The 57,671-nt window shown below is 40.1% G+C and carries 54 protein-coding genes (1 of these 54 running past the window's edge); 23 read left to right on the forward strand and 31 right to left on the reverse strand.

All coding sequences use genetic code 11. From position 1 onward, the window contains the following. The first annotated feature begins 198 nt into the window (after positions 1-198). Positions 199-2,007: a TIGR04190 family B12-binding domain/radical SAM domain protein gene (locus ACE198_RS02870; protein ID WP_375374648.1), complete on the forward strand. Its 1,809-nt coding sequence runs from the start codon at positions 199-201 to the stop codon at positions 2,005-2,007. A gap of 166 nt (positions 2,008-2,173) precedes the next feature. On the opposite strand, the gene ACE198_RS02875 is transcribed toward ACE198_RS02870, so the two are convergent. The 11 genes from ACE198_RS02875 to ACE198_RS02925 all read right to left on the reverse strand — a co-directional run bounded on the left by ACE198_RS02875 (position 2,174) and on the right by ACE198_RS02925 (position 15,647). Further along, the gene (locus ACE198_RS02875) at positions 2,174-2,881 is read right to left on the reverse strand and encodes an ABC transporter ATP-binding protein (protein ID WP_098571594.1); all 708 of its coding nucleotides are present in this window, start codon (positions 2,879-2,881) and stop codon (positions 2,174-2,176) included. Beyond that, the gene (locus ACE198_RS02880) at positions 2,881-3,660 is read right to left on the reverse strand and encodes an ABC transporter ATP-binding protein (protein WP_375374649.1); all 780 of its coding nucleotides are present in this window, start codon (positions 3,658-3,660) and stop codon (positions 2,881-2,883) included. The genes ACE198_RS02875 and ACE198_RS02880 overlap by 1 nt, the downstream gene beginning before the upstream one ends. After that, a complete protein-coding gene (locus ACE198_RS02885; RefSeq protein WP_375374650.1) occupies positions 3,635-4,609 on the reverse strand; it encodes a branched-chain amino acid ABC transporter permease in 975 nt (324 codons plus the stop codon). Before ACE198_RS02885 ends, ACE198_RS02880 begins: the two co-directional genes overlap by 26 nt. A 15-nt stretch (positions 4,610-4,624) precedes the next feature. Then, entirely contained in the window at positions 4,625-5,503 is an 879-nt protein-coding gene (locus ACE198_RS02890) for a branched-chain amino acid ABC transporter permease (RefSeq protein WP_375374651.1), read from the reverse strand. A gap of 327 nt (positions 5,504-5,830) precedes the next feature. Next, entirely contained in the window at positions 5,831-7,003 is a 1,173-nt protein-coding gene (locus tag ACE198_RS02895; RefSeq protein WP_098571598.1) for an ABC transporter substrate-binding protein, read from the reverse strand. Between the two features lie 317 nt (positions 7,004-7,320). Next, positions 7,321-8,526 (reverse strand): MFS transporter, encoded by a 1,206-nt coding sequence (locus ACE198_RS02900; RefSeq protein ID WP_375374652.1) that lies wholly within the window; start codon positions 8,524-8,526, stop codon positions 7,321-7,323. Positions 8,527-8,796: 270 nt separating this feature from the next. Further along, positions 8,797-10,656 carry an ABC transporter ATP-binding protein gene (locus ACE198_RS02905; protein ID WP_375374653.1) on the reverse strand — a complete coding sequence of 620 codons (1,860 nt, stop codon included), beginning with the start codon at positions 10,654-10,656 and terminating at the stop codon, positions 8,797-8,799. Then, positions 10,656-12,386, reverse strand: coding sequence for an ABC transporter ATP-binding protein (locus ACE198_RS02910; protein ID WP_375374654.1), 1,731 nt, complete (start codon positions 12,384-12,386; stop codon positions 10,656-10,658). Before ACE198_RS02910 ends, ACE198_RS02905 begins: the two co-directional genes overlap by 1 nt. 146 nt (positions 12,387-12,532) lie before the next feature. After that, a complete protein-coding gene (locus ACE198_RS02915; RefSeq protein WP_026568122.1) occupies positions 12,533-12,883 on the reverse strand; it encodes an ASCH domain-containing protein in 351 nt (116 codons plus the stop codon). 76 nt (positions 12,884-12,959) lie between these two features. Continuing rightward, complete coding sequence (locus ACE198_RS02920) at positions 12,960-14,675, reverse strand: GMC family oxidoreductase (protein ID WP_098571603.1); 1,716 nt, start codon at positions 14,673-14,675, stop codon at positions 12,960-12,962. Positions 14,676-14,906: 231 nt separating this feature from the next. Then, positions 14,907-15,647, reverse strand: coding sequence for a gluconate 2-dehydrogenase subunit 3 family protein (locus ACE198_RS02925; protein WP_375374655.1), 741 nt, complete (start codon positions 15,645-15,647; stop codon positions 14,907-14,909). Between the two features lie 125 nt (positions 15,648-15,772). Here ACE198_RS02925 and ACE198_RS02930 point away from each other — a divergent pair, with 125 nt between their 5' ends. Continuing rightward, entirely contained in the window at positions 15,773-16,483 is a 711-nt protein-coding gene (locus tag ACE198_RS02930) for a hypothetical protein (RefSeq protein WP_375374656.1), read from the forward strand. Between the two features lie 133 nt (positions 16,484-16,616). Then, on the forward strand, positions 16,617-17,141 hold the full coding sequence (locus ACE198_RS02935; protein WP_375374657.1) for a BsuPI-related putative proteinase inhibitor: 525 nt from the start codon (positions 16,617-16,619) through the stop codon (positions 17,139-17,141). Between the two features lie 80 nt (positions 17,142-17,221). Here the strand turns inward: ACE198_RS02935 and ACE198_RS02940 are convergent, their stop codons facing one another. The 5 genes from ACE198_RS02940 to ACE198_RS02960 all read right to left on the reverse strand — a co-directional run bounded on the left by ACE198_RS02940 (position 17,222) and on the right by ACE198_RS02960 (position 24,162). Then, the gene (locus ACE198_RS02940) at positions 17,222-20,785 is read right to left on the reverse strand and encodes an immune inhibitor A domain-containing protein (RefSeq protein ID WP_375374658.1); all 3,564 of its coding nucleotides are present in this window, start codon (positions 20,783-20,785) and stop codon (positions 17,222-17,224) included. Positions 20,786-21,011: 226 nt separating this feature from the next. Next, positions 21,012-21,812, reverse strand: coding sequence for an ABC transporter permease subunit (locus tag ACE198_RS02945; protein ID WP_375374659.1), 801 nt, complete (start codon positions 21,810-21,812; stop codon positions 21,012-21,014). 22 nt (positions 21,813-21,834) lie between these two features. Further along, entirely contained in the window at positions 21,835-22,632 is a 798-nt protein-coding gene (locus tag ACE198_RS02950; RefSeq protein ID WP_375374660.1) for an ABC transporter permease subunit, read from the reverse strand. 6 nt (positions 22,633-22,638) lie between these two features. Beyond that, positions 22,639-23,523, reverse strand: coding sequence for an ABC transporter ATP-binding protein (locus tag ACE198_RS02955; protein ID WP_375374661.1), 885 nt, complete (start codon positions 23,521-23,523; stop codon positions 22,639-22,641). Positions 23,524-23,535: 12 nt separating this feature from the next. Beyond that, positions 23,536-24,162, reverse strand: a complete 627-nt coding sequence (locus tag ACE198_RS02960) for a TetR/AcrR family transcriptional regulator (protein WP_375374662.1) — start codon at positions 24,160-24,162, stop codon at positions 23,536-23,538. 197 nt (positions 24,163-24,359) lie between these two features. On the opposite strand from ACE198_RS02960, the gene ACE198_RS02965 reads away from it, so the two are divergent. Both ACE198_RS02965 and pepT read left to right on the forward strand, forming a co-directional pair. Further along, positions 24,360-25,313, forward strand: a complete 954-nt coding sequence (locus ACE198_RS02965; protein WP_375374663.1) for a nuclease-related domain-containing protein — start codon at positions 24,360-24,362, stop codon at positions 25,311-25,313. 311 nt (positions 25,314-25,624) lie between these two features. Continuing rightward, positions 25,625-26,857, forward strand: coding sequence for a peptidase T (gene pepT / locus ACE198_RS02970; protein ID WP_375374664.1), 1,233 nt, complete (start codon positions 25,625-25,627; stop codon positions 26,855-26,857). 41 nt (positions 26,858-26,898) lie between these two features. Here pepT and ACE198_RS02975 read toward each other — a convergent pair whose 3' ends face one another. After that, a complete protein-coding gene (locus ACE198_RS02975; RefSeq protein ID WP_375374665.1) occupies positions 26,899-27,840 on the reverse strand; it encodes a phosphotransferase in 942 nt (313 codons plus the stop codon). Positions 27,841-27,998: 158 nt separating this feature from the next. On the opposite strand from ACE198_RS02975, the gene ACE198_RS02980 reads away from it, so the two are divergent. Next, positions 27,999-28,124 carry a DUF4023 domain-containing protein gene (locus tag ACE198_RS02980; protein ID WP_098571613.1) on the forward strand — a complete coding sequence of 42 codons (126 nt, stop codon included), beginning with the start codon at positions 27,999-28,001 and terminating at the stop codon, positions 28,122-28,124. Positions 28,125-28,173: 49 nt separating this feature from the next. Here the strand turns inward: ACE198_RS02980 and ACE198_RS02985 are convergent, their stop codons facing one another. The 4 genes from ACE198_RS02985 to ACE198_RS03000 all read right to left on the reverse strand — a co-directional run bounded on the left by ACE198_RS02985 (position 28,174) and on the right by ACE198_RS03000 (position 32,573). Beyond that, a complete protein-coding gene (locus ACE198_RS02985; RefSeq protein WP_375374666.1) occupies positions 28,174-28,779 on the reverse strand; it encodes a hypothetical protein in 606 nt (201 codons plus the stop codon). An 11-nt stretch (positions 28,780-28,790) separates the two neighbouring features. Continuing rightward, on the reverse strand, positions 28,791-29,972 hold the full coding sequence (locus ACE198_RS02990; protein ID WP_098571615.1) for a ParM/StbA family protein: 1,182 nt from the start codon (positions 29,970-29,972) through the stop codon (positions 28,791-28,793). Between the two features lie 490 nt (positions 29,973-30,462). Further along, positions 30,463-30,720: a hypothetical protein gene (locus ACE198_RS02995; RefSeq protein WP_375374667.1), complete on the reverse strand. Its 258-nt coding sequence runs from the start codon at positions 30,718-30,720 to the stop codon at positions 30,463-30,465. A 665-nt stretch (positions 30,721-31,385) separates the two neighbouring features. Next, positions 31,386-32,573 (reverse strand): L,D-transpeptidase family protein, encoded by a 1,188-nt coding sequence (locus tag ACE198_RS03000; RefSeq protein ID WP_375374668.1) that lies wholly within the window; start codon positions 32,571-32,573, stop codon positions 31,386-31,388. A gap of 264 nt (positions 32,574-32,837) precedes the next feature. On the opposite strand from ACE198_RS03000, the gene rluF reads away from it, so the two are divergent. Both rluF and ACE198_RS03010 read left to right on the forward strand, forming a co-directional pair. Beyond that, the gene (gene rluF, locus ACE198_RS03005; RefSeq protein WP_098571618.1) at positions 32,838-33,545 is read left to right on the forward strand and encodes a 23S rRNA pseudouridine(2604) synthase RluF; all 708 of its coding nucleotides are present in this window, start codon (positions 32,838-32,840) and stop codon (positions 33,543-33,545) included. A gap of 32 nt (positions 33,546-33,577) precedes the next feature. Beyond that, positions 33,578-34,117: a helix-turn-helix domain-containing protein gene (locus ACE198_RS03010; RefSeq protein ID WP_098571619.1), complete on the forward strand. Its 540-nt coding sequence runs from the start codon at positions 33,578-33,580 to the stop codon at positions 34,115-34,117. Between the two features lie 81 nt (positions 34,118-34,198). Here ACE198_RS03010 and ACE198_RS03015 read toward each other — a convergent pair whose 3' ends face one another. Continuing rightward, the gene (locus ACE198_RS03015; RefSeq protein ID WP_375374669.1) at positions 34,199-35,743 is read right to left on the reverse strand and encodes a flavin monoamine oxidase family protein; all 1,545 of its coding nucleotides are present in this window, start codon (positions 35,741-35,743) and stop codon (positions 34,199-34,201) included. Between the two features lie 324 nt (positions 35,744-36,067). Between ACE198_RS03015 and ACE198_RS03020 the strand changes: the two genes are divergently transcribed. The 3 genes from ACE198_RS03020 (at position 36,068) to ACE198_RS03030 (ending at position 38,948) form a co-directional block, all read left to right on the forward strand. After that, positions 36,068-36,985 (forward strand): aldo/keto reductase, encoded by a 918-nt coding sequence (locus ACE198_RS03020; RefSeq protein ID WP_375374670.1) that lies wholly within the window; start codon positions 36,068-36,070, stop codon positions 36,983-36,985. 364 nt (positions 36,986-37,349) lie between these two features. Then, entirely contained in the window at positions 37,350-37,940 is a 591-nt protein-coding gene (locus tag ACE198_RS03025; protein ID WP_375374671.1) for a 3D domain-containing protein, read from the forward strand. A 216-nt stretch (positions 37,941-38,156) separates the two neighbouring features. Next, positions 38,157-38,948: a 3D domain-containing protein gene (locus ACE198_RS03030; protein ID WP_375374672.1), complete on the forward strand. Its 792-nt coding sequence runs from the start codon at positions 38,157-38,159 to the stop codon at positions 38,946-38,948. A 59-nt stretch (positions 38,949-39,007) separates the two neighbouring features. Here the strand turns inward: ACE198_RS03030 and ACE198_RS03035 are convergent, their stop codons facing one another. The 4 genes from ACE198_RS03035 to ACE198_RS03050 all read right to left on the reverse strand — a co-directional run bounded on the left by ACE198_RS03035 (position 39,008) and on the right by ACE198_RS03050 (position 43,989). Further along, positions 39,008-40,114 (reverse strand): Ger(x)C family spore germination protein, encoded by a 1,107-nt coding sequence (locus ACE198_RS03035; protein WP_375374673.1) that lies wholly within the window; start codon positions 40,112-40,114, stop codon positions 39,008-39,010. Then, the gene (locus ACE198_RS03040; protein ID WP_375374674.1) at positions 40,111-41,205 is read right to left on the reverse strand and encodes a GerAB/ArcD/ProY family transporter; all 1,095 of its coding nucleotides are present in this window, start codon (positions 41,203-41,205) and stop codon (positions 40,111-40,113) included. Before ACE198_RS03040 ends, ACE198_RS03035 begins: the two co-directional genes overlap by 4 nt. Beyond that, positions 41,202-42,692: a spore germination protein gene (locus tag ACE198_RS03045; protein WP_375374675.1), complete on the reverse strand. Its 1,491-nt coding sequence runs from the start codon at positions 42,690-42,692 to the stop codon at positions 41,202-41,204. Before ACE198_RS03045 ends, ACE198_RS03040 begins: the two co-directional genes overlap by 4 nt. 169 nt (positions 42,693-42,861) lie before the next feature. Further along, a complete protein-coding gene (locus ACE198_RS03050) occupies positions 42,862-43,989 on the reverse strand; it encodes a glycerate kinase (RefSeq protein ID WP_375374676.1) in 1,128 nt (375 codons plus the stop codon). Positions 43,990-44,281: 292 nt separating this feature from the next. Between ACE198_RS03050 and ACE198_RS03055 the strand changes: the two genes are divergently transcribed. Continuing rightward, a complete protein-coding gene (locus tag ACE198_RS03055) occupies positions 44,282-45,220 on the forward strand; it encodes a COX15/CtaA family protein (RefSeq protein ID WP_375374677.1) in 939 nt (312 codons plus the stop codon). Between the two features lie 94 nt (positions 45,221-45,314). On the opposite strand, the gene hprK is transcribed toward ACE198_RS03055, so the two are convergent. Continuing rightward, complete coding sequence (gene hprK, locus ACE198_RS03060; RefSeq protein WP_375374678.1) at positions 45,315-46,250, reverse strand: HPr(Ser) kinase/phosphatase; 936 nt, start codon at positions 46,248-46,250, stop codon at positions 45,315-45,317. 381 nt (positions 46,251-46,631) lie between these two features. Here hprK and ACE198_RS03065 point away from each other — a divergent pair, with 381 nt between their 5' ends. Next, the gene (locus tag ACE198_RS03065) at positions 46,632-46,790 is read left to right on the forward strand and encodes a hypothetical protein (RefSeq protein WP_180229969.1); all 159 of its coding nucleotides are present in this window, start codon (positions 46,632-46,634) and stop codon (positions 46,788-46,790) included. Between the two features lie 61 nt (positions 46,791-46,851). Here ACE198_RS03065 and ACE198_RS03070 read toward each other — a convergent pair whose 3' ends face one another. Then, positions 46,852-47,361 (reverse strand): hypothetical protein, encoded by a 510-nt coding sequence (locus tag ACE198_RS03070; RefSeq protein ID WP_098571627.1) that lies wholly within the window; start codon positions 47,359-47,361, stop codon positions 46,852-46,854. Positions 47,362-47,475: 114 nt separating this feature from the next. Next, complete coding sequence (locus ACE198_RS03075; RefSeq protein ID WP_375374679.1) at positions 47,476-48,222, reverse strand: YqjF family protein; 747 nt, start codon at positions 48,220-48,222, stop codon at positions 47,476-47,478. 161 nt (positions 48,223-48,383) lie between these two features. Here ACE198_RS03075 and ACE198_RS03080 point away from each other — a divergent pair, with 161 nt between their 5' ends. The 6 genes from ACE198_RS03080 (at position 48,384) to ACE198_RS03105 (ending at position 54,208) form a co-directional block, all read left to right on the forward strand. Continuing rightward, on the forward strand, positions 48,384-49,796 hold the full coding sequence (locus ACE198_RS03080) for an FMN-binding glutamate synthase family protein (RefSeq protein WP_375374680.1): 1,413 nt from the start codon (positions 48,384-48,386) through the stop codon (positions 49,794-49,796). A gap of 2 nt (positions 49,797-49,798) precedes the next feature. After that, positions 49,799-51,208 carry an FMN-binding glutamate synthase family protein gene (locus ACE198_RS03085; protein ID WP_375374681.1) on the forward strand — a complete coding sequence of 470 codons (1,410 nt, stop codon included), beginning with the start codon at positions 49,799-49,801 and terminating at the stop codon, positions 51,206-51,208. A gap of 133 nt (positions 51,209-51,341) precedes the next feature. After that, on the forward strand, positions 51,342-51,863 hold the full coding sequence (locus tag ACE198_RS03090; protein ID WP_375374682.1) for a PadR family transcriptional regulator: 522 nt from the start codon (positions 51,342-51,344) through the stop codon (positions 51,861-51,863). Between the two features lie 195 nt (positions 51,864-52,058). Next, positions 52,059-53,180, forward strand: a complete 1,122-nt coding sequence (locus ACE198_RS03095; protein ID WP_375374683.1) for an ABC transporter permease — start codon at positions 52,059-52,061, stop codon at positions 53,178-53,180. Beyond that, complete coding sequence (locus ACE198_RS03100) at positions 53,180-53,884, forward strand: ABC transporter ATP-binding protein (RefSeq protein WP_375374684.1); 705 nt, start codon at positions 53,180-53,182, stop codon at positions 53,882-53,884. Before ACE198_RS03095 ends, ACE198_RS03100 begins: the two co-directional genes overlap by 1 nt. Before the next feature lie 12 nt (positions 53,885-53,896). Then, positions 53,897-54,208, forward strand: a complete 312-nt coding sequence (locus tag ACE198_RS03105; protein WP_375374685.1) for a heme oxygenase — start codon at positions 53,897-53,899, stop codon at positions 54,206-54,208. A 110-nt stretch (positions 54,209-54,318) separates the two neighbouring features. Here the strand turns inward: ACE198_RS03105 and ACE198_RS03110 are convergent, their stop codons facing one another. Beyond that, on the reverse strand, positions 54,319-54,558 hold the full coding sequence (locus tag ACE198_RS03110) for a TetR-like C-terminal domain-containing protein (protein WP_251459678.1): 240 nt from the start codon (positions 54,556-54,558) through the stop codon (positions 54,319-54,321). Here ACE198_RS03110 and ACE198_RS03115 point away from each other — a divergent pair. The 3 genes from ACE198_RS03115 to ACE198_RS03125 all read left to right on the forward strand — a co-directional run bounded on the left by ACE198_RS03115 (position 54,533) and on the right by ACE198_RS03125 (position 56,454). Then, entirely contained in the window at positions 54,533-54,979 is a 447-nt protein-coding gene (locus ACE198_RS03115) for a hypothetical protein (protein ID WP_251459680.1), read from the forward strand. The genes ACE198_RS03110 and ACE198_RS03115 overlap by 26 nt on opposite strands. A gap of 125 nt (positions 54,980-55,104) precedes the next feature. Beyond that, positions 55,105-55,722, forward strand: coding sequence for an NAD(P)-dependent oxidoreductase (locus ACE198_RS03120; RefSeq protein ID WP_375374686.1), 618 nt, complete (start codon positions 55,105-55,107; stop codon positions 55,720-55,722). 252 nt (positions 55,723-55,974) lie between these two features. Beyond that, the gene (locus ACE198_RS03125) at positions 55,975-56,454 is read left to right on the forward strand and encodes a PAS domain-containing protein (RefSeq protein ID WP_375374687.1); all 480 of its coding nucleotides are present in this window, start codon (positions 55,975-55,977) and stop codon (positions 56,452-56,454) included. Between the two features lie 203 nt (positions 56,455-56,657). Here ACE198_RS03125 and ACE198_RS03130 read toward each other — a convergent pair whose 3' ends face one another. Beyond that, positions 56,658-57,074 carry an Lrp/AsnC family transcriptional regulator gene (locus tag ACE198_RS03130; protein ID WP_375374688.1) on the reverse strand — a complete coding sequence of 139 codons (417 nt, stop codon included), beginning with the start codon at positions 57,072-57,074 and terminating at the stop codon, positions 56,658-56,660. A 156-nt stretch (positions 57,075-57,230) separates the two neighbouring features. Here ACE198_RS03130 and ACE198_RS03135 point away from each other — a divergent pair, with 156 nt between their 5' ends. Then, positions 57,231-57,671, forward strand: the 5' portion of a protein-coding gene (locus ACE198_RS03135) for an MBL fold metallo-hydrolase (RefSeq protein ID WP_375374689.1). Its footprint extends 315 nt past the window's final position; only the first 441 of its 756 coding nucleotides appear in the window; it begins with the start codon at positions 57,231-57,233; its stop codon lies off the right edge, out of view.

Genomic DNA, 57,671 nt, shown 5'->3' on the forward strand with positions numbered 1-57,671 from the left:
CACACAAAATCTGTCACCCATTTGTCACTCTAATAAACAATTATTATAGTACACTAAAATCAACAATAATAAATTACTTTCATTTCCAAAATAGATAATATCTTCCTTAAAAAAATCGTATATTCCATACTTCACATACGATCTTTTTAAGCCTATGAAAGATGATGTTTCTATCCTATTTTCCATGAGGTGAAATAAATGAAATACGATTTAGTCCTTTTGCATGCACCAAGCGTTTATGATTTTCGAAAAAACTCCCTGCTTGCCGGCCCCATCAGCGATGTAGTTCCCTCATCACCCGTATTTGAGATGTACCCAATTGGCATTACCAGTATCGCGGAATACCTGGAAAGGTACGGTCTACGAGTAAAAATCATTAATATCGCCAATCGAATGCTCATGAGTGACAAATTTGATGTCGAAGCAAAGTTAAAGAACGTCCAAACAAGGGCCTTCGGGATTGACCTACACTGGCTTCCACATGCACACGGCAGTATCGAATTAGCCAAAGTGGTTAAAAGGCTGCATCCTGATATCCCGGTGATCTTTGGCGGCCTGTCTTCGACCTATTATCATAAGGAATTGATAGAATATCCCTGTATCGATTTTGTGATGCGCGGCGATTCCACCGAAAAACTGATGCTGCTATTGATGAATAAAATCGAACAAGGAAATACCCACTATGCTGACATCCCCAATTTAACGTGGAAGAAGGGCCGCGATATTGGCTGCAATCCCCTTACCTATGTACCAAAGGATTTAGATGATCTGGATGTGCCAGGATATCGCTATGCGATACGCTCGGTCTTTAAATATCGGAACTTCCTTGACCCGCTGCCCTACAATGGCTGGCTGCAGTACCCAAATACCGCCTTATTGACGGCGCGGGGCTGCTCACAAAACTGCCTGATATGCGGTGGTTCGAAGGATGCTTATAATCAGAACTGCAACCGTGGTGCGCTCGCCTTACGGTCACCTGAAAAGCTCATTGAAGATATTAAATTCATTTCCCGGTTTAGCCGGGCACCCATTTTTATCCTCCATGATTTGCGCCAGGGTGGACGTGAATATGTCAAAGAGTTCTTTAGCCGCCTGAAAGAACTCAATCTTAAAAATGAAGTCGTGTTTGAATTATTCCAGTATGCCGATGAAGAGTTCTTTAAGCAAATGAATGAAAGTGTTCCAAAATATAGTATTGAGATCACGCTTGAAACCCATGATGAAAAGATTAGACACTATAATGGGAAATTTAATTGTACCAACTCCAAAGTCATCGATACGCTCCAGTTTGCCTTAAAGCACGGCTGCAAAAAAATCGATTTATTCTTCATGGTTGGAATTCCAGGACAAACGTATGACAGCGCCTTAGAAAACATTGATTTCTGTGAAAAGATTCATCTTGCCTGTGATCAGGACAAACGGATTTTCTATTTTGTCGCACCGCTTGCACCGTTCCTTGACCCTGCCAGCCCAGCCTTTGAACATCCAGAACTGCACGGCTATAAAAAGTTCTGCCATACCCTTGAGGACCACCGCAAGGCGATCACTCAACCTTCTTGGAAGCATATGCTCAGCTATGAAACGAAGGATATGACCCGTGATGATATTGTGAATTCGACCTATGAATCTGCTAAACTACTAAATGAATTTAAATTAAAATTTGAGCTGATTGATGTAGAAGGGTATCATGAAATTAATTGGAAGATTGAGAAATCGATTCATTATATTGAAAAGATAGACCATGTTCTCTCGCTTCCTGAAGAGCAGCAAGGAATTGAATTGGCGAAGATTCGGGTAGAAATAGAAGAGCTAAATAAATATAGTATTTGTGGAAAGAACGAGTTAAAGTGGGAAGTCCAAAAGAATTATGCTAACTTCTTTTCACTATCATTAGTAGGATTGGAACAGTTGTATGAAGATTACGCGAACAAGATTAGACATCTAATGCAGCCAAAGCGCCGCCGGCAATTCCGGCTAGATCCTGAACAACGGAAAATGAAAATATAATATAAAAAGGAGTTGGGGGTCCCCAACTCCTTTTTGTGATGTCTAGCTCCAGCGTCTAGGGGCTCGCAGGTCTACAGCCAATCCGTCCTGAAGGTTAAAAAGCAACCTTCAAGCCGGCTCGTCTTATGCCTGTCGCCCCTGGGCAAGACGCTTCCGCTTTTCGATTTTAGTGTCCGCCAAGATAGGCGTTTCTAATTTGGTCGCTTGAGTTAAGTTCTGCAGCTGTACCAGAAGCGACAATTTTTCCTGTTTCAATAACATAAGCACGGTCGGCAATCGAGAGGGCCATATTGGCGTTTTGCTCTACTAATAGAATTGTTGTGCCCGTTTTATTGATTTCCTCAATAATCTTGAAAATCGTTTTTACTAATAGCGGCGCAAGACCCATGGACGGCTCATCTAACAATAATAAACGCGGCCTAGCCATTAATGCTCGTCCCATCGCTAGCATTTGCTGCTCCCCGCCTGAAAGGGTCCCAGATTGCTGCTTTTTACGCTCTAACAACCGTGGGAACAGTTGATACACCTTTTCAAAATCTTCTTGAATTCCCTTTTTATCTTTCCTTAAGTACGCACCTAATTCAAGGTTCTCCTCCACTGACATGTTCGCGAACACGCGGCGGCCTTCCGGTACTTGTGAAATTCCCCGTTTTACAATTGATTGCGGGACCTTACCGGCTACATGTTCACTCTCAAACAATACTTCACCACTTTTTGGCTTCAATAGTCCGGATATGGTTTGTAAAAGCGTACTTTTCCCGGCACCATTGGCACCAATCAATGTAACAATTTCTCCTTGATTGATCTCGAGGGAAACACCCTTCAACGCGTGAATATTACCATAATAAACATTTATATCATTCACTTTTAGCATTAGGAGACCTCCTCTCCAAGATAGGCTTCGATGACTTTTGGATTATTTCTGATTTGTTCTGGTGTCCCATCCGCAATTAATTGACCATGGTCAAGCACATAGATGCGCTCACACACACCCATTACAAGGCCCATATCATGTTCAATTAAGAGGATTGTTAATGAAAACTTCTCACGAATTAACGCAATTAAGTTCATTAATTCTTCTGTTTCCTGTGGATTCATTCCGGCAGCAGGTTCATCAAGCAGCAATAATTTGGGGCCGGCTGCCAATGCCCGGGCAATTTCGAGGCGACGCTGCTGACCGTACGGTAAGTTCTTCGCCTTTTCATGCATCACATTTTCCAACTTAAAGATTTTCAAGAACTCAATGGCCTTTTCTTCCATTTCCCTCTCACCAGTAAAGTGAGTTGGAAAGCGGAAGATCGAGCTTACCATCGAATGCTTTGCCAGTGAATGATAAGCAACTTTTACATTATCGAGAACAGACAGATCACTAAACAAGCGGATGTTTTGGAATGTCCGGCTGATTCCCTTTTTGGTGATTTTATACGGTGCTAAGCCATTAAGTTTATCGCCTGTTAACGAGATGGTTCCCTCCGTTGGAACATAGACACCTGTCAGCAAGTTAAAAAATGTGGTTTTCCCTGCACCATTGGGGCCAATTAAACCAACGAGTTCACCCTGATTTAATACCACGTTTACATCTGATACAGCTTTTAAACCGCCGAAACGGATCCCGACATTTTCAACTTTAAGCAACTGTTTTTTTGTTGTCATGCTGTACTCCTCCTTTAGCTGCCTTACCAACTTTAAAGAATGAGGTAATTTCTTTTGTTCCAAGCAGACCTTGTGGACGGAAAAGCATCATCACAATTAGGACAAGGCTGTAGATAACCATCCGAACCTCTGGATAGCTAGATAGATAGGTTGAGATAATCGTTAACAGGATCGCAGCAATGACTGCTCCTGACATACTTCCTAAGCCGCCTAGAACGACAAAGATTAAAATATCAAATGATTTCAAAAAGCCAAAGTTTGTTGGCTGGATAATATAAAAGTTATGTGCATATAATGCACCGGCAATTCCAGCAAAAAACGCACCGATGGCAAAAGCTGTTACCTTATAGTAGGTTGTATTAATCCCCATCGCATCGGCAGCAATTTCATTTTCTCTGATTGAAATACATGCTCGTCCATGAGTCGAATTCGTAAAGTTCGCAATCACTACAATGGTTAGAATAACACAGCCGATCAGCCATGGCCATGTGGTAAAGTGGGAGACAGTCATGCCGCTTGCTCCACCGACGTAATCAATATTTAAGAAGACAATTCTCACAATCTCTCCGAATCCAAGTGTGGCAATCGCTAGATAATCACCCTTTAATCGAAGGGATGGAATCCCAATAATGAGACCGGCTACTGCTGCAGCTACACCGCCGACAAGAAGGGCCACTGGAAATGGAAGGCTTAATTTCATTGTCATAATGGCTGAGGCATAGGCACCAACGGCTAGGAACCCGGCATGTCCAATCGAAAACTGTCCGGTAATACCAATAATTAAATGAAGGCTTACTGCAAGAATAATATTAATACCAATAAAAAATAGCGTATTTACATAAAACTGATTCAATGAACCACCATTAATTAAAAATTGCATGACGACCGCAAATACAACGGCTAAAACGATCGAGGTCCAGAAAAATTTTGCTTGTTTTAACATTGTCATTGCTTAAAGACCTCCTTACACCTTTTCCCTGATATTTTTACCAAATAAACCTGCTGGACGGAAAATCAAAATTAAGATAAGAACAACAAATGCTACACCGTCTCTCCATAGAGAGTAACCTGCAGCACTTACAAGTGACTCAATAACCCCTAACAATAAACCGCCGGTCATTGCGCCAGGGATAATTCCAATTCCACCTAAAACAGCTGCGACAAACGCTTTAAGCCCTGGGATAATTCCCATTAACGGCTCAATTTTTGTATAGTAAACTCCAAAGACTACGCCCGCTGCTCCTGCTAGGGCAGATCCGATTGCAAAAGTTGCTGAAATCGTGTTATTTACATTGATTCCCATTAGTCTTGCGGCATCCATGTCATGTGATACAGCACGCATGGCTTTACCAATTTTTGTTTTATGCACGATAAATTGAAGCAAAATCATTAAGATGACGGATGTTCCTAAAATAAGGATGGACTGACCGCTGATTTTTACCCCTAAAATCTCAAGGGTTTTTAGTGGAACGATTCCATCTGGATAAGCTTCCGGCTGAGCACCGCGAATATAAATGGTTCCGTACTCGATAAACAACGAAACCCCAATCGCTGTAATAAGGGCAGCGATTCTGGTTGCATTTCGGAGAGGTTTATAGGCGATCCTCTCAATTAATACACCGAAGATTGCACAGGCAACCATTGAAATAAGTAATGCTGGGAAAAATCCTAAATCAAGAATAGTAATGGAATAAAAACCTATAAATGCACCAACCATGAAGACATCCCCATGGGCAAAGTTAATTAGTTTTACAATACCGTATACCATTGTGTACCCAAGGGCGATTAGTGCATAAATACTGCCCAAGGAAATTCCATTGACAAGCTGCTGTATTAATTCCATATGTCTTACACTCCTCTGGACCGACTTCAACGAATCTTTTTTTAAATACAATTAAACAACGTTTGCATAGTGGGAAACTTACATTTCTTTTAGAAAGTGGAATAGGGAGACGTTACGCTCCCTATCCCTTTGGCAAACTATGAAAATTTGTCTAGCAGATACAATTGAGCTAGCGTCAGCTCTAAGGCGCTTCCGCTTTTCTATTTGTCTAGCTGCAGCGCCTAGGGGCTCGGGGTCATAAGCCAATCCGTCAAGAAGGTTATAGAGCAACCTTCTCGCCGGCTCGTCTAGACTCACGCCCCTGGGCAAGGCGCTTCCGCTTTTCTATTAAGGGTTGATCTTTGTCTTAAATTGTTGTTCACCGTTCTTATACTCAAGGATAACAGCGGCTTTGATTGGGTCATGGTTTTTATCAAGCTTCACTTTACCTGATACAAGCTCTAATCCATCCGTTTCTTCAAGTGCCTTTTGAATTTTACTAGATTCACTGCTTCCAGCACGCTTAATCGCATCTGCAAGGAAGTATACTGTGTCATAACCTAGAGCTGTAAAGGCATCCGGTGATTTACCATCGTATTTTGCTTTGAATGCAGCAACGAATTCTTGAACCTTCTTATCACTATCACCTGAAGAGTAGTGGTTCGTAATAAATGTGTTATTAAGTGTTGGTGCCCCAGCGATTTCTACTAGTTTAGGAGAATCCCAGCCGTCACCACCCATGATTGGTACATTTAAGCCAAGCTCACGAGCTTGTTTGATAATTAACCCAACTTCTTCATAGAAACCAGGAACAAAGATATATTCTGGATTTGCTGCTTTAATATTTGTTAAAGTAGCACGGAAATCTGTATCCTTTGCCACATATGCTTCTTCTTTAACAATTTTCCCGCCATTGGCTTCAAAATTCTTTTTGAAAGAAGCTGCAAGACCTTTAGAGTAGTCACTTGAGCTGTCAATTAAAACAGCTGCACTTTTAACCTTTAAATCATTGGTTGCAAAGTTCGCGGCAACTGTCCCTTGGAATGGGTCGATAAAGCATGTACGGAAGACAAAGTCATTTAGCTTTCCGTCTTTACTTGTGATCGTAGCGTTTGTTGCAGTTGGTGTGATTAATGGAATTTTGTTATCTTGAGCAATCTGTACTTGAGCAAGTGTGTTTGTACTTGTTGCTGCACCAATCATTGCCACTACTTTATCTTGGGTGGCAAGTTTTAGTGCACCATTTGTTGCCTCAGCAGCATCCGACTTATTGTCGACTGTCACTAATTTTAACTTTTTGCCATTAATACCTTCTTTGTTGATTTCTTCGATGGCTAATTCAATACCTTCTTTTGCTGACTGACCATACGAAGCTACTCCACCAGATAGTTCGAGGTTGGCACCAATTTTAATATCTCCGCCTTTTTCCCCATCCCCACTAGTACTTGAGTTACATCCTGCCAACACCCCTGCTGCTACCATAAAAGACATAAATACACCAGCTAATTTTCTCTTCCTCATGACTTTCCCCCTAATTCTCTTGGAAATTTTCCCAACTACTTTTGTCTAACTGTTTTAAAAAAAGATAATATTCTGAAAACATTGTACAAAATATTTAGGGGTTCGTCTAGTGGTATTGTACATTATTTTAAAATAATTTGCAATATGGTAAATATACTGTTTTATCTGAACAAACTCTTTATTTCACTAAAGTCGAAAAGGATTTGCTTTTATTCAGTGGAAAAGTACTGTTTTTCAAATATTTTAGTTAAATACGTTTCCCTATTTACAATAAAAGAAAAAGACTCCAAATTAAGGAATCTCTATAGCTAAAATTATTATACTAATTCTTTTCTTTTCGTTTCTTTTCCCAAAAAGAGGACCGAAAGAGCACCAACAAGGACGGCGATACAGAAAATCGTGAAGATGGTTGATATCGACACGTTTTTTGTCACCAGCGACCCAACCAATAATGGCCCTAGAACCCCGCCAATCCGTCCAAACGAAGCAGCCATCCCTGTACCCGTTCCACGAATGATCGTTGGGTACTGTTCTGGTGAATAAGCATAAAGTCCTCCCCAGGCTCCAAGATTAAAGAATGATAACAGGATACCTGCTGTCAGCAATTGGGCGGTAGAATCCGCCGTTCCAAAGAAATAGGCGCTGACTGCTGTTCCGAGTAGATAAACGACAAGGACAAATTTCCGCCCGAACTTTTCGATAAACCATGCGGCCGTGAAGTAACCTGGCAGCTGTGCCAAGGTCATTATTAACACATATTCAAAGCTTTTTACTAAACTAAAGCCCTTCATCCCCATCACACTTGGGAGCCATAGGAACATCCCATAATAGGAAAAGACGACGCAAAACCAGACGATCCACAGCATCGCAGTCTGACGGCGATACTCCTTCGACCATAACTTTGCAAAACTTTGAAAAGCAGAGATTCTTTCACTCTTCTTTAATGCCGCAAAGCGTGGCGAGTCAGGTAACCCCATTCGTAAATATAAGGCATACAAAGCAGGGATAGCACTAATAATTAAAGCAATCTGCCAGCCATATTTTGGGATGATAAAGTAGGAAATAAGGGCGGATACTAACCATCCTCCTGCCCAAAAACTCTCCAGTAATACAACCACTCTGCCGCGTTTTTCAGCAGGGACACTTTCTGATACCAAGGTCGAGGCAACCGGTAGTTCCCCGCCAAGACCTGCGCCAATGAAAAATCTTAGTGCTAAAAAGGCTCCTAGTGTGGTTGTAAGGGCGGAAAGACCGCTACCGATTGAAAATAATAATAAGGTGATGATAAATACATTTTTTCGGCCAATTTTATCTGCCATTAGGCCAAAAACAAGGGCACCAACGGCCATCCCGATTGAATTGATACTTCCAATCCAGCCCATCTGTCCAGGTGTTAGATTCCATTCTACTTTTAAGGCTGCGATGATGAATGAAAGCATGCCGACGTCCATGGCATCGAACATCCAGCCCATCCCGGCAATACCTAGCAATTTCCGGCCCGATATTTCCTTTTTGTTGTTCATGTCGATCCCCCTAAATTCATAGCTATTTTTAACATTATTCCCTATATTCCTTAAGATTAGGTACAGAATAATTCTATTAATCATTAGTATTCTATCAGGTGTCTTTACAGTTGTCATTATTTAGTGTCGTTTTTTGATAGAGGGTTTTGGGATTTTATTAGGAAGGGACATGAAATGGGGGGCATCAACCATTTATTCAAAAAAACAGTCTCTACAGGCAATGAAGGCTATATAGAGCACAAAAAAGAGACTGGTCCCCCAGTCTCCACCTCATTCTAAATCCGCTTCCACATTTTTGAATTGATTATAAAACATACTATAATATTTACCTTTTTGGCTCATTAATTCCTCGTGATTACCGTTCTCGATGATTTCCCCGTGGTCGATGACCATGATGGTATCAGCACCCTGAATCGTGTTGAGGCGGTGGGCAATGATGAAACTGGTCCGGTTCTCCATCAAGGATAGCAAGGCCTCTTGAATATGTAACTCGGTTCGCGTATCAATGCTGCTCGTTGCCTCATCCAAGATAAGCAAAGCAGGCTTCGCCAGGATTACTCTGGCTATCGCTAACAGCTGCCGCTGCCCTTGACTTAAATTGCCGCCATTTTCGGTTAAGACCGTTTCATATTGATTAGGCAGCCGCTTAATAAACGTGTCGGCATTGGCCATCATCGCCGCACGCTCGACCTCGTCGTCAGTGGCCTGCGCATTTCCATACTTGATGTTTTCCTTGATGGTTCCTGAGAATAAGTATGTATCCTGGAGAACAAATCCAAAGCATCTCCGCAAACTATCACGAGTGTACTCACGAATATCATGACCATCAAGCAGAATGCGGCCGCCGGTCACATCATAAAATCTCGTCAGCAGGTTTACGATCGTTGTTTTTCCCGCACCAGTTGGACCAACGAGGGCGGTACTGCTGCCGATATCCGCTTCAAAGCTGACATTTTTTAAAATGGGAACATCCGGCCGATACCCAAAACTAACATTTTCAAAAACAACATGTCCGCTTGGATTTTCCAAACGAATGGCCTGTGGATGGTCAAGCGGTTCCTCTTGTTCATCAATGATTTCAAAGACACGCTCCGCCCCGGCAACACCGGACTGAAGGATGTTGAAAATGTTCGCCAAATCATTAAGCGGTCGGACAAATTGCCTCGAGTAGGTTATGAAACTGGCAATCGCCCCAATCGTGATGATGCTTTTCACCGCTAGAATTCCGCCTACCACAGCGACAACGGCAAAGCCTAGGTTATTAATTACGTTCATGATTGGCATCAAAAACCCAGACCAGATTTGCGCCTTAAGGCCGACCTCACGCAGTTTCGTATTGACCAGCTCGAACTCTTCGATGACCTTTCCCTCATGATTAAAAGCTTTAACAATTTCAATTCCAGAAATGGTTTCCTCAATATGTCCATTTAATTTTCCCAACTCGACTTGTTGGTCTTTAAAGAAAACACTGGTCCGTTTCGCAATCGTCCTCGTCAATAAAAAGACAAGTGGTACAGTGATTAAGCTGGCCAGCGTTAATAACGGGCTAATAAAGAGCATCAATATTAATGACCCGGTAATGATGACCAATCCAGACATTAATTGCGTCGTCGATTGAGAGATGGTGTTACTCACATTATCCACATCGTTGGAAAGCCTGCTCATTAACTCTCCGTGTGAACGAGCATCGAAAAACGATACCGGCAATCTTTGCAATTTTTTAAAAAGAGCATCCCTTAAGCGTTTGACAATCCGCTGCGATACACCTGCCATCAGCCAGCCTTGTAAAAAAGTAAGCAGACTGTCGGTCACATAGGCAGCGATCAAAATGACAATCATCACCTCAAGAAAGCTAAAATCAACTTTGCCGCCCTGACTGCTCATTGCATCAATTGCTTTTCCAATCAGGAAGGGGGCGAGCAGCATCAATGCGGAATCGACCACGATAAAAATAAAAATGACCGAAAGCATTTTTCGTTCTTCACCGAAGTATTCCCACAGCCTTTTAAGTGTGCCTTTGAAGTTCTTCGGCTTCACAACAGGGCCGGGTCCACGGCGATGGGCACCGCCAAATCCTCCTGGTCTTATCGGCGGCGGGGTGGAGGCGGCCTGTACGTTTTCCTTTGACATTAAGGCGACACCTCCTTACCGACTTGTGATTGATAGATTTCCTTGTAGACGCGGCAATCCTTCAATAGATCCTGATGGGTTCCCACGCCAACTAGCTTGCCATGGTCGAGGACAACGATTTTATCAGCATCGATAATCGAAGTGATCCGCTGTGCAATCAACAAGCATGTGAGCCCCTTCGCATATTTCTTCAGGGCTTCCTTGATTTTTGCTTCTGTCGCGACGTCCACCGCACTTGTACTATCATCAAGTATCAATATTTCTGGCTTTTTCACTAACGCCCGGGCAATCGAAATCCGCTGCTTTTGTCCGCCTGAAAAATTAACGCCGCCTTGACCAATTCTCGTTTGGTAACCTTCCGGAGATTCCTCGATAAAATCATGGGCCCCTGCGATGGTCGCGGCAGCTATCACTTCCGCATCGGTTGCGTCTTCTTTCCCCCAGCGAATATTTTCTGCGACACTGCCCGTGAATAAAATATTCTTCTGCGGCACCATTGCAATTTTCTCTCGTAAAATCTTTGGGTCTACCCGTTTACTATCCACACCATCGACCTTAATCGTACCGCTCACAATATCATAAAAGCGGGGGATCAGTCCGACGAGCGTACTTTTCCCCGATCCGGTTGAACCAATGATGCCAACCGTTTCTCCCGGAAGAATAGTGAGATTAATATTTTTTAAAACAGGATCGCCCACACCACCTTCATAAGAAAAAGAAACATCCTCAAATTCGATTCGTCCTTTTTCCGTAAAAGGTTCGTCTGCCCGTTCCTTCCAAGTTGAGTGCTCCTCTTGCAAAAATATTTCATTGATTCTCCCAGCGGAGGCTTTGGCTCTAACAAACATATTAAAAACCATGGAAATCATCATCAGCGAAAATAAGATTTGCGTCATATAGTTGATAAAGGCTATAATATGTCCGACTTGAATATCACCAGTATTTACGCCGTTTCCGCCGATCCAAAGGACAGCGGCAATACCAAGATTGACCGTTAACATAATCAGCGGGCTAAAGGTGGCCATCAAGCGGTTCGCTGCGATTGATTGCCGTTTATATTCGTCATTCACCACTTTAAACTTATCACCCTCGACATCAAACCGGTTGAAGGCTTTCACCACCCTGACACCGGATAAGTACTCTCGCATCACACTGTTCACCCGGTCCAGCGCTTTTTGGACGCAAGAAAAGCGGGGAAAGCCTAATCGCAGGTTAAAAATAATTAACAAGGCAACAATCGGGACCACTACAGCCAGAACAACCGAGAGCTGCAAGTTTAACCGCGTCGCCATAATCAACCCGCCGATTGCGAGTAACGGAGCTTTCACGAAAATTCTCATTAACCCGTTGACAAACACCTGAACCTGAGTTACATCATTGGTCAGCCTTGTCACCAATGAGGCGCGGTCAAATTTATCAATATTTTTAAATGAAAGCATTTGAATTTTTTTAAATAGGTCCGATCTTAACTGGGTCCCAAAGTTTTGAGAAACAATACTAGCCACCACGCTTCTAGTCGAAGCAGCCACAGCGCCGCCGGCTGTAATGAGCAGCATCACACCACCCATTTTCAACACATAATGAATATCCCTGTTAGCTACCCCTTCATCAATAATTTTCGCCATAATGGTGGGCTGCAATAAATCACTTAGGGCCTCCAACGTAAGAAATAGAACCGCTATGCTAAAAGATTTCCAGTATGTCTTTATGTATTTTGATAAAAATCCCATCCTATCACTCCAGCCTGTCGGAAATCCCTCTCTAGAAATATTATAAATTTTTTTCCCATGATTAACCAACTAATTGACCTGCTATTTTCTTGGTATGCCCATAAAAAAAGCGGTCCATTGATGAATGGACCACTTGTCTGATTTATCTACTTTTGAACAGGGCTGAACTCATGCACCCAAACTCGCATTTGCGGCAGCCAAGGCATGCCAGGGTGATAGCTTAGGATCGACTGTTTATACTCTTCAACCGTCTCAAAGCCCTCGCGGCGGGCATCGTCATCTGTTAGTTCACCTAATGCTTGGGAATAAACGCGATCGACCACAAAATCACGGCCTTCTAGTGTCATGATTTCACCAGGGTCTGCATAGCGGCCATTACGGCGTGTCGCTGTTTTTTCACCCGCAAGAACTTTCTTCACATCGGCTTCCATCGTTACTAAGCGATCGACCGAGCAAGTTTTTGGCGGCAGGGTATTGTTATCGTTTACAGTTGTCATTTTTTCTCCTCCTATTTCCAATTCATTTTTCTATATTAACACTATTGAGATGATTAAATCCAATTTTGAAAAGAATTTAAACCACTTGCCCGCCTTTATCACGATATTTAAGAATGCCTTCAGCCGCACGGTAGGCTAATGCACCGACTGTATCGGTAGGATTATAACCGGAATTGTGCGGAAACGCAGTTGCCCCTACAACAAACAAGTTATCATAATCCCACATTTGCAAATACTTATTTACTGCCGAGGTTGCAGGATCAGCCCCCATGATGACCCCGCCAGTATTGTGAGTGGATTGATAGGTCGTGATATCATATGGACCTAAATCCTTCATTGTATCAATATGATCTGCTCCCATTTCTTTTAGGACATCTGCACATTTCGAGGCAAGGAACTTGGCCAGATTTCGATCTTGATCTTCAAAATCAAAGGTGATGCGAATTAATGGATCTCCATAAGCATCTTTATAGGTTGGGTCAAGGTCCAGGTAATGGTGTTGAAAAGGCATGGAGGAACCTTGGGCACCTACGGATAAAAAGCGGTTCGCATATTTGACCGACTTCTCCTTGAATTCTTTTCCCCAGGTTGGTTTGCCGCCAGGAACAGGGTTATTTTGAATCGGCCTCATGCCCGTTTGGCTGAGTGATACCATTCCGCCATGGATAAAATTAACCTTAGAATGGTCAAAATTATCCCCATTATAGTCATCCAAAACCATGCCAAGCGATCCTGCCCCTGCAAAGGTATTAAACTCCTTATCATCAAAAAAGCCAACCGCATTTCCTTTGATAACTTGATACGCATAATTTTTCCCAATGACACCTTTGCCCGTTTGCGGATCATAGGCTTTACCTACATCCGACATTAATAATAGACGGATATTATTAAACACATAACTAGTCATGACGACAATATCAGCCGGCTGCTCAATTTCCTCACCGGTAGTCACATCCGTGTACAAAACCCCGGTTACTTTATCGCCCTTTTTTAGGATTCTTCTGACATTGGAATGGGTTCTTATTTCAAAATTGCCTGTTTTGTGGGCGACCGGAATAACGGTCACCACCGGATCTGCCTTTGCTCCATATTCGCATCCAAAGCGCTCGCAGTATCCGCAATATTGACAGGCTGCCCGAGACACTCCGTCTGGATTCTTGTAGGATTCTGAAAGATTCGCAGATGGCATCATATACGGGTGCAACTTCAACTTTTTCGCCGCTTCCTCAAACATCTTCAGCGGCGGCGACTTTTTCATTGGCGGCGTAGGATACTTATCCGACCGTTTACCAGCAAGCGGATTCTCTTCCCCGGAAATACCGGTCAGTTTTTCAAATTTATCATAATAGGGTTCTAGTTCATCATAGGTAATGCCCCAATCCTGGATGGTCATCCCGGCTGGAATTTTATTTTTCCCATACCTTTCGACTGTTTTGCTATAGATTTCAAAATCGTAGGGCAAGAAGCGGAAAGTCTGTCCGTTCCAGTGGACTCCCGAACCTCCTAGACCATCGCCAAGCAAAAACGAACCGTACTGCCGCATCGGCAAGGCACGAATTCTTTCATTTCCTCGGAAAGTAATCGTTTCTTTCGATAGATCTTGCATCATTCCATATCGTAATGCATAACGAAGTTCGTCATGAACCATAAAGTAATCTTCCGTTTTGCGTTCCTTACCTCTTTCCAAACCAACGACTTTCAGTCCCTTTTTGGTCAGTTCAGAAGCAATGATCCCACCTGCCCAACCTACACCAACAATCACTACATCCACTTTCGGTAATTTCCTTGCCATCGCTGCCACCTGCCTCTTCTTAGTTAGCTTCCTCTTTTATTAGTGTCTAGCTCTAGCGCTAAACGGGCGCTTCCGCTTTTCTTAATGTCTAGCTCCAGCGTCCAGCGGCTAGTGTCCTTCGCTCTCCGCCCTACGATAAGTCAACATCGAATCGCTACGCTCTTCGTGTTTCCTTTATCTCGGTTGGAGTGCTCCAGGCCATACGCCGCTAAACGGGCGCTTCCGCTTTTCTTAGTGATTTAAATGATTTTTTAAGCTTTGTGGATTTATTTTTTTGAAGTCTTTTTCAATAATATCTGTGTAAGCCATTTGGCTGCCTGGATAGTTCCGCATTTTCCAGCCATTCATATTTTTATTTCCTCCATAGAGCGGGTCACTATAGGCTCCTTCTAGCGTTGCGCTCCTAAGTAATTGGAAGAATCCACTTGGAGAAATGGTGGTCAAATTCACCTTATCTTGTTCAAAATCACTCAGAATGGCATCCTGTTCTTCCCCTTTTAGTTCCGTGAATTTTTTCTTATGGACCGCCATACTGTGATTTTGAAGTTCCCTTAGTCCAATATCAAAAACATCCCTGCGCCTTAAGCGGCCTTGATATCCTTGGACTTTTTCTCCTTTATAAAAAGGAGCCTGCATATATTCCCGAGCATTAAAGCCCCAATCACCAGCTAACTGGTGATCAATGAAGAAAGCTACCCCAAGGGCTTTCGCACCCGGTCCGGACTCATCCTCAGGAAAAATCCGTTCCGTTGCAGCCTCGGTTAGTTGATATTGTTCAGGTGTAAAATACATCAGTGCCTGATTGAAATTTTCTGCCTCAGGCGGTGGTGCTTTCTGTTGTTTTTCATTATTTCGAGGGATGAGACTGCCCAATACACCACCAACAGCTAGACCGCCAACAGTGAAGCCTGTATTACGTAAAAACTTCCTTCTTGATAAAGTTTCAGGATTCTGTTTGTGTTCTTCAGCCATTTTTAAACCTCCATGATTTTTCGACATTATTCTCAATCAACTAATTTTAATATGTTCCCAAAATAATCCACTAATACTTAGAAATAGCAGCGGAGAAAATAATTTTAAAAAAAGGAGGCATCTTTATGTTGAAACGAAAATGGAAAATCTGGGGCTTCCCGTTCTTTGGTGCGGTAATGATGCTAACAGCTTGTGCAAGTCAAAACGGAATAAAGGAAAATGAAGTAGGGGCTGCAGAAAATATCAACTATCATGATCAGTCAGTGAACAACAAAGGAAATGGACATGTCCATAACCAAAATAGTGTCAATGTGATTCCAAGTGTCGACAGAGCCAAGAAAAGTACAACCAATCGGAACAGCCAAACAACCGAAGGGGTAGGCACAAATGTTTATAGTTTGATTGGCAGTTCCAGCCTTCATGACGGCGGGATATCCTCTCATTTGGAATCACGCCTATCTGGGGAGGGCATCCCTGGGATAAAGGTTTTCGTCCTTGATGACACTGTTATTTTGGCTCGTGCCAAACAAGAAGCCACTTCAACTCGTTATGATGAACTTCAAAATAAGGTGTTAAAAAGCACCTCCGGCTCCTCAGGAAAGGGGAATCTTGATGGAGTGGACCCAGATAAGTTAAATAATGACGATAATCTGGATCGAGCAAAAGAAGTGATTGATAAGGCTTTTAACGGTAATGTTCAGGTTTTAACGATTACAAACCCTAAAGCGTTGACGCTGATTGATGGAATCAAAGCCAATATCAAGGCGAAAAATCCATCCTACAGCAAGCTTTCAAGTGATATTATTACCCTTGTGAAAATGTCTAGTGAAAAGTAAGAACATGGAGATATGCCGAAGTTAGAACATAAAGCTCAGATTCTAAAAAGAATCTGGGCTTTATTCTTTACCACAAAAGTGGTGAAACCCATATAAAGATTGTTCGTCTAATTACAAAAGGAGAGGGTTGAATATGAAAAATCTAATGATGCCAGGCCTATTTCTAGTCATGCTATTATTCATTACTAGTTGTTCCCAACAGGAAGGTCTTGCTCCAAAATCGAACAACTCCAATCAATCAATGTCTTCCCAAGAAGAGTCTGCCAGCACCACAAATACCCAGCCCATTGAAAATCAACCAGGCTCTGTCACAAAAGGAAAGTTAGTAGAATCTAGCTTAACCAATACAGTTAAGGGGGAGGGAGCTGAATTTCAATTCAAGATAAAAAACTCCTTAGACCATCCATTGACACTCCATTTTAAAACCATCCAACCGTATGACTATATATTAAAATCAAGCAATGGTACGGTTGTTAAACAATTATCGAAGGAACAACAAAATCCTAAGCTTCCTAGGGAGGAATTCCTTAAACCGAAGGGTGATTTGATTTATACAGAAACGATTAAAAACCTGCCAAAAGGAACATATTCCATCACCTTTATTTTGCTGGCAAAAGAGGAACCAGCAAAAGTAAGCTTAAAATTTACCATTCATTAGAAAGTGCAATATAGTAAATCAAAATACAAGAAATACCCCTGAAGAATTCTTCAGGGGTATAACCATGTAAAGATGGTTAATTATTTCTTTACAACTTTAACTTTTGTTGAAGCGCTAGTGTTACCAGCCTTATCTTTTGCAGTTACTGTTAAAACAGTTCCTGTTTTAAGAGCCTTTTTCAGCTTCACACTGTATTCACCTTTAGAATTTACAACAGCTGAACCAAGTGTTTTTGAACCAGCTTTAACCGTTACAGTTGCGCCTGCTTCTGCTTTACCAGTTACTTTCAAATAATTGCTGTCAACTTTCTTAACGGAAGGTTTACCAGGCTTTGTTTTGTCTTTTACTGTTGTAGTAGCAGTTTTGCTTACATTTCCAGCTTTATCAGTTGCTGTTACCCTAACAACTGTTTTTGCTTTAAGAGCTTTCTTTAATGTAACGCTGAATTTACCATATTTATCAGCATAAGCAGTACCTACAGTCGTTGAACCAGCTTTGACTGTAACTTTGGATCCAGCTTCAGCCTTACCAGTTACTTTCTTATCATAGTCTTTTACTTCGTACACAGTTGGGGTGCCTGGTGCCGCATTATCCAACATGAACGATTTGGAAGTCCATTTTAACGCATTGCCAACTGCATCTACGCCACGAACATGTAAGTACCAATGGCCATTTTTACCTGAAAGCTTTAATGTACTGCCATTTGTGAACTTGCTCCAGCCTGATGCAGGGGCGGCAGCAGTTTGAGACCATACATATTGAAGCGAGCTAGCTTCAGCATCCTTCACAGTTACTTTAGCAGCAACTGCTTTAGCAGGTGTTGTGCTGCCATTAGGAGCAACAGAAGCGGTTGGTGCATTATTGTCAACTGCATATGAAGTTTGTCCAGAAACAGCATTTCCATCTTCATCTGTAGCTGTTACTTTTACAACATAATTACCAGTTGCACTGTTTGGTAATGTGAGTGTACGTTCAAATGATTCAACCAGACCTGTTAACGTTTCAGACTCAGTTAAAACAACTTTGCCATTTTTATTAACTAGTTCATATTTAAGGGCAACATTGTCACCAGTACCGTCAAGATGTACGTTACCTGAAACAGTTACTTCTTTATGTCCCGCATGGTTTGAGTAAGTAGTTTTGCTTAATGGATTAATATTAATTGTGTTCACTTTATCTGTATGAATTTCAATCGCTCCAACAGACATATCATCCGCTTGACCAACAACGTGAATCTTCAGGCCATAGTTTGGCACGTTACGGCCAGCATAAGCTAGTAAAGGATTGTTATAAACTCTTGAGTCGTCAAACGTAGCTACAGCTGGCTGCGCATCTAAGCCTAAATATCCGCCGCCATTGTATTCAAGGGACATCTTAGCTGTTTGATTTAAAGAGAACGCTGCATCATGAATTTGGTATCTTGTAGTAGCAGGACCCGAGTAAGTTGGCAATTGACCGATATTGGTGTCTTTCCATAAAGCTACTTCTTGGTGAGCATCAACAACTCCTAAGAAACCATCGCCCGGATGATCTCCTACCCAGTTATCAGTATATTTGTTGTCAACATACCAAAGAACAAGACCTGGATCATGCGTTAATACAGAATTTCCGCGAGAAGTAGCTGCTAGTCCGCTGTCTGTACCCGCATGAGTACGCCACTCAGCTAAATAGTATTGAGTTGATAATTTAATACCATTATTCTTCTCGAAGCCAGCGAATGTAAATGGTGACGTTGCACCTTCAGCATCGTCTGTAAATACATCCGTGCCATCAGCAGTTACTTTCACATCATCTACATAGAAACCAGGCATAGAAACCCCAGCATCAGTTACATAATGGAATTGAAGAGACACTTTTTTACCTGCATATGCAGAAAGGTCAAATGTAGCATCTACCCATCCCTTAGAGTCGCCTGTGATTCCGTTTCCTGGATTTGCTTCATTTGGATTATCATCGGTTGTGATATTCCCTGGAATAGAAACATAATCTGTTGCGTCTTCTGCCTTTACTTCAACAAAGGCATAGTCGTAGGCTTCTTCAATGTTATACCATGTTTTGAAGGTTAATTGTGCAGATGTTTTACCTGTTAGATCAATCTCAGTTTTCATTGACTGATCAATCTCATCTGCACTTCCGCTAAAGTACTCATACTGGCCGCTTGCCGGAGTATTGATAGTAGTTTCCTTATTTGGAAGGTTAATTTTCACAGCATCAAGGTTTGTACCTTTGTCATTTGCTTGGTCTAATTTAACCGTTTGTCCATCTGTTAGGTCAGATAGGTTATATTCAGCACCTTTAAACCAGTTTGATCCTGGCATTGTTGATTGTAAGTATTCTTTATCATATGGACTGAAGCCTGTTGGTTCTGTTCCGTTGATTTTACCAGCCCAACTTCCAGCTGACATGATTGTCCAATATTCAGTTGGAGCACCAACTGAATTAGCTGTATACATTGTGTCATATTCATCAGGTAGACCTAAGTCATGACCAAATTCGTGCGCAAATACACCTGCTGCGCCATCTTCCGGTTCAATTGTATATCCGAATGCAATCATCTTTCCACCAAAATTATCTGAAGATGATGTTGAGTTTGGGATAGTTTGGATCGGAGTAAGTGACGAGCTATGAGACCAAATCGCATCGCCGCCAAGTGAACCGCCTCCGGCTTCCTCACCAATACCGGAGTGAACAACCATTAAGTGGTCAATAATTCCATCCGGTTCACTGTAATTGCCATCACCATCTAAGTCGAACTCATCTTTAAGATCATAGTCCTGTAAGTTAATTTCAGGATCTTGTGCTGCTTGGGCAAGAGCTTCTCTAACTAATGAACGTGGACGTGCATCATTTCCATCTGGCGCTGGAACGTTTTCACCATAATACTTGGCTGGCTGGCTGGCCGTATACCATTTAGAAACTTGGCCTTCAACCGTGTAACTGCCGCCTGACTGTGCTTCATAGAATTGTTTCATTGAAGGTAGTTTTTGACCATCCGGGCCAGTATAGCCATCTTTACCAAAAATCATATCTTCATAATGTTGTTGAGAATAATCGTCATAGTAAAGAACGGCACCCTCCTCTGGTTTAATTGTACTATGAGGCGCATCTGGATAATCTATTAGTAAAACAAGTACATTATCCTTTGCCACTGGACCATCCCATGATTCCTTTTTGATTGGATCTACTTTAGAAGAAGTAACAGCAGCAGCATCGGCTGCATTCGCCGCTTTTGCTTTTGGAACCTTTGCATCTTTTATTTTTAAACCAGCCTTTTCTTGCAATTGAGTACGAATATTTTTCACTTCTTGTTGGTTCGTACCTACAACATCGGCCTGTTTTGCACGTTTTGCAAAATAAGCATTCATTTGTTTTTGCTGCTCTTGAGGAGAGGCTTTTTTGCTCACAATACCTTGATCAATTAATAGTTTAAGAACTTTTTCATCATTTACTAGACCAATATCAAAAGGACCACCAGTGTGCTTGCCGAGGAATGGCAGGGTTGATCCTTCTGAAGTTTGTAAAACATTGGCGTATGGGACTTTTGAAACATTTGTAGTCTTCGCAAATGCAGCTGGTGCGAAGGAACTAACTACAAGACCGGTTGATAATAGTGATGTCCCAAGGACATTCTTCCAATTTACCATCGTTTTTCCCCCTAATTTTCAAATCATATGTAACCTGCTAGATTACTTTATTTCTCGTTTCATCCCTCCTTTAAGGATTGTAATCTACTACAGAATTTCCATATTTTAATAGATTACAATCGTGGAATTTTATTCTATCACTAAAATATTTTAAATTCACCAATTATTTATAATTTTTTAAATTGTTTTTTTCGACAAAAAAAAGACCTTAAATACCGGTCTTTTGTCATGCATTCAAATCCCTCTTTTTATAAAAGGTGAAGGTAACTGCTAATAATAGGGCAGCTACGATTACTGATATAACAATATATAAAGGTTCAAGCCCACTGCCTAACATTAGATTCTTAGCTTCGAAATATTTAAACGGGGTAAAATATTTCATTCCTTCCATGTCCTCGTTCAAATCAATCACAATTGATAACATGTACGTTAGCAGCAAGATTCCCATTGCCAGCGATGGGGCTGTTTTCGGTTTCTTTTTTACGGCTGCCAGCGAACTGCCGATAACCAAGAACAAGACTTGTAAAATAAACATGCCCACCTGGGTGAGGACAATTTCACCATTAACGGCTTCACCCGCGCTGTTGTATTTTTCAATAAGGGTTATGGCTGAGATCAAAGTAACCAGATTAAAAATAACGATATTCGTGAACGCAGCTAATAGTTTTGCCGTAATAATCTCCGTTCTAGAAACCGGTTTGACGAATAAAAACTCCGCTGTTTTGTCACGCTCTTCTTTCGCAATAATCGAAGCCCCAAGCATCGCCGCATGAATGGTCGCCATTAATAACAAATATATATACAGTAATGAATAATACCCGCTAATCTTCGATAAATCGACCACACCAAACCCCATGACCGCCTTTAGCGACTTAGGCAAATCAGCGATAAGATCATTGATGGATTGGCCCGATGAGGAATAGGCAGCGTATTTAGCCATTCCTGAAGCTACCATAAGAAAGACACCAATGCTCCAAAAAATCAGCGACTTTCGGTACGATTTCAGTTCCTTTACAAATATATTCATAACCTAATCCTCCTTTTCACAGCTATACAGCATGGATATCCTTTTTTAAATAAACGAAATAACTCACAGCGACTGCCAAAATGATAACCACGGCACCAGCCACTAAAAAGGACACTTCATAGCCAGAATGTTTGATGATATAGGCGGTGTCAAAGTATTTAAATGGCGAAATATAACGTTTCGATTCCTCACCAGTCGTGCTGCTAAACATCCCCAAAAAGTAAAACGCGAATACGGTTGTAAGTGAAACGGAAAGGACAGATTTAATCTTTGGAACAATGACTGAAATCATTATTCCTAGCGCAAGGAACATCAACTGAATAAAAAAAATAGTAAGTGAGAGCATAATTAATATTTTTACACTGAAAGCGTCTGTCTTGACTTGAAATGTCACAATAATTGTAACTACCAAGTAAATGACATTTGTGATGACAATTGAGAAAAAAGCTGCAAGCAGTTTCGATGTCAATACCGCTGTCCTCGTAACCGGCTTGGTTAACAGAAAATCAGCCGTTTTCTCGCGGACTTCCTTGCTGACAATGCTTGTGCCAAGGTTCATCCCCTGAATCGCCCCGCACAAGGTAATGAACGATAATGGAAAACAATAGAAGCCTAAAATCGTAAAGAAATTGCCGAGGTTAAAACCGATCGCATTTCTAATCCCCTCAGGATATCCTTCCATGATCTTTTTAAAATCATCTGCATCCTTTGCAAAGGCAGGATAAAACGACATAAACAGAGCAATGATCAGCACTAAGGAAGCAGTCCAGATGATGGTTGATTTCCGGTACGCCTTCAACTCATGAAAAAATATATTCATAGTTTTCTAGGCCTCCTTCTCATAATAATGCATAAAGATCTCCTCAAGGTCTGGCTCCTCTATCCATAAATTCACGAGTTCAATATCGGCAAGTTTTTTCATGATGGCATTAATATTCCCTTTAAATAAAAAGCTGATGATGTTGCCTTTGACTTCTAAATTGTTGACACCACTGATATTGAAATGGTCCGTATCCAGCGGCACTTTCGTTTCCACTTTAAACTTCTTATAATTGTTTTCTTGCAGGGTACTAATCTTTTCAACGGTAACAATCTTCCCTTCTTTAATGATTGCCACCCGGTTACATAAACGCTGCACTTCGCTGAGGATGTGTGATGAAAAAAGAATGGTAGCCCCTTTTTTATTTTCTTCTTCTAAAAGCTCAAAGAATTTCTGCTGCATGAGCGGGTCAAGGCCGCTAGTTGGTTCGTCGAGAATAATCAGCTTTGGCTCATGGAGCAGCCCTTGAACAATGCCAACCTTCTTTTTATTTCCTAAGGAAAGATCATCAATTTTCTTATTAAGATCCAAGTCCATAATCGCAGCTAATTCTTTGATTCTTTTACTGCAATCTTTTTTATAAAAACTAGCTGAATATTTTAATAGGTCCTTAACCTTCATATTGTCATAGTAAAAAACTTCAGAAGGCAAATAACCAATTTCTTTTTTAATTTCAGGCGCAAATTGAACGGTGTCTTTACCAAAGATGGCAGCACTGCCGCTGGTTGGGTAAATCAGCGACAGGAGGGTCCGAATGGTGGTTGATTTCCCTGCACCGTTTGGGCCAATGAATCCAAAAATCTCGCCTTCTTCCACATGAAAGCTAATGTCAGTAATCCCTCTTGATTTCCCATAGGTCTTGGTAAGATGGTTAATTTCAATAACATTCATTGTGACAGCCTCCTACTGTTTATAAAAACATTTAATCATGACCTCAAAATACTCTTCTGCTTCGGCTTGGATTTTTTGATAATCGATCTCGTGGCCGGGGGTTAACTTTGCTTTTTCTATCGCTTCATCACTCATTTTTTCAAATGTCCAGCTGATCATTTTTATAATTTTCTTGAGATCGACATCCTCCCTAAATTTCGAATAATCAATCCCCTCATACGCCTTTTCAATATTGATATGCGTCAGTTCTGACTTTTTTTTATCAAACTCAACCTTTATTTCAGCCGATTCGTCCATAAATACCTCTTGCATGAACTTCAAGATATCTGGATAAGTTGAGAGCATTTCCATTTTAACGATGATGGCTTGACGCATTCGGATAAAGAAATCCGTCTCTTGAAGATTAATTTTTTTGTAAAATTCGTCGACGATCAGTTCGTAGCAGTAATCAAAGACAAATAGGAACAATTGCTTCTTGTTTTGAAAATAATGAAACAGCAATCCCTTGGAAATACCTGCTTCTTTGACAATTTCATTCGTCGATGCCCGGTCATATCCTTTCCCGGCAAATTCCTTAATGGCAGCATTTATTATTCGATCTTGTTTTTCTTTATCTAAGTTGAGAAACTTCGAAAACATGGTTGCGGCCCTCCTTTTTTTGCATTGACCACATCAGTCAATCACATTGTACTCCCGTTGACTCAACTGGTCAATAGTGGTCAAGCTATATTTTTTACAAAATTATGAAATGGTCAGTTGATGTATAGTATGGCCTTTGTGGATGTGCTACGATGCAGGGTGAAGGTACTGTTTTGTGGAGGTGATGGACAATTTTAATGAAAGACCAAGATGCATCATTGACGTTGGAAGGATTAATTGCCGCGCAGCAGCGGTTAGCCGTTGACCATTCGCTACAGTCGGTTTTGGCGGCAAAGCGAAGCTCTGTCGAGGCGGGGATTGGCGGAGAGGAGAGGGTGGCAGAGGTATTCCGGATGCACCCGTTTTCTGATGAACACCATATTTTCCACGATCTATCTCCTGCATGGCGCAAGCATTTCCAAATGGATTCCTTTGTGCTGACTCCTTGGTTTGGTACAGTTTTAGAAGTGAAGAATATTGGCGGGGTCCTGGAATTCAAGGATAAACCGCCCCAATTGATCCGCACAAAGGAGGATGGACACCAGGATGGGTATGAGAGCCCGGTTGTCCAATTGGAGCGCAATCGCGAACTAATTAGTGATTGGCTATGGGGTCGAAATATTGATATCCCTATATTCGGTGCCGTTGTATTGGCCTATCCTAAACAAATTGTGGCCGCTCCCCCTAAGAACACAAACATCTTATTCCCCAGTTTGATTCCCTCTTTTTTGAATAGCATCCCACAACATGGAAATAAGTTGGACCACGAAACCTTTAACTGGCTATCTGCAGAACTTTTGAAAAGTCATCAACCTTTTATTCCTAAACCAATATGTGAATCATACGGTGTTCCTTACGGAGATTTCCGATCTGGAGTAAGGTGTGTGACCTGCGGGAGATTTGGCATGATTAAGCAGCCCCGGACATGGTGCTGCCCGCATTGCGGTGCGTTCGATCACATTGCCCATCAAAGGACATTACGCGAGTGGTTTTTGATATTTAAGCGAACCATCACAAATCGGGAGTGCCGGGAGTTTTTGGGGGTGGATGATATTCATACAGCCAAGCGTATTTTGCTGAGTATGGATTTGCAAAGTGAGGGAACCTATCGAGATCGGTGCTATTTTATGGATTTAAGATCTACTAACTAAACCAATGATCGGGAGACGATTATTGTTAAGTAATGTCGCCAGTAAATGATTTCTATGCGCCAGTAACAGATGCTTATCCTCCAGTATTTGGTGCCTATCCGCCAGTTATTTTCGCTCTTGCCAGTAATGTGGGCTTATCCGCCACTAAATAGAGCTCATCCGCCAGTAAGTTACCTCTATCAGCCAGTAAAATCAATTCATCCGCCACTAACCCCGTCCACTAAACACCACTCACTATAAAACGTGTAACCGCTCTCCCATAGTGATATGATAGTCATGAATTCAACTCAATTAAGAGGAGTGTAGTGGAATTGAAGAACGAACTGATTGAAAGATTTACTTCCTATGTTAAAGTGGACACCCAGTCCAATGAAAACAACGAAACTTGTCCATCCACCGAAGGTCAGTGGACACTAGCCCGCATGCTTGTTGAAGAATTACAAGCGATTGGGATGCAAGAAGTCACAATTGATGAAAATGCTTATGTGATGGCGACCTTACCGTCGAACACAGATAAAGAAGTCCCAACGATTGGCTTCCTCGCCCATGTTGATACAGCAACAGATTTTACTGGGAAAAACGTGAACCCGCAAATCGTTGAAAACTATGATGGGAACGAAATCGTCTTAAACGAGGCCCTTAAAGTCGTGATGTCACCGAAGGATTTCCCAAGTCTTCCTGACTATAAAGGTCACACTCTGATCACAACAGACGGCACAACGTTGCTAGGGGCAGACAACAAAGCCGGCATCACCGAAATCATGACCGCCATGGCTTATCTGTTGAATCATCCAGAAATTAAACACGGTAAGGTCCGCGTTGCGTTCACCCCAGATGAAGAAATCGGCAGGGGACCCCATAAGTTTGACGTTGCGGCCTTCAATGCCAAGCATGCTTATACCGTGGATGGCGGTCCGCTCGGAGAATTAGAATACGAGAGTTTCAATGCTGCGGCAGCAAAAGTTACGATCAAAGGAAACAACATTCACCCAGGCTCCGCAAAAGACAAAATGGTCAACTCGATGAAAATTGCGATGGAATTACATAGCAAGCTCCCAGCCCAGGAAGTACCCGAACATACCGAAGGATACGAGGGCTTCTTCCATCTATTAGCATTCAATGGTGATGTAGAACTGACCAAGCTCCACTACATCATCAGAGACCATGATATGGACAATTTCAAGGCCCGTAAGACATTAATGGAAAGCATCGTGAGTGAACTAAAGTCCAAATACGGCAACGACTCCATTCAACTCGAACTCAATGATCAATATTACAACATGGGTGAAAAAATTAAACCGGTGATGGAAATTGTTGATATTGCTCATGAAGCGATGGTGAGCCTTGGCATTACGCCAATTGTTAAACCAATCCGCGGCGGCACCGATGGCTCACAGCTTTCCTATATGGGTCTGCCGACACCGAATATTTTCACTGGCGGGGAAAATTTCCACGGCAAATTTGAATTTATTTCCGTGGATAATATGATTAAAGCCACTAACACTGTCATTGAAATCATCAAATTAACGGAACAAAAAGCATAACTAAAAAAGCTCGCTTTGACTAACTCAAAGTGAGCTTTCTTTCATAAAAGCAGTGCTGCAGCACATTGTCGAAGACTTGACACCGTTTCTTCAAACTGATTATTTAGTTGCTCAACAGACCATTTCCCGCCATTTCCCTTTTGATCCTTTTGTATCAATAACAGCATCCAAATTGAAAACACAGTTGACACTAAATAATACTCCGTAAAAAAACATTCCCGGTCATGCTCATATGTAACCAGATCAAGATACGTTCTCAAGATTCTTTCCCGCAATGGACTTGTTACTCTTTTCGGAAAAAGAGGATGGGACATATCAATCAGGTGGTACAGGTCCCAGTGTGGAGAATTAAGATGGGCGTGCTCCCAGTCTAAGATCTTCAATTCGGTACCAGCAACCGCAAAATTTCCGGTATGTAAATCGCCGTGGGTCAACACTTGAAGCTTTGACAACTGCCAATCACTTAGTTTCTCAAAAATAGCATCGACAAGTTCCTGCTCCATGGTCATATCAGACATTAAACGATATACTTCATTCTTCTTACCAAAGACCTCAGATATAATTTCCTCTATTCTTGGCTTCAATCCATTAAGTGGTACATCCCCCAATTGTTCAACCGGGAGAGAATGCCACCATGCAGTCCACTTTATGACATCTAATACTATCTCCTCATTAAATTCATGCGAGAGCTGACCGAGGTCCTCAAGAATCATCCAGTTCAGTTCGGTGCATTCATTTATGGAGTAAGAAATAATTTTTGGAAAAATGGCTGGGAAATGGGGGAGGATATGTTCATAAACCCAGACCTCTTTGCCTAATTGACCATTATTTGTTAGTGGTTTAAAAATATAGCTTGAATCCTGGGTCAGATAAAATCTTTCGACAAATCTCCCATTCATTCCTTTATAAAGGATTTCCTTTTTCAAAATTAACTTCTCATTTAAACCCCCGTTGGCCTCAACAATATTGTTAGGCAGCTCCATTAGCACACCACCAAATCTATTAATAGTTTAATAGAGTTATTTTTACTAAAAATATATTGGTAATCTTTATGCAAAACAAGTGAAATGCATTACTGAATATTTTCAAACAGCTTGGTCAAAATAACACTGGTTCGATTTTTTCAAGGAGGTTAGGCAGAATGGATAACCGTAGCACACATGAGTTTGTAGAACAGCTGCATGAAAAGCAGGCAAAAGATCAGAAAAATAAACAACGTCAAGCAACGAGTCAAAAAAGCCAAAGAATGCCGAATAAACAGCATTAATAAGAAAAGGGCCGGCCTCACACAATACGGTGAGGCTGGCCCTTTTAAATTACTTATTCATGTTTGCAAGAAAACCACCAAGTAGGTCGTCGATATCTAACTCGACTTCAGTTTCCTCTTCTTCAGGTGAAGGCTGCTTTTCTTTTGCATCTTCCCAGTCAAAATCACTAAGGTCATCATCCATATCGCTTAAGTCGATAGGGGTTGGTGGATCCTCCTTACCGGCAGCAATCTGAAGATAACTGTCATCTTTTTGGAGTTTCTCGGGAAATACTTCTTCCTGAAGATACAAAGCTTCATCGATATCGATTGAATGACTGTTTAATGATGCCAGCAGTGCAGTCGAACGAACTGGATCAGAAATCAGCTGATAAAGAATACTTCCCAGCAAGGCTTCTGAATGCTCATGCTTCAACCAATTCCGCTGGGCTTTCGTTAACTTGTGGGGGAGGGGGATCGTAATGGTCTCCTTTTCCCGCGAAACAGAACCACTCACACCTTGCATCACAAACTCGGCAATTTTACTAGAAAAATTCCTTCGCTCTGTATCCTTCAACTTTTGTAAATGCTTTAAGATATGGTCAGGTGTATCAGAGGGGATGCGAAAGGATATGGCTTGACCCCTCTGAACCTCATTTGAGGCTGGCTTTTTCATATATAATCACCTTATTTAGCTTTTACAGGTTCAACTCTAGGCGCTGGTTGTTGTTTTTCTGACTTTCGAACAAAGTCGATGATAAGTTTATAATAAGCGTTAGCCATCATCCAAATACTTTCTTTCTCATCTTCAAAGAAATCAATATTGTAACCGTCTAAATTGTTATTTAACGTTTTAAGATATTCCTTTAAGACATTAGCTCCGCCGCCAACAAAGTAGCAAATTTCTGTTTGGGAGTTTCTCTGCCAAACATTACGCAGCAAACGATATTGCTTTTTAGCTAGATCAAGCAAGATGCGGTCGGTAATATCATGTACGCTTGTCCGGCTTCCTTTTACCATAATATGATTGCGGTCACTCTTCTTCGTAATAATCTCAACTACATCACGGCGGCTATCGAGCTCAACGCCATGCTTTGTTCTAATTTCTTCGCGAATTGCTTCTAATGATTCTGAAACCCCTAGATTAAAGCCTTGAGCTTTATCATCATCAACATTACGATTTTTGATGACGGCGATATCTGTTGATAATCCACCGATATCTTGAATTAAGATGCGCTTATCAATTAGATCCTTATTGATGATTTTCCCGCTATTATCCAAAACAAGATTGATAAATGCAGCGAAACCTTCAGGATATACTTTTACTTCATCAAATTTAATATTAACTTTTAACCCTTGGTACTTTGGAGTGACAAGGAATTCAACTTGATGGACTGAACCTACTAGTTTAGAGCGGTAGCCGGCATCTTTTCCTTCTTTTACTTCGCGAAGGGGAAGACCTGTTCCTAGAGTATAATTGGCATCAATTATATTTTTAGTGCGCGGGAAAGCATTTGAGTTATTTTCCCTTACTGCGTCTAAAGCTAATGTTGCAAAGAGCATGATTAATGTTTGATCTTCTTCTGACTTGCTGCTGCCAGGGTCTAACTCAGTAGCATTAATACTTTTAGTAGCTAGATTACCAATACGGAAAATTCCGTTGTTCTCTTTTAAAGCAGGGGAGTGGACTTTGATGTGAATGCCATCTAATGGATTTTTATTATCAAGTTCTTCAATTCCAATAACAGGTCGATCTTCTGTATCTCTAGCAATAATGTTAGGAATATTTAATTCATATTCAAGTTCTCCGAAAATAGCCTTAATTGAGTCATTCCCTACATCAATAGCTGCAACTCTGGATTTAGTCATTAATATCATTCCTTTTCAATTTATAGATTTATTATTTTTTATACTGGGTATGTAATTCTAGTTCCTTCTCTTAGGTTATAGAAGATTAATAGATTCTTCAAGATTTCTTAGTAAAAAAAAATATAACTGTAATGATGTAAACAATATGTAAACTTTAGTGCGTTGTATACTTTTTTGTAAACACCGATGACAAATTTGTACACAAAGCTCCATATCAGAATGTGTACGGGTTTGTTTACATGTATACATAATTGTAAACATCAAGTGTACAACTTTGTAAACAAGTACACAATAATGTAAACTTACCATAATTCCTCATGGTTGATTCACTATTTCACTAAGTATAGTTCTAGACAAAAAATCATACCATCAAAGCGGAGCCTTACCGATCTAGGATAATGAGGAAGAAAAGGGGGGCCTAGTGTACTGACCTAAATTCATCGACCTAGCAGACCACACTATCCTTACTAAGATATAAGCTGTATTAACCTTATATGCGGATTACCGATCCAACCAACATCGTGACAAAGTGACCTTTAACCCCCAAAAATATCCTTGTACTTTTCCTTAAATAAATCTGACCCATTTGAATCATTACCTTCATCCTTCTCGAGATGACCCCACTGATTGTTGCTGAAGAGAGCCTGAGTGTTCTTTCTACCTCTTTCACACGTAGAAGTAGCAGCTTTCCCATTTTTCTTAGAGCTGCCCTGAGCGTTTTAATGATGTAGGATTGGAAGAATAACATTCCTCTAACCTCGCTATCCAACTTGAATTCACACAATAACGTTATCAAACTTCTGTATTCAATAATAACAACCAAATATACATGGTTTGGTTATACGGTGTATACCAGTTTGTCTACTTGAAAACATTTTTGTAAACACGAAGTATACAAAACGTAAACTTGTATGCAAATTGGTAAACACGTCTACAAATTTGAATACAAGTCCTATAACTTCTTAAAAACCTCAAGTCTTTGTTCTTTAATCCTTACTCATTCACACATACATACTCCATCGAAGTTGAACATAATCATCAAATGAAGGGAAAAGGGGATAGTCCTTTATCCATCATTTATGACGCCAGCATCCAAATTTTCACGACATAGAGGTAATACCATTTCCCCTTGTAATCAGTAAACTAACATCATTTTATTGTCCCAATGTTATTAAGATATTTGTAAACAAAGATTACAAATCTGTATACACAGCGCTATTACTTGATGTGTACTAGTTTGTCTACATGTTTACGCTTTTGTAAACGCAAAGTATACATAATGTAAACATGTAGACAAAAATGTAAACCAGCGATTTATCTTTCTTTTTTAGGTCAATATTACAAAAAAACACCTCATGGAGGCGCTTTAAGAGGTCTATTAATCTATAAGGTAATTTATCCTATAAACTCTATTCACCCTTCACTCATCGCACTGGCAACCATATCTTCACTTACGTAAAGGTAATACCATTTCTCCTTGTAATTCAACCAGCCAGTCACGACGGACTCATGGCTGGATAATTTGTACCTTTCTGCTAAAACATTTGCCCCCTCCAATTCGGTATTTTCGCTTTTGTCGAGATAATCCCACTGAATATTGTTAACGAGTTCCTGTGTATTTTTCATTACACCTTGATCATTAAGGAAATACCATCTGCCTTCAGAGTTGATCCAACCTGTTTTCATCAGCCCTGTATCATCGAAATAGTACCATTCTCCCCTATCAGCAAGCCAGCCTGTTTTCATTGCACCGCTTTGATCAAGATAATACCGATTCGCATCCACCGATAACCAGCCGGTTTGCAGCTCCCCCTTATTATCTAGATAATAATTCTTTCCGTTGTCAGCAATCCAGCCCTTTCTCATCACACCCGTTTGGTCGAGATAGTACTTCTTACCGTCTTTTTCGAGCCAGCCGGTTTTCATGACACCTTTTTTATTGAGATAATATTTCTGTCCATTCTGGGTAAGCCAGCCAGTCTGCATAACCCCTTTATCATTAAAGAAATAGCTTTCCCCACTGATCGATTGCCAGCCGGTTTTTACTTCACCATCAACATAATAATACTTGTTCCCGCTTAGTTCAGCCCAGCCGTTCCCGTATCCGTTCGCTTTGGCAATGGAATCAAAGCTGCTATCGGTATGGGTGATGATAACTGATGTATATTTACTAACGTGGCTATAGAGCCAGCGTACTTCTGAATTGTGCATCCGAATGCAGCCTGAGCTGGCATAGGTACCAATTGAATTTTCATTGGCGTTCCCATGAATTGCATAGGTTGTCCCATAGGTACCTCTTGCTTCCAATCCCATCCAGCGGTTACCTAAAGGGTTCCGTGGATCTCCTCCTGGGATTTTCAATTTATAATAGGGCCGATTAACGATTTTCGTAACAATTCTAAATTTGCCTTCCGGAGTAAGTGATCTGGTTCGACCTGTAGCCACTCTAAATGTTTTAACTAGTTTTCCACTATCATAAAAGGCAAGAGTGTTGGTCTTCTTATTAATAATAATTAGCTGTGAACCGCCACTAGCATCTGCTTGACTCGTAAATAGGAATATACTAAACAACAAAACAAAAATAATAGAAAGTTTTTTCATCGTAATCTCCCCAATTTATGTCATTATTACTAATAAAAGTAACATACGTAATCAGAATATTTTGTCAAAAAATCAAAGGAAAAGTAATCCTACTTACCTGTTTTTTAAGAAATTTAATCGGAAATTCTCTCTCTATTCGACAATCTTCTCTCTACATTAAAAGATAAATATCTCCTCTACCTGGTGTCAGGCACCAGAAGGACTTGAAAAAACAGTGGCAGTTGGGTATGGTAAAAATACAATTCTCCATTTAGGGTGTGTATCATGCGTATTAATAAGTTTATTAGCGAGTCTGGGAAGGCATCTAGAAGAGGGGCCGATAAGTTAGTTAGTGAAGGAAAGGTTACGATTAATGGGCAAGTGGCGGTAATGGGCAGTCAAGTGGAACCGGGGGATGATGTTCGAATCAACGGGAGCCAGATTAAAGTTGCCCATAATTATGTCTATATCGCCTTAAATAAACCGGTCGGAATTACGAGTACGACGGAAAGGCATATCAAGGGAAATATCATTGATTTAGTCAACCATCCCTTACGAATCTTCCATATTGGACGATTGGATAAGGATTCTGACGGCCTCATCCTTCTAACGAACGATGGTGATATAGTTAATGAAATTTTACGTGCCGAAAATAAGCATGAAAAGGAATATATCGTTACCGTCGACAAACCGATTACTCCTGAATTTTTACAGAAGATGGCGGCCGGGGTTGAAATTCTCGATACAAAGACACTTCCATGTAAAGTAACCCAACTATCTAAATATGTATTTCAAATCATCTTAACACAAGGGTTAAATCGCCAAATCCGCCGGATGTGCTCAGCTCTCGGCTACGGGGTTGTCCGCTTGCAGCGGACAAGGATCATGAACATCCATTTAGGCAACCTGCCGATTGGACAGTGGCGTGACTTATCGAAAAAAGAAAAGAATCAATTATTTTCTGACTTAAATTACCAGCCGAAAGAATGGTAAGCTAGAATAAACGATCACCAGAGGTGAATCATTTGGAAATCGGAGCAAAAATTCGTGCGATACGAAATCGAAAGAGAATCACCATTGCGCAAATGTGTGAAGGAACAGGGCTGTCTAAAGGATTTATCAGCAATGTTGAAAACAATAATACCTCTCCATCTATTAGCACGCTGCAAACAATTGCAACCTTTCTTGGGGTTCCTTTACCGTATTTATTATTAGAAAAAAAAGAGCATATGCGGGTTGTTAGAAAAAATGAACGGACTCACTCCACTTTTAACCACTTAAAGATTGAACATTTAACCTCTAAAGGCGGCTTAAGAATGATGCTTGTCGAATTTCCTGCGGGCGCTTCTATGGGTGAATTAAATGCTCATGAAGGAGAAGAGTGTCATTTGGTGTTAGAAGGAAAAGTCCTAGCAGAACAAGGCGAGGACTCCATGATCATTGAAGAAGGGGATTCCTTCAGCTGGAACGCTAGTGTACCCCATTTTGTTAAAAATATTGGTGATGGAAAAGCAGTTGTCCTCATTTCGATTTATTCTGATAGTGAACTAAGAGACATTTTTTAATGTAACCCACTCCCTATTCAAAAAAAGGCTGACAAATAGGAACCAGCAGCTTCCATATATGTTAGCCTTTTATTTATGTTCCTACTGTATTTTCAAATCTCGGATGACCTCTTGTGCAGCCCTCTCACCCGTCTCGACTGCACCATTCAAATACCCTGGATACTTGATTGATGTGTGCTCACCGGCAAAAAAGATATTCCCTTCCCTTTCCCCTAAAATACCAGCGAATTTCGTATACTGCCCTACCCTCCAATACGAATAGGCCCCTTTGCTCCATTGATTACTAAGCCAATGGTCGATGGTGGCTAACCCGTTCCAATTATTAACGCTGCCTGGCAATACAGGTTCTAGTTTGTCCAAAAAGTTACGCGTCGTCTCTATTAATTTTTCGTCTGTGACTGCAAATTGCTGAGCCGCATTTTTACCACCTGTATAATTAACCAGAATCCCCGATAGACCTGGTTGAGCCCGTGATGATTCAAACGTTTGCTGATAGCCTGTGTCCGCAAATGTTTCGCCATTATTTCCAAGTTCATTCCAAAATCGATTGGTAAATTGAACATGATGCTTTGTATTGATGCCCATTCCAAGCTCTTCAATCGCCACCGCCTTTAATGGGCAAAATCTTGCATTCTGATAATCTATCGTTTTTAAAATACTAACTGGGATAGCAATAATTACTTTATCCGCTATGACCTCCCATTCTTTTTCATTATTTTTAAAAACCAGCTTTATCTTCTGATGACTGTGCTGGTCTATTTTGATTAGTTCAGCATTATAATGGATTTGTCCGTGAAGCTTTTTTGCTAATATGGCAGGGATTTGATCATTGCCACCGCAAATATGAAAACATTCGTCTGAATCTCCGTACATTTGAAAGTTCATTTTTTCTACAGCCCCTAACATATAAAGAAGATTTAGTGCACTCTGCTCACTGGCGTCTGCTCCAAATTCAACGGAATAGGCCAAGGCTAATAACTTGCCAAAACGAGAACTGATGCCTCCAGGTACCGTTTCATTGATATAGTCAACAATCGACAGATGATCCAGCTCATATCCTCGTTCCGTATAACAATTATAAAGAGTCGTTTCACCCGCTTCTTTCAGATCCCTTTGTAGTTGGGGGAGGATTTTGATAAAATCATCGGTTACTTCCTGAAAGGAATACGGACGTTGATCAAAAAAATAAAATGGCTTGGTACCAATGGCCTCTGACATGATTAAATGGTCTAATTTTAAGCCTAATTCTTTCGCAAGGTCCTGGATCTCCGTATGGCACGTATCGATCAATTCCCCCCCGCGCTCGACCATTTGATTGTCTTTGAAATAATTCCTCCTTGTCCAACAACGTCCGCCAACACGTTCAGACGCTTCATAAATTGTTGCTATGATCCCCGCCTGTTTTAGACGGTACGCGCATGTGAGACCCGCCAAACCTGCTCCCACAATGACAATCCTTTGATTCAATTGCACACCGTTATGCACCATATCGTGTGTAAGAAAAGTATCTTGTGAATGATTATGTTTTAGTGTAAAAGCTTGTCCAGTACCAGATTGTTTGTCCATTTCAGAACCTGCCATCGCAAATGATTTCTGCAGTATACTTGCTAATGGTGTTCGTGCCAAGAAAAACCAGCCCCTTTTGCAAAAATAAAGCCATGCTAAATGATTGATTAGCTATCGCCGGATAGTACTTATCAATAAAATATGCACGGCGTTTTAATCTGCCTGAGACAAGTAGCCGGTTCCTTAATAATTTTATTCCCGAAAAAGACTGTTGCTTCTACAGAAATAGAAACTCCTATTGTGTTAAAAATTGCTATACATTCATCGTGTGTGACAAAATAAGGAGGGAATGGGTCTGGTAATGTTGCCGGAAGCAAAAATTAAATAATCCATTTACATATCGGCATCATTCACCAAAAATCACATATTGGAGGGAAATAGTTGATGAGAACCATGAAACTCGGAAGCAGTTCTTTAGAAGTGCCCGTCGTAGCTGTTGGGTGTATGCGTATTAACTCGCTAGAGAAGAAAGAGTCAGAGCATTTTATTCAATCTGCCTTAGAAGAAGGGGCAAACTTCTTTGATCATGCCGACATTTATGGCGGCGGCGTATGTGAGGAAATTTTTGCAGATGCGATCCACATGAATGCAAATATTCGCGAGAACATTATTTTGCAATCTAAATGCGGGATCCGTAAGGGCATGTTTGATTTTTCTAAAGAATATATTTTGGAATCTGTCGATGGGATATTAAAACGATTGAGGACTGAATATCTCGATGTACTGCTTTTGCATCGCCCGGATGCACTTGTCGAGCCTGAGGAAGTGGCTGAGGCCTTCGATATCCTTGAAACTTCTGGAAAGGTCCGTCATTTTGGCGTTTCCAACCAAAATCCAATGCAGATCCAATTGCTTAAAAAGTTTGTGAAGCAGCCACTCGTAGCTAACCAGCTGCAATTAAGTATTACGAACGCTACAATGATCTCAAATGGAATTAATGTCAACATGGAGAATGATTCTGCGATAAACCGGGATGGAAGCGTTCTCGATTATTGCCGTTTGAACGATATCACCATCCAACCCTGGTCCCCATTCCAATACGGATTCTTTGAAGGCGTTTTCCTTGGAAGCGAAAAGTTTCCGGAATTGAACCAGCAGATTGATGAAATTGCCGCTACATATGGAGTCAGCAGCACTACCATCGCAATCGCCTGGCTACTACGCCATCCAGCCCATATGCAGCCAGTCATCGGGACAATGAATATCGACAGATTAAAGGACTGCTGCAAAGCAAGTGACATACAATTAACTCGTGAGGAATGGTATCGTATTTATCGCGCCGCCGGCAATATTCTTCCGTAAAGTAACGTTTTGTCGAATACCATGAGTCGTTAATGTGCTGATTAGAACATCGGAGAAATGAAATCGGACTAAAATACGTAGGTAAATATACCCAACCCCTATTGTTAGATGATGATTCTTATGTAATTTGTAACATAATTGTAATAAACGAAAATTAAGCTCAGTAGTTGTCACTACTGGGCTTTTATCATTTAAAGGCAGTAAAATAGTCCCGTTTTCAGATTATTAGGTAAACTGCGAAATATTATTGCAATATAATTGCCATAGATGTAAAGCTTTTAACATTTTCCTGTTCTTTGTTTCAGCAAAATCCATGTTACGATAAGGAAAAATTAGCTGCCAAAAAGAACAGGGAGGGTAAACAATGCTAAAAACATTTAAAACATTGATAGCAGTTGCTGTACTCTCAGTAACTGTCAGTGCTAATGTACAAGCCGCAACGATAACTGTAAAACAAGACAATACCCGATGGGATCAATATAATCAAACCTTAGAAAATATCCAAAAGGATGCGGATATGCTTGAAACAGATATACCTGTGAATCCTGCGGCACCAGCCGTTACTGAACCATTCCCGGTATCTGCAAAACCCGTTATTGCACAAGCAAAAAAGAAAAGTACACCTGTCATAAAAGTAACTAGCAGTAAAAGTAAAAGTAAAAGTGCAAAGGAAATTACCGTGAAGGCCACTGCCTATACAGCTTCATGTGAAGGATGTTCAGGAATTACCAAGACCGGTATTAATATCAAAGATAACCCAGATGAAAAGGTCATCGCTGTTGACCCATCTGTCATTCCTCTGGGCAGTAAGGTTTATGTAGAAGGCTTTGGTGAAGCGATTGCCGCAGATACAGGCAGCGCAATCAAAGGAAATCGAATTGACGTGTTTATTCCATCTGAACAGGATGCGATTGATTTTGGTGTAAAAAAATTAAAGGTGACTATCTTAAATTAACACCAAAGAGAGAACCGTCCAAATATCCAGACAATACACTGCAGACACTACTTTTTCCTATAGTGTAGCAGTGTTTTTTATTTGTCCTTAGAAATATTATTGCAATATAAATGCCATGTATGTAAAGGATTTAACATCTCTCTGTTCTTTGTTTCAGAAAATTCTATGTTACTATTTAGAAAACTTAGCAACCAAAGAACATGGAGGGTAAAAGAAATGCTTAAAAGAATACTATCAATTTTAGCAGTTGCTGTACTCTCAGTAACTGTAAGTGCTAATGTACAAGCTGCAACGATTACTGTACAAAAAGGGGATACCCTTTGGGATCTTTCACGCGAAAATAATATATCTTTAGAAAATATCCAAACGGTGAATAATCTAACCACGGACCTAATTTTCCCTGGTGATCAATTAACAATTGCTCCAGAAAAACATTATACTGTTAAAAAAGGTGATGCATTATGGGACATCGCCATGGATTATCAAGTAACTGTTCCGCAACTTAAAGAATGGAACAAATTAACTACCGATCTCATCCATCCTGGATTAAATCTATTAATCTATGAGGGTTTAAATACTACTACAACTACTTCTACTAAGGTTGTAACAGAAAAACCTGTTAAGCAAGCCGTACAAAAAGAACCTGCAAAGCCGACTGCACAGGCACCAAAGGAAAGTGAACCTAAGGTGGAAGCTGCGTCAACAGAAAATAAGAGTTCAAAGGAAATAACTGTGAGAGCTACAGCTTACACAGCTTCATGTGAGGGATGTTCTGGCACTACCGCTACTGGAATTAACCTAAAGGCAAACCCAGATAAGAAAGTGATTGCCGTTGACCCATCTGTTATACCACTTGGCAGTAAAGTGTATGTAGAAGGCTATGGTGAAGCAATCGCTGGAGATACTGGCGGTGCAATTAAAGGAAACAGAATTGATGTCTTTATTCCTTCCCATCAAGATGCCGTTGAGTTTGGTGTAAAACAATTAAAGGTAACTATTATAGACTAATCAGTCAAAAAAATGCCACCCTTTATTTATAGAGGGATGGCATTTTTTATTGTAACATTCTAATATACATTCCCAGTTTTTATGATGTTTACCTTTACGTTCGGCTCAAATTGGACATTTTTATATTCGTCTTCCCAATTGATTTTCTTCCATAATTCAGGGTGAAAACTAGAGATTTGTCTTCCAATTCCCAATGCATCACAATTGGATTTTAATAATGTGTCGGTGACCTCCTTTGCTTGTTTGGTTAATTCCTTTGAAAGATCTTGATTTAGTTTTTTGATGTTTAGCCCCTTTTTAATATCCTGAGGATAGCTAAGTATTTCAATATTCATTTTGAGATTAATTTTGAAAGTAATTTTCTGATTCTTATCCACTTGGACTTCTAAGTTCCTTTTTATATCCCTCGTTGCAAACGATATGGATCGGCGGCTGCTGCTTGGGCCTAGCATTAAAACCATATTATTCGTCGTATTTAATTGATCCATTAAGGGTAATAATATACTGCTTTTTTCTTTTGATAATGTTGTACCTGTATATTTATCACCATTAAATAAAGCTACTCCATACACTTCCACTTTATTCGACTCAACTCTTTCAAGATAGGGTAAAATCATATCTTTACCAGGATCTAATATGTTATTCCAAACTCTAAAGACTGTTTTATTCGGTATAACCGTATCCGCTTGTGCACCCTTCAGTAATTGCAAAATAACGAAGGCAATTGGGCTTTTTTCCTTTTCCATAGAAAGAATATCTTTCCCCTTACCTTTACTTATAACAATTTTGGCGGACAAATTAGAATCCATTTTTCGGTACATAAATTCAACGAATGGGTGGATTCCTTTTTTCGCCAGCTCCTCACCTATTATGATTATGTGCGCTTTACCAGCATCTATTACACCCGATATTTTACTGTCTACATCTAACCCTAAACCAACTACAGTTGGTCTAACCGATTCAACTAACTCATCCTGTACCTCGAATTGACCTGCTCCTTTATTTTGTATGTATAATGCTCTTACAGCCCCCTCAATCTTCCCCTCTTCGTTAAGATCGAAACTAACTCCGTTTAACAATGTTCGATTTACTAGCTGCCGCTGATCCCAACAGCCAGTCAACAGAATGGAAGTGATTAGTAAAATCATGAGGACTATTTTTCTCATACAGATTCACTCATTTCATGCTTTTTCAATAACAACGAAAGAATTAATAGCAAGATCGGGATCAAAAAGACGACCAGATAACTTAAATAATAGACATATTTGTTAAAAAGATTAATCATGGCATCATCATTAGGAATCAAGGTAATCAAAAAAACAATGAGTCCATTTACTAAGACGGCTTTAGGATAGTTCTTCTTATCTACATTTAAACTCTTACAAGCAAAAAATAAATAGGCGATGACGGAAGTAGTCATCGGAACAATCCATATCGATAGAAAAATAAGATCGACACGATCGACCACATTATATGCGATTCCCCTTAGTAAATTTACAATAGGCTCTCTCATTTGTGCCAATTGACCGGTAGTAAAATGGATGAGAGTTAAGAACATAAAATAAGTGTAAAACATGGTGATGAAAAGGTTGGCCATTGATATGGTCTTTAATACTCCTTTTTTATTTTCAATAATAAATGGGAAGAAAAACAGCAGTCCTTCGAATCCCAGCATGGCGAGTAGTGAATTTTTACTTCCCACTATCATATTTTTTAATCCCGAACTGCCCAGCGGAAGTATGTATTGAAACTCTCTCGGGGTAAACCAGCTTAAACAGGTGGTAAGCCATAATAGCAGGATTAACGAAGATGCCAGTACAAAGAATCTTGCAATGATCCTCAAATCACTAATTGCTAAATAGATACAAGCAGTCAAAATAAGCAATGATATGATCCAACTTGGTGTTAACGGTAATAACCACAAATTAACGATTTTAATCAGTAATATCGTCGCCAGGCCTCCGACAAGGATGAAATATATATAGATGAACAAGTTTAGCAACTTCCCCAAATAATTCCCTAGTATCTTTTTAGTTATTTCCGTATAGATCAGCTTTGGAAATCGTTTTAATAAATGCCAATAGATAAAAAGCATAACTTGTACTGCCAATCCCGCAAGAAGAGTAGATATCCATCCGTCTCCTTTGGCTGATGACTGCACGGTATTAGGCAATGATAATAACCCCACACCAATTTGAGATTGAATCAAAATAAAAAACAGCTGAAATCTTGTAATAGACTGATCGCTTTTCATCATTTCTTCTTCCACCCCCTTGTTCGTCCTTGTTGTTTTGTAAACACTGGTCTAGCATCTGTGGGACGGGTATTTAATTTCCAGTGTGGAAGCCTTATGAACGAATCTTTAAGATCCTCCTTCTTAAATGGGGCAAATGGGGAAAAATAGGGTGATCCAAAAGAATCTAATTTACTTAAATGCATAAAGATGATCATTAACACAAAGACGATTCCAAAAAAACCAAAGCATGTAGCAGCCAGCATTGTTGGAAACCCTAATAATCGTGCACTAGTCCCCATTTCATTGATAGGTGCCACAAATGAGGAAATGGCTGTAAACCCAATCACAACAATCATCATATTAGACACAATATGAGCATCTACTACTGCTGTCCCAATGACTAATCCCCCAACAATCCCGATGGTTTGAGCGATAGGCGAAGGCAGGCGAACGGAAGCCTCTTTTAATAATTCTAAAATAACCAACATGGTTAAGGCTTCCACAAGCGGAGGAAAGGGAACAAACTCTAAGGAGGTCCTGATGGAGTATAAAATGCCAATCGGAAGGACTTCTGAATGAAAGGAAACAATAGCAATGTAAATAGCAGGCAGGCTAATGGCAATAATAAAACTCACAATGCGGATTAAACGAAAGAAGGAACCCACAATCCATCTGCTATTATAGTCATCAGGTGTTTGAAAAAAGGAAAAAAAAGTAATAGGGACGACTAGCACACGAGGATTCCCATCGACAATGATAGCAATTTTCCCTTCCGTTATATACGAAACCACTCGATCTGGCCTTTCCGTAGCTAATATTTGTGGAAATGGGGAAAAGGGATGATCCTCAATCAGCTCCTCTAGTTCACCAGCTGAATAAAGCTGATCCATCTCAATAGAAGTTAATCTCCGCTCCACTTCATCAATAAGCTCTCGATTTGCCAGATTTTCTAAATAGACCATCCCCACTTTCGTATTAGAAATGTTTCCAATCGTAAAGTATTTCACCTTTAACTGTGGACTTTTAATCCGCACTCTTAAAAGTTGGAGATTCGGACTAAAACCTTCAACAAAACCATCATAAGAACTTTTAACGCTCCGCTCGTTCGTTGCTTCCTGAATAGCCCTTCCTTCTATTCCTCCTACTGAAGCCAAATAAGCTTGAGGGTCGTCTTCTAACAAAATTAAGCAAAACCCGTCTAATAAATTTTTGCCTGATTCTGTTACTTCGGAAGTCCTTTTGACTTCGGCTGCACGGACTGTTTTTTCAATCTCGCTTTCCTTCGCTTCTAATGTAGGTTCAATAATGGAAGATTGGAGAAGTTCTTTATTCACCAGCGGTTCAAGATATAAAATGACACACTTATGGTTAGAAAATAGTAGTTCTTTTTGCATCAAATCTTCTGTATGACAAAAATACTCTTGTATTTTTTTTATATTTTCCTCGATATCATTTGAGAGGTCATTAGAACGGCTTAATAAAGAAGAATTCTGCTTAAAGAAACTCATCTCTGAAAACTCCTTAAAAGACTGATATTTACTATTATTTCCTTAATTTCCACCCCTATGCGAAGGAAGGTATGGATTACATCCTGGCTTTGAAAAAAATAAAAAAGTTGAACCTAATAGCACGGTTCAACTTTTTCATGTTTATTCTTTGGGGCGGCCTGCAGGTTTACTATATCTTCAAGACACGGCATACATTTTCTGCCGCAAAAGCTAAGTTTTCTTCCCCACATTCGAGTGCTTTCTCTAATGTAGTCACACCCTTTAAGATTCCAATAATGGCAGTAAACCCGTTGTCGTACAGGGACTCTACTCCATCGCCAATTCGGCCGGCAAACGCAATCGCCGGAACGGAATATTTTTCAGCGATCGCAGCCACGCCATAAGGTGTTTTACCAAACAAGGTCTGGCCATCAATGCTGCCTTCTCCTGTAAAAACATAGTCTGCTCCCTTGACTTGCTCCTCGAGGCCTGTATATTCAATGACCAGATCAATTCCTTTTTTTAGCTGGGCATTTAAAAAAGCCACTAGCCCCGCACCAAGTCCGCCTGCAGCTCCAGCACCATCCAAATAGGCAATATCTTCACCTAATTGTTTTTTAATCACATCAGCAAAATGTGCTAAATTTTGGTCAAGAGCTCTTACCATTTCCGGAGTTGCTCCTTTTTGAGGACCAAAAATAGCTGAGGCGCCATTGTCACCAATTAGTGGATTGGTGACATCACAAGCGACATCGATTTGAACCATTTTAATCCGTTCATCTAATCCACTCATATCAATGGAATGCAGTTGCTGTAATGCTCCCCCGCCAAAAGGCAGTTCATTTCCAGCCTGATCCTTAAATGAAACTCCCAGCGCTTGCAGCATTCCTGCTCCGCCATCATTGGTGGCACTTCCGCCAATTCCAATCAAGAAGCGCCTTACACCTTTGTCTAAAGCATGTTTGATTAATTGGCCTGTTCCATAGGTTGTCGTCAGTAACGGGTTTCTTTCTTTTGGTTTGATTAATTCAAGACCACTTGCACTGGCCATCTCAATCACGGCCGTTTGTCCTTCACCTAAAAGGCCATATTCCGCAATCACTTTTTCTCCTAATGGACCAATGACTTCTGTCTTTATAATTTCTCCGTTGGTCATACTTACGAGGGACTCTACTGTTCCTTCCCCGCCGTCAGCCATGGGAACAATGACACATTCTGCGTTAGGGAAAACAGCTTTCACCCCTTTTTCCATTGCAAGGGCAGCCTTCTTCGCCGTCATACTTTCTTTAAATGAATCGGGCGCTAACACAAACTTCATAATAATCTGTCCTTTACGTTTTATATGTTTTATTATTTGGCTCTGATAAATTGGCCTGTTGGTCACCGCACCTTCTGCTACAATCAACAGGATGCCAAGGTTAAGTCCATATTAATGTATACTTCATGCGCCTTCAACCATTATTCGGGAAAGTTAATCCGAGCCATTTCTTTTTACTAGTTCACAAAGTGTTCACATTCATACCGTTAGATTTAGGTACTCCCGGAAAAAATGGTAGGTAACGGAGCATGGGGATGTTCTCGTAATAAGCTACTTTTAAGGAGGGGTGGGCGTGACAATAAAGCGATTAGCTTTGTTCACCATATTGCTCACATATTTATTAATTGTCTTTGGGGGCTATGTGGCTTCCTCAAAGTCTGGGATGGGATGTGGACCTGAATGGCCCCTTTGTAATGGTGACATTGTTCCAACTTTACATGGGGAAACTTTAATTGAATTCACACATCGAGTGATAGGGGCCATTCTTGGAATTATTTCTATTCTCCTATTCGCCCATATTTTACGCAGGGAAGCAAGTCCATTGGTTCGTACAGTTGGATTTTGGATGCTTATTTTACTTATCATCCAAGTGTTCCTAGGTGCACTCGTCGTGTTAAAAGATTTACCGACAAGTATTATAGCGAGTCATTTACTCATTGCGATGCTCTTTCTAGCAAGTCTCCTCTGGATTTGGGGACGAACCGGTGAGAAAGCCCATATTCGAATCGATGCTGACGACTATTCTGGCCATCAAAAAGGGATCAAACGGCACTTCAGTATCGTTCTGGTTCTTTTGCTGTTGGTATTTGGATTTGGGGCATATGTAAAGCATGAGTCATTGGGAATGGTGTGTGGTTCGTTTGGATGTAGAAGTTCAATCTTACCTGTGACAGGTCCAGAAATGATTCAAACCATCCATAGAGGGTTGGCATTCATTTCTGCCTTGTACATCTTCTTCCTTGTCTTTTTATCTTTCAAAAAAGGGTGGGAGGAAAAGCTTCAAAATCGACTTATTTTTTCAGCTATTACTGTTCTCATTCAAATAGTATTGGGAGTTCTGACGATCGCTTCGTCTATTGATATCTCATGGGCGATGCTTCATGTCGCAGCAGGCACGCTTTTGTTCGCTCTCATCGCTGAGGCACGAGTCTATGTAGGCAGTGAAGTCTTTATGAAAACAAGGCTAACCATTGTAACAAACCATCCAGTTCCTAATAAAACAGAAGTTTAGAAATGTGTGAGAGGATGCGAAGTTGGTCATCATCAAGGCGATGATGACCAACTCTCTTACACAACGGTTCTCTATCAAACTAATACTTCAATCGTTATTCGATACCTGAGTTTATAATATCGGCTTCAATCCTGCTCATGAACTCTTCAGCCGCGCTGTATCCTTGCTGCTTCAAATACCAGTTATTTGCTGCTGCTTCAATTAACCCCGCCACATCACGTCCAGGCTGGAGCTGGATTTCCATGGATGGAATCTTAACACCCATATAGTCTGTATAGTGAAACTCCTGATCTAAATCATTATACAAGGCATCCTTTTCCCATTTAGTTAAATGGATATCAAGAGCAATACGGGTTTCATCTTGAAACGCCTTGCGGCCGTATAAACGAACCACATTTAACAAACCGATACTACGAAGCGCCAAAAATTCCCTGGTTTTCCCGTCATGAGTACCCAAAATGGTTTGCGGACTAAGCTTCTTTAGGACAATAATATCATCGGCTACCAGCCGGTGTCCCCGGCGGATTAACGTGTGCGCCGTTTCACTTTTTCCTACCCCTGAATTCCCGCGAAGTAAGATCCCAATGCCCGACACATTCATACACACTCCATGCACAGCAATTTCTGGTGCTAATTCCTTGACCAAATATGCATCCAATTTGGTAATAAATTCAGAGGTTGTCTCAGGTTTATTTGTCACCAACAAAGGAATACCCTGTTCAACACAATGATGCGTTAAATAGGTAAGTCCTTCTGAACCGGCTGTAACGATAAAACATGGCGGATGATAATGAACAATATTACCAATTCGTATTTTACGTTCCTCTTTACTTAACTTATGTAAATAAGTAATTTCCTTTGTTCCTAAAATTTGAACTCGTTCTGTTGGAAAAAAATCAAAATGACCAACAAATTCTAAGCCTGGGCGATGAACCCGTGATTGCGTAATCACTTTCTGCAGTTGATTTTCACCGGCCAGTACTTTCAATGAAAACTTCCGAACCAAGTTTTCAACTGTTATTTTTTTCACCCTATTCACCGTCCTAATATCTTCCTATAGTTGAATTATACTGAAGAATAAAAGAACAGTCATCCATTTATGAACGAATTCCTGAAACTAATGTGTCCCGCTTACATCTAATGTAGTTGTGGTGGTGTCAGGCACTAAATTTCTATATTTTTCCATATAAGTTTTTTTTATTTGTTATTATAATTTTATAGCATTTTATTTTTTTATACTTTTGCTTTATTATTGGTGTGAGGAAAGGAATAGTTACTTCATTAAATTTTAGAGTGCTAATTTCATCATGCTAAATCATCCTTGAGGTTAAACATATCTTATATATCTTTAGCCAGGTTTTAGACAACTGTCTGTTGGACAGAAATTATTTATTAAATAGGAGGAATTACTATGTGGATCATCACTCGTTACTTAGACTCGAATATTTCCATGTTTGAATATGAAACGGAAGAGGCAGCAAGAGAGGCTCTCAAATATATGAAGGGTAGTAAAATTCTATCTGAAGTAATTTACTACAATGATCCTTGTTTCCAGCAGGGAGTAGCTTAACATATGTAAAAATGGACAAGCCGTTAGTTGTCAATTGACCTGCTAACGACTTGTCCTTTTTTTATCTATTGTCTAGACCGCTATGCCTTCTTCCAGAAAAAATGCCCGCCTTCTTAATTGATTGTTCTACCATATACTGAAAGCCATAAATAATGATCGCTAAGAAAACACAAATAAAATACCAGGCAGTATGTTTCATCTTAATGAATTTGATAATTCCAAACTTTCCCCCTATGTAAGGTAAAGGAAAAGCATTAATGACATCCAATACCATATTTGTAAGTAAGTACTTGGGGAAATTTCCGAATGTTAATTTAAAAATCCACAATGTAGCTACAAAATAAGGACCCAATATATAGGTGAAATCGATCGGACCAGGAGAAATAGGATTTTTCGTGACCCACCATTTTTTTCTATAACAAATTAGACTAAATGCACTTATAACTAAATTAACAAAACTTGCCACAGGTAAAAATCTAAAAAAACTTCTTTTCCCCATAAACGGAACGGTGAGCCATGGAAGTATTAATGTGGCTAAAGAGAATGCAACTTTTGTTTTATGCTTAACCATTGGGTTCCCCCTCAAATTGATACTTTTCAGTAATAATTACCACAAATATATAATTTATCCCAATTGGTCAAAATATACATAATTAAATATTTATTCCTTTTTCGTTTTGTTTTACTAGATTCGTTTTTTCTTAATATTCCACACAAACGAATCAACCCCTGTGGAGAAATGAGCGATCGGAGGAACTTGAGAAAGTTCAAACTGAAATGGAGAAAAAAGGCTATTCTCAACTATCTCTATTTCTGCTTTTTGCAAAGGCCAAGGCAAATGGTGTATTTCACCACAATAAACGTTGACTCCATTATTCGAACTATAGAGACAATACCGCTCAGTGAGCCAATGGTCCAGCGTTCCTTCCATTGGAAAATAAATCTCCGATACCGGTTCGTATTTCCCCTTAAATGAAATAGGCTTATCAACGTTACCATTCCGTCTGGTATGAAAATGAAAGGATTGTCCTTCTTTTCGAAGAGAAATTCGTGCGGAATAATAAGGTAAATGATACCACCTCTTTGCAATCTTTAATGAAGCCCAGTTCTCAACATCGATAGATAAAAAATAAATACCAGGTTTTCCATCGCATGTAACATAGGTCCTTACGTTTACTTCAGGAAATTTGGGCGTAAGAGAAATAGAAGATAATCCACGAGGAAAGATCCCCTCCAATACAAATACAATGACACCTATCCATGCGGAGCCATTAAAAGTATCAATTTGTAAAGAAGAAGGAATATGCGGCCGTAGTAAATGAAGTGGAATGGGCCAATGTAAAAACAATAGATTTCTCCAAGTTTGTCGCATAATCCAGTTTTTTGATGGTAATGGCCAAGCTCGGTGACCAATATCATTCATTATATTCATCCAATAATCCCCCTGTTTTTATATGTATATAGTTTGGAGTAATTTGATAATTTCATACGATTTTAAAAATACTATCTTGATTTATAATATTTTCCTTTTTTTGACTATACTAAGAATAATTGGTTTTATTATTAACTTTTGTGGAATATGGAGCAATAACTATGGAGATTATCCTTTATTACTTAACTTTTGGAATGGTAGCGATTATTTTTATCACCTTTATATTCATGCTTTTTGGATGGCGTTGGTTCATGAAGCTGATGGTGAAGCATATGGGAAAAATTATTTTATCTGACAGTTATCAAGAAAATGTGATGGAGTTGATGCCGGGACTCAGACATATGGGCATTCAAAATATGCTTGAAAATAGTCTGCGGGCAGAAACAGGCGATATCCTCCATCGCCCGATGGGGTCCTCAAAAAAGTGGCCGCATTTAGATCCAATTACATTTATCCCTGCCCAAACATCACCATTTCCAATTGACGGTGAAGATGATGTAGATGTGCAAGTAACCATTGGGCCACAGGCTAAAAAGCCAATGAAAATAAAAATCCCGTTAATGATCAGCGGAATGGCCTATGGAATCGCACTTAGTGAAGAGGTAAGACTCTCCTTAGCTAATGCTGCGAATAATGTTGGAACCGCCATTAATTCCGGTGAAGGGGCCGTCCTGCCTGAGGAAATAAATATAGGCGGGAAATATGTTTTACAGTTCTCCAAAACAAATTGGGCAAAGGAAGAAGATCTCCTTAAGCGGGCCGATATGATTGAGATTAAGCTGGGACAAGGGGCACTATTGGGGACAGGCGGGAAAATATCTCCGAAAAATTTAACGGGTCGTGCCCGTGAACTGATGGGGTTAAAGGAAAATGAAGATGCCGTCATTTATGATAATTTTGTTGAAGACCAAACGCTGGATGATTTGAAAGAACTTGCTGATGAGCTTCGGAGCATTACAGGCGGTGTTCCCATTGGGGCAAAAATTGGGGCCGGCGGAAAAATTGAAGAAGATATTGATCATTTAATCTACATTGGTGTTGACTATATTGCGGTTGATGGAGGACAAGCAGCAACACTCGGCGCCGCTCCTATTTTATCTGATGACGTCGGAATTCCAACACTTCATGCAATTGTCAGGGCTGCTAATCATTTAGAAAAGCGAGGCATGAAGGGAAAAATTAGTTTAATTGCCTCTGGCGGGCTGCTAGTACCCGGCCATTTTTTAAAAGTGCTCGCCCTCGGAGCCGATGCAGTCTATGTAGGATCAGCTATGTTGTTTACCGTCTCACACCCTCAATCATTAAAGGCACTTCCGTTTGAACCACCTACACAAGTGGTTTGGAATCAAGGGAAATTCAAGGATCAATTTAAGATTGAAGAAGGAGTAAAATCGGCGGAGAAATTTATAACAGCAAGTATTGAGGAAATAAAAATGGCATTAAGGGCAATGGGAAAACGCTCTTTAAAAGAGTTATCGAGAAGGGATTTGGTTTCTTACGATGAATTGACTGCCAAAATGGCTGGAATTCCATTTTCCTTTGAACCATGGGAAGACAAACAATTGGAGAAATGACTATGCCGAACCTATTATTTTATCTGACTTTTACTATGGTTACTCTTTTATTTGTCGTGTTGATATTCATGCTCATCTGCTGGCGCTGGATCATGAAACTCATGGTGAAAAAGGCCGGAAAAATTATTTTATCCGACAGTTATCAAGAAAATGTGATGGAGTTGATGCCAGGTCTCCGGCATATGGGCGTTCAAAATATGATAGAAAATAGCCTGCGGGCAGAAACAGGGACTGTCCTGGATCGTCCTCTTGGCGGCTCTTCTAAAAAATGGCCAAATTTGGATCCTATTACGTTTATCCCTGCACAGACCTCACCATTTCCGGTTGATGGTGAGGAAGATGTAGATATATCTGTTACCATTGGTTCAAAGGCAAAAAAGCCAATGGATATAAAAATTCCGCTTATGATTAGTGGCATGGGTTACGGGGTTTCACTTACTGAACAGGCAAGGTTGTCTTTAGCAAAGGCAGCTAAAAAGACCGGAACGGCGATCAATTCAGGGCAAGGTGGAATCTTACCCGAAGAATTAGACGCTGCCGGAAAGTATATTTTACAATTTTCTAAAACAGACTGGGCAAAAGAGGAACATTTATTTAACCGGGCAGACATGATAGAAATTAAATTAGGCCAAGGTGCAATAGCGGGAATGGGGAAGAAAATCGCTCCGCAGAATTTAACAGGTCGTGCCCGTAAAGTAATGGGACTTAAGGAAAATGAAGAAGCGGTCATTTATGAAAACTTTTATGAAAATCAAACGTTAATAGACATAAAGCTACTTGTGGAGGAGCTTCGTGTAAGATCAGGCGGTGTTCCGATAGGGGTCAAAATTGGCGCAGGTGGAAAAATTGAAGAAGACATTGATCATTTAATCTTAATGGGAATTGATTTTATAGCCATTGACGGCGGCCAAGGAGCCATGCACGGGGCGCCGCCTATATTATTTGATGACTTTGGAATCCCGACCTTACATGCGGTAGTTAGAGCTGTGAATCATCTAGAAAAAAGAAAAATGAAGGGAAAGATTAGTTTAATCGTTTCAGGAGGACTTTTAGTACCCGGTCATTTCTTAAAAGTGCTTGCACTCGGAGCTGACGCTGTATATTTAGGCTCTGCCATGTTGTTTGCTCTTGCTCATGATCAAGTATTGAATGCCCTCCCATTTGAACCTCCTACACAAGCTATATGGTATGATGGCAAATTCAGGGATCAATTTAAAACCGAGGAAGGGGAAAAAACAGCGGAAAAATTCTTAACCGCGAGTGTAGAAGAAATGAAAATGGCATTAAGAGCAATAGGAAAACGATCCTTAAAAGAGTTATCCAAAAAAGACTTAGTATCCTATGATGAATTAACAGCTAAAATGGTTGGAATTCCGTTCTCCTTTAGACCATGGGAAGACAAACAACTTTAGCAATAGACGAGAAATACGACTAGGCGCAAATCGGTTTTTTCAAGAGGACAGTTTTGGTAAGCACTCAATTGACTATAAATAAAATATACGAGAAAATATATTCCAAGAGATGACAGCAGAAAGGGGTATCTCAATGGAACAACGCTCGCTTATTTTACTTGGATTGCTCATGAGCCAAAGTCAACATGGATACCAAATCAATGAATTTATAGAGAGAAACTTAAGTGCAGTTACAGATATGAAAAAACCTACTGCTTACGCCACTTTAGATAAACTCAGTCATAACGGATATATTGACATTCAGTTGGAGCAAGAAGGAAACAGACCGACGCGAAAAGTGTACTCTATCAATGATAGTGGCAAAGAATATTTTTACGAATTATTATTGAATAATTTATCTTCAGCCGAAAGTGTGAATTATCATGGAGATATTGGGTTAATGTTTATTGATTTTCTCCCTTTAGAAAAAACAATACCTGCGTTGGAAGAACGATTAAACAATAATAAGAAGTTATTAGAACTCATCAAACAAACCCCATCTCACGGAGAAAGGTCGGGAGTCAATCTTGCGGTAGAACACAAAATGGCCATGTTAGAAGCAGAGGTTGCCTTCCTTGAAAAGTCGATAGGAAAGCTTGCCACTCATTTGGAATAATTCTCCCTCTATAAGTAATGCTACATCCAAGGAAACCTTGTTATGGGGTTTCCTTTTCCTATTTATGCATGATCAATCCCCCATTGGTTCCTTCTTGCCCTATTAGTCACGTTTGACTAATCACCGATATAATAATATAATGCTATTAAATTAGTCATCTATGACTAATCATATATATCTAAAGGAGGACTTACATTGTTTTTAGCTTTAAAGGAATTAAGACATGGAAAATTTCGTTTTCTTATGATTGGAATCATTACTGTCCTTATCGCTTGGCTAGTCTTTATTCTTTCGGGTCTAGGTAACGGGCTATCCACACTTAGTGCTGCCACATTTAAAAATATGAAAGCTGACTACGTTACTTTTGAAGAAGGTTCCAGATCCTCTATGAGCCGTTCACTAATACCTGAATCACTTGTGGACGATCTAGAAAAGCAAGATCATGTTACATCAGCAGCACCGATGGGGGCCACAATGGCTACCGTTTTAAAAACAACTCCTTCCAATGAAAGTGAAAAAGTAGATATTACGATACTAGGCATCACCCCTGGGAGTTTTTTAGAACCAACTATAATTGAAGGAAATCCTCTTAATAAGGATAAATCCCTAGGAGTTATCGCTAATGACACCCTAAAGGACAAGGGCTTTAAAATTGGGGATACGCTCACCATCGAAGGGTCATTAGAGGAAATGGAAATTATCGGATTTGTAGAAAATGAAACGTATAATCATTTACCTGCTATTTTTACCACACTAGATAAATGGCGCTCGATTCAATTTGCAGCACCTGGTGCTGATAATGGCATTAAGAATCCAGTAAATGGGATTATGCTTCAAGGAGAAAATATTGATCCGCAGAAATTAAATGATGTTTTCGATAACACGGAAATCTTCACAAAGGCTGACGCCATCCAAGGCATGCCTGGATACAAAGAGGAAAACGGGACAATTATGATGATGCTTGCCTTCCTTTTAGCCATCTCTGCCTTTGTACTAGCTGTCTTCTTTTATGTACTTACCTTGCAGAAGTCCAATCAATTTGGCATTTTAAAAGCAATTGGCGCAAGTAACGGATTCTTAGGAAAAGCGATCGTGTCACAAGTATTTTTACTTTCACTTACTAGTATCGTTGTTGGAATACTCTTAAGCTATGGAACCGCACTCATTCTCCCAGAGGGAATGCCGTTTACACTAGATATTAAGATTGTTGTCATTTATGCTATTTTATTGCTCGTGATATCCATATTAAGTTCATTGATTTCCATCCGTAAAATTACAAAAATAGATCCACTTCAAGCGATTGGGAGGATAGAGTAATGTCAGGAATAACGTTTAATCATGTATCTAAGGTTTATCAGCAAGGGGAAAATCAAGTGGTTGCGCTTAGTGATGTTTCCCTTTCCGTCAGCCAAGGAGAATTTATTGCCGTCGTTGGTCCCTCAGGCTCTGGGAAAAGTACGTTTCTCTCTATCGCAGGGGCCTTACTGCAAGCCTCTGAAGGAGAGGTAACCCTAAATGGAAAAGTAATCGGGGATTTAAAAGCGAAAGATTTATCAAAAGTACGCCTAGAAGAAATAGGATTCATCTTACAAACTAGCAATCTTGTGCCCTACTTAAATGTTCTCGACCAATTACTGGTTGTAAAAAAAATGGCGGGTAAAGTGACAAATAAAGATAAAGAAAATGCCAAAGAGTTACTTCAACATCTGGGGTTAGAATCGAAAATCAAGAAATTTCCAGAACATTTATCCGGAGGAGAACGTCAGCGAACGGCTATTGCTCGTGCCTTGATGAATGATCCTTCGATTATCTTGGCAGATGAACCAACAGCAAGTCTTGATACTCAAAGAGCCCATGAGGTCGTGCAGCTTATCTCAAGAGAGGTCAAATCTAGAAATAAGGCCGCCATTATGGTAACTCATGACGAACGAATGTTGGAATACTGTGACAAGGTGTATCGAATGGAAGATGGTAAACTGATGCCGTCCGAATTTCAAATAAAAGTTGCAAATGATAAATAGGAGGAATAAAAAATGATCATCGTAACAAACAGAATTAAAACAAAATTAGGTTTTGCTGCAAAAATGGCTCCAATGTTCACAAGACCAGGAGCCTTACAAACCATGCCGGGTTTTGTCAAAGTCGAAGTATTAATTACTAAAAATCTTTCAGAGTATGATGAGCTGAATGTAAATATGTATTGGAACACGATGGAAGACTTTACCCAATGGAAAAATAGCGATGCCTTCAAAGATGCCCATAAAAGTCCCTCTAACGCTGTTGAAGATTCGCCTATCTTGGGAAGTGACATCATTATCTCTGAGGTTGCCTCCACTTTAGAATAACTACTCGACCATATTTTTTGTAACCTTTTGGTCAAATACCTTGAAATCTAAATAAAATCAGCAGGCTAAACAAGATTATTATAAAGATATCTTGTTTAGCCTATACGACTTTATCTCTTTTGAATAAAGGAAATAATTTCAATATATAGGCTTGTCATTTCTTGAGGAGTTTTATCTAAGCCATTTTGAATCCATTGTTCAATTAATCCTAAAAAAGCAGACGTAATAAAGGACAAAAAGTATTCCATTGGGGCTTTTAACTTCCCATCGAAGTTCTCATTTTTCTCTAAATTAACACGCACCTTTTCTGTAAATGCATCTCTAATGGGCGGCCAAGTATTATTCGGCATTATTATTGCACTATTCTCAGGCTTTACTGTTGCAACACTTGCTTCACTAGCTGGGATTAATATGCCAAGTTATTTACTAGTGGCATTCTTCGTATCATTCGCTGCATTCTGTTTCTTCTTATTGGTATCAGCCATTACAGCGTGGATTGGTAAACCAGCCATTACTTTATTCATGGTGGTGATGCTATTAGGTATGGGTGTTCTTATGACACCGCAAGAAATGCTTCCAAGCTTCTTCGTAAACTTTATTCGTCCATGGGTCCCTCTTCGCTTTGCATCTGAAGGGTTACGGGAAATTTTCTACTTCGGCAGCGGCTTTTATACTGGTGGTTCATTCAACACGATATTAGGAATTGGTATTGCAGGTTTAATCATTTACCTGCTATCTACTTTCAAACCAGTACGTGGGCAGGAAAGCTAAATAAAAAAACAAAGGGTTATTTTGCCTTAGTTGCAAAGTAACCTTTTGGTTAGATAAAGAGTACGGTCTAAAGAGGATTTCCCCTTGTGGATGTTTTACTGTGAAAAGAAAAAAGGAGGAGCGTTATGAAAATTATTGTATTTGGTGCCACTGGCGGAGTGGGCCAATATGTCGTGAAGCAAGCGTTAGAAAAGGGGATTGAGGTAACTGCATTTGTTCGCACCCCGTCAAAGATAGATTTGGCACATGAGCAGTTACATATTGTGCAGGGAGATGCCTTCAATAAAGAAGAAGTCGCTGCAGCGATTGCAGGGCATGATGCCGTAGTGTCATGTTTAGGCTCAAATCAAGCGATGAAAAAATCAACAGAGCTTGAAGAGATGACAAAAAATATTGTAGCTGGAATGCAGGCACATAATATCAAACGAATCGTCTATACAGCATCCGCAGGAATTAACAAAGAAATTCCAGGGATTAGCGGGAAAATAGTTATGAAAATGTTAAAAAACCCTCTGGCCGATCATCGCAATGCCGTTGATTATATTAAAGCACATGGATTGAATTTCACAATCATTAGACCAATGGGATTAACGAATGATGCCCTAACAGGAAAGTACAGGGAATTAGAAACGGGCGTACCAGCTAAATCAAGAACGATTCCACGCGCTGATGTAGCACACTTTATTGTGAAAGCACTAAGCGATAAACAATACGAAAACTCATCTATCGGTATTGCAAAATAAAGTGTAGCTTCCACTAGTTGTTTGCTAATCAATTCCCTTGTCCGAAGTTCCCACAATTATTGTCAATTAATTGAACAATTGCAGTTGTTGACAGGCACTGTGTAATAAATCACATTTGTCTCTCATTAATAATGCTATCATTATTAATGGGGTTAGATAATAATCACCTAGAAGCAGCCGATCTTGCCCTCGCTAATATTTGTATTATTTTATTCTTCTCATAACCGGAGATTGTATATAGGAGGGTTTTATATGTCTGAAAATAAATTGTCTGAATTAATTAGTCCTGAAGCTGTTATTAATTTTGAAACTGGTGCAATTAAAGCAAGCACTCTGGATTCAATTATCAACCTTTTACCATTTGAAATGGGCTTTTGCGATGCTAACGATATTTTCCGCTGGTATTCAAATAATCCAAACCGTGTCCATGGTCGTCGTAAAGAAGCAATTGGTCGCCCTGTGCTTGAGCTTCACCCAAAAGTGGCTCATCATGTTGAAAAATTGTTGAATGATTTTCGCTCAGGAGCACGCGACGAATGGGAATTTTGGTTTCCAAAACGCTCTGGTGAAGAAAAGGGCCAAATTTACCAAAAATTTATGGCGGTACGTGATAAAGATGGAACATACCTTGGCTGTATGGATGTGACCGTTAATATCAACCTTTTCCAAGGAAAAGAAGGGAAAAACACCCCTGAAACTATTGAGGAATTTATAGCTGTTAAGCCTGAGTAAAAAACTTTTTCATTTAAGAAGCTGCTTAAAAACACATTGAATCCCCCATTCAATGTGTTTTTCTTTATGATAGAAGTATTGGGTGTTACCTATGTAAAACAATAGAAGAATTATTCCCCTCCAACTTTTTCCTCAATTTAATACCTATAGGCCTAAACCGCTGTTTAAATACAGAGCGAATAAAAGACTCCTCTATTCGTCTTTTATTTTATTTTTCCAATCGAAATATTAATTCTGTAGTTAGCATATTTGAGTATATCATCAAGTGTCTTATTTAAAGCCACTTGATCTGAAATGCTGGCTTTAATCATATAGCAGCCTTCACCACTTATACGGTGGACTTCTGTTATATCTGAATTTTCCTTTAGGTAATTTTGAAATTCAAGATGACGGTTGGATTTTAAAAAGACCATTATAAATGCCTGAATACTCTTTCCAATCTTTAATTCATTAACTGAAATGGTGTACTGCTCAATAATTCTTTCCTCTTCCATCCTGCGAATTCTATTGCCTACCGCTTGGCCTGTCATATGTATCAACTCTCCAATTTCCTTCCATTGTCTACGAGAGTTTTCTTTTAATAATTTGAGAATTTGAAAGTCGATTTCATCCATACCCATTCCCCCTCAAAAGAGTATTTATTCCCAATTTTATTATAGCTAAATCTTTTTCATGCTGAAATAAAAGTTCAGTTATCCCTTTCACCAAATACTGTTAGTAAGATTGTGGAGGGAATACAATAATTTAGAGTACAAACTTACGAGGAGGAAAAATCTATGCAGATTCAATTAATACGCCATGCAACACATCTTATTTCATATAAAGGTCTAAAGTTCCTATTAGACCCTATGTTTAGCGAGCAAGGGACACTTGCACCTGTTCCTAATGCCCCTAACCAGCATCTAAATAACCCTTTATCTTCACTTCCAGTTGACCTCGAGAGACTAGTAGATATTGATGCTATTATTGTTACACACTCGCACCGTGATCATTTGGATGACCGGGCTATTTCATATTTACCTAAGAATTTACCGTTATTTTGTCAGCCGGCAGATGAGCTATTAATGAAAGAAAAAGGATTTGAACAGACAATAGCAATAAGTAAGGGATTGATTTGGCAGGGGATTGAGCTAATTCAAACAGAAGGAAGACACGGCCATGATCAACTTGCGGATGCAATGGGGCCCGTTTCCGGATTTATTTTAAGGGCAAAGGAT

Origin of the sequence: Neobacillus sp. KR4-4, from assembly GCF_042136325.1 — a bacterium.
Classification (GTDB): Bacteria; Bacillota; Bacilli; order Bacillales; family Cytobacillaceae; genus Neobacillus.

What these genes read in the sequence shown, in the direction of transcription:
- ACE198_RS02870 (WP_375374648.1), top strand. Translation starts at nt 199, where the DNA reads ATGAAATACGATTTAGTCCTTTTGCATGCACCAAGCGTTTATGATTTT.
- ACE198_RS02875 (WP_098571594.1), bottom strand. Translation starts at nt 2,881, where the DNA reads ATGCTAAAAGTGAATGATATAAATGTTTATTATGGTAATATTCACGCG.
- ACE198_RS02880 (WP_375374649.1), bottom strand. Translation starts at nt 3,660, where the DNA reads ATGACAACAAAAAAACAGTTGCTTAAAGTTGAAAATGTCGGGATCCGT.
- ACE198_RS02885 (WP_375374650.1), bottom strand. Translation starts at nt 4,609, where the DNA reads ATGACAATGTTAAAACAAGCAAAATTTTTCTGGACCTCGATCGTTTTA.
- ACE198_RS02890 (WP_375374651.1), bottom strand. Translation starts at nt 5,503, where the DNA reads ATGGAATTAATACAGCAGCTTGTCAATGGAATTTCCTTGGGCAGTATT.
- ACE198_RS02895 (WP_098571598.1), bottom strand. Translation starts at nt 7,003, where the DNA reads ATGAGGAAGAGAAAATTAGCTGGTGTATTTATGTCTTTTATGGTAGCA.
- ACE198_RS02900 (WP_375374652.1), bottom strand. Translation starts at nt 8,526, where the DNA reads ATGAACAACAAAAAGGAAATATCGGGCCGGAAATTGCTAGGTATTGCC.
- ACE198_RS02905 (WP_375374653.1), bottom strand. Translation starts at nt 10,656, where the DNA reads ATGTCAAAGGAAAACGTACAGGCCGCCTCCACCCCGCCGCCGATAAGA.
- ACE198_RS02910 (WP_375374654.1), bottom strand. Translation starts at nt 12,386, where the DNA reads ATGGGATTTTTATCAAAATACATAAAGACATACTGGAAATCTTTTAGC.
- ACE198_RS02915 (WP_026568122.1), bottom strand. Translation starts at nt 12,883, where the DNA reads ATGACAACTGTAAACGATAACAATACCCTGCCGCCAAAAACTTGCTCG.
- ACE198_RS02920 (WP_098571603.1), bottom strand. Translation starts at nt 14,675, where the DNA reads ATGGCAAGGAAATTACCGAAAGTGGATGTAGTGATTGTTGGTGTAGGT.
- ACE198_RS02925 (WP_375374655.1), bottom strand. Translation starts at nt 15,647, where the DNA reads ATGGCTGAAGAACACAAACAGAATCCTGAAACTTTATCAAGAAGGAAG.
- ACE198_RS02930 (WP_375374656.1), top strand. Translation starts at nt 15,773, where the DNA reads ATGTTGAAACGAAAATGGAAAATCTGGGGCTTCCCGTTCTTTGGTGCG.
- ACE198_RS02935 (WP_375374657.1), top strand. Translation starts at nt 16,617, where the DNA reads ATGAAAAATCTAATGATGCCAGGCCTATTTCTAGTCATGCTATTATTC.
- ACE198_RS02940 (WP_375374658.1), bottom strand. Translation starts at nt 20,785, where the DNA reads ATGGTAAATTGGAAGAATGTCCTTGGGACATCACTATTATCAACCGGT.
- ACE198_RS02945 (WP_375374659.1), bottom strand. Translation starts at nt 21,812, where the DNA reads ATGAATATATTTGTAAAGGAACTGAAATCGTACCGAAAGTCGCTGATT.
- ACE198_RS02950 (WP_375374660.1), bottom strand. Translation starts at nt 22,632, where the DNA reads ATGAATATATTTTTTCATGAGTTGAAGGCGTACCGGAAATCAACCATC.
- ACE198_RS02955 (WP_375374661.1), bottom strand. Translation starts at nt 23,523, where the DNA reads ATGAATGTTATTGAAATTAACCATCTTACCAAGACCTATGGGAAATCA.
- ACE198_RS02960 (WP_375374662.1), bottom strand. Translation starts at nt 24,162, where the DNA reads ATGTTTTCGAAGTTTCTCAACTTAGATAAAGAAAAACAAGATCGAATA.
- ACE198_RS02965 (WP_375374663.1), top strand. Translation starts at nt 24,360, where the DNA reads ATGAAAGACCAAGATGCATCATTGACGTTGGAAGGATTAATTGCCGCG.
- ACE198_RS02975 (WP_375374665.1), bottom strand. Translation starts at nt 27,840, where the DNA reads ATGGAGCTGCCTAACAATATTGTTGAGGCCAACGGGGGTTTAAATGAG.
- ACE198_RS02980 (WP_098571613.1), top strand. Translation starts at nt 27,999, where the DNA reads ATGGATAACCGTAGCACACATGAGTTTGTAGAACAGCTGCATGAAAAG.
- ACE198_RS02985 (WP_375374666.1), bottom strand. Translation starts at nt 28,779, where the DNA reads ATGAAAAAGCCAGCCTCAAATGAGGTTCAGAGGGGTCAAGCCATATCC.
- ACE198_RS02990 (WP_098571615.1), bottom strand. Translation starts at nt 29,972, where the DNA reads ATGACTAAATCCAGAGTTGCAGCTATTGATGTAGGGAATGACTCAATT.
- ACE198_RS02995 (WP_375374667.1), bottom strand. Translation starts at nt 30,720, where the DNA reads ATGTTATTCTTCCAATCCTACATCATTAAAACGCTCAGGGCAGCTCTA.
- ACE198_RS03000 (WP_375374668.1), bottom strand. Translation starts at nt 32,573, where the DNA reads ATGAAAAAACTTTCTATTATTTTTGTTTTGTTGTTTAGTATATTCCTA.
- rluF (WP_098571618.1), top strand. Translation starts at nt 32,838, where the DNA reads ATGCGTATTAATAAGTTTATTAGCGAGTCTGGGAAGGCATCTAGAAGA.
- ACE198_RS03020 (WP_375374670.1), top strand. Translation starts at nt 36,068, where the DNA reads ATGAGAACCATGAAACTCGGAAGCAGTTCTTTAGAAGTGCCCGTCGTA.
- ACE198_RS03025 (WP_375374671.1), top strand. Translation starts at nt 37,350, where the DNA reads ATGCTAAAAACATTTAAAACATTGATAGCAGTTGCTGTACTCTCAGTA.
- ACE198_RS03030 (WP_375374672.1), top strand. Translation starts at nt 38,157, where the DNA reads ATGCTTAAAAGAATACTATCAATTTTAGCAGTTGCTGTACTCTCAGTA.
- ACE198_RS03035 (WP_375374673.1), bottom strand. Translation starts at nt 40,114, where the DNA reads ATGAGAAAAATAGTCCTCATGATTTTACTAATCACTTCCATTCTGTTG.
- ACE198_RS03040 (WP_375374674.1), bottom strand. Translation starts at nt 41,205, where the DNA reads ATGATGAAAAGCGATCAGTCTATTACAAGATTTCAGCTGTTTTTTATT.
- ACE198_RS03045 (WP_375374675.1), bottom strand. Translation starts at nt 42,692, where the DNA reads ATGAGTTTCTTTAAGCAGAATTCTTCTTTATTAAGCCGTTCTAATGAC.
- ACE198_RS03050 (WP_375374676.1), bottom strand. Translation starts at nt 43,989, where the DNA reads ATGAAGTTTGTGTTAGCGCCCGATTCATTTAAAGAAAGTATGACGGCG.
- ACE198_RS03065 (WP_180229969.1), top strand. Translation starts at nt 46,632, where the DNA reads ATGTGGATCATCACTCGTTACTTAGACTCGAATATTTCCATGTTTGAA.
- ACE198_RS03070 (WP_098571627.1), bottom strand. Translation starts at nt 47,361, where the DNA reads ATGGTTAAGCATAAAACAAAAGTTGCATTCTCTTTAGCCACATTAATA.
- ACE198_RS03075 (WP_375374679.1), bottom strand. Translation starts at nt 48,222, where the DNA reads ATGAATATAATGAATGATATTGGTCACCGAGCTTGGCCATTACCATCA.
- ACE198_RS03080 (WP_375374680.1), top strand. Translation starts at nt 48,384, where the DNA reads ATGGAGATTATCCTTTATTACTTAACTTTTGGAATGGTAGCGATTATT.
- ACE198_RS03085 (WP_375374681.1), top strand. Translation starts at nt 49,799, where the DNA reads ATGCCGAACCTATTATTTTATCTGACTTTTACTATGGTTACTCTTTTA.
- ACE198_RS03090 (WP_375374682.1), top strand. Translation starts at nt 51,342, where the DNA reads ATGGAACAACGCTCGCTTATTTTACTTGGATTGCTCATGAGCCAAAGT.
- ACE198_RS03100 (WP_375374684.1), top strand. Translation starts at nt 53,180, where the DNA reads ATGTCAGGAATAACGTTTAATCATGTATCTAAGGTTTATCAGCAAGGG.
- ACE198_RS03105 (WP_375374685.1), top strand. Translation starts at nt 53,897, where the DNA reads ATGATCATCGTAACAAACAGAATTAAAACAAAATTAGGTTTTGCTGCA.
- ACE198_RS03115 (WP_251459680.1), top strand. Translation starts at nt 54,533, where the DNA reads ATGGGCGGCCAAGTATTATTCGGCATTATTATTGCACTATTCTCAGGC.
- ACE198_RS03110 (WP_251459678.1), bottom strand. Translation starts at nt 54,558, where the DNA reads ATGCCGAATAATACTTGGCCGCCCATTAGAGATGCATTTACAGAAAAG.
- ACE198_RS03120 (WP_375374686.1), top strand. Translation starts at nt 55,105, where the DNA reads ATGAAAATTATTGTATTTGGTGCCACTGGCGGAGTGGGCCAATATGTC.
- ACE198_RS03125 (WP_375374687.1), top strand. Translation starts at nt 55,975, where the DNA reads ATGTCTGAAAATAAATTGTCTGAATTAATTAGTCCTGAAGCTGTTATT.
- ACE198_RS03130 (WP_375374688.1), bottom strand. Translation starts at nt 57,074, where the DNA reads ATGGGTATGGATGAAATCGACTTTCAAATTCTCAAATTATTAAAAGAA.